Source organism: Polaromonas sp. P1_H6, from assembly GCF_056405195.1.
Map to the genome: position 1 here is coordinate 54,791 of NZ_JBFUCN010000006.1, position 55,208 is coordinate 109,998.

General features: G+C 63.6%; 55 protein-coding genes, 1 tRNA gene and 1 pseudogene (1 of these 57 cut by a window edge). 27 read left to right on the forward strand and 30 right to left on the reverse strand.

Features of this window, described 5'->3' with window-relative positions; translation table 11 throughout:
- Positions 1-94: 94 nt before the first annotated feature.
- Positions 95-997, forward strand: a complete 903-nt coding sequence (locus AC1D1F_RS07310; protein ID WP_477676641.1) for a LysR substrate-binding domain-containing protein — start codon at positions 95-97, stop codon at positions 995-997.
- Between the two features lie 20 nt (positions 998-1,017).
- Here AC1D1F_RS07310 and AC1D1F_RS07315 read toward each other — a convergent pair whose 3' ends face one another.
- From AC1D1F_RS07315 to AC1D1F_RS07325, 3 genes are read right to left on the reverse strand one after another with little or no spacing between them, the layout of a single operon-like run.
- Positions 1,018-1,647: a LysE family translocator gene (locus AC1D1F_RS07315; RefSeq protein WP_477696529.1), complete on the reverse strand. Its 630-nt coding sequence runs from the start codon at positions 1,645-1,647 to the stop codon at positions 1,018-1,020.
- A gap of 26 nt (positions 1,648-1,673) precedes the next feature.
- Positions 1,674-2,192 (reverse strand): DUF3237 domain-containing protein, encoded by a 519-nt coding sequence (locus AC1D1F_RS07320; protein ID WP_477676639.1) that lies wholly within the window; start codon positions 2,190-2,192, stop codon positions 1,674-1,676.
- An 11-nt stretch (positions 2,193-2,203) separates the two neighbouring features.
- Positions 2,204-2,602 carry a nuclear transport factor 2 family protein gene (locus AC1D1F_RS07325; RefSeq protein WP_477676638.1) on the reverse strand — a complete coding sequence of 133 codons (399 nt, stop codon included), beginning with the start codon at positions 2,600-2,602 and terminating at the stop codon, positions 2,204-2,206.
- A 144-nt stretch (positions 2,603-2,746) separates the two neighbouring features.
- Here AC1D1F_RS07325 and AC1D1F_RS07330 point away from each other — a divergent pair, with 144 nt between their 5' ends.
- Both AC1D1F_RS07330 and AC1D1F_RS07335 read left to right on the forward strand, forming a co-directional pair.
- On the forward strand, positions 2,747-3,256 hold the full coding sequence (locus AC1D1F_RS07330) for a winged helix-turn-helix transcriptional regulator (protein ID WP_477696528.1): 510 nt from the start codon (positions 2,747-2,749) through the stop codon (positions 3,254-3,256).
- Between the two features lie 149 nt (positions 3,257-3,405).
- Complete coding sequence (locus AC1D1F_RS07335) at positions 3,406-3,510, forward strand: transposase (protein WP_477696539.1); 105 nt, start codon at positions 3,406-3,408, stop codon at positions 3,508-3,510.
- Positions 3,511-3,665: 155 nt separating this feature from the next.
- Here the strand turns inward: AC1D1F_RS07335 and AC1D1F_RS07340 are convergent, their stop codons facing one another.
- Positions 3,666-4,520, reverse strand: coding sequence for a LysR family transcriptional regulator (locus tag AC1D1F_RS07340; RefSeq protein ID WP_477696527.1), 855 nt, complete (start codon positions 4,518-4,520; stop codon positions 3,666-3,668).
- A gap of 99 nt (positions 4,521-4,619) precedes the next feature.
- On the opposite strand from AC1D1F_RS07340, the gene AC1D1F_RS07345 reads away from it, so the two are divergent.
- The 4 genes from AC1D1F_RS07345 to guaD all read left to right on the forward strand — a co-directional run bounded on the left by AC1D1F_RS07345 (position 4,620) and on the right by guaD (position 8,062).
- Entirely contained in the window at positions 4,620-5,264 is a 645-nt protein-coding gene (locus tag AC1D1F_RS07345; protein ID WP_477676533.1) for an FMN-dependent NADH-azoreductase, read from the forward strand.
- A 431-nt stretch (positions 5,265-5,695) separates the two neighbouring features.
- A complete protein-coding gene (queE, locus tag AC1D1F_RS07350) occupies positions 5,696-6,331 on the forward strand; it encodes a 7-carboxy-7-deazaguanine synthase (RefSeq protein WP_477696524.1) in 636 nt (211 codons plus the stop codon).
- A gap of 23 nt (positions 6,332-6,354) precedes the next feature.
- A complete protein-coding gene (locus AC1D1F_RS07355; RefSeq protein WP_477676537.1) occupies positions 6,355-6,717 on the forward strand; it encodes a 6-pyruvoyl trahydropterin synthase family protein in 363 nt (120 codons plus the stop codon).
- 58 nt (positions 6,718-6,775) lie between these two features.
- Positions 6,776-8,062: a guanine deaminase gene (gene guaD / locus AC1D1F_RS07360; RefSeq protein ID WP_477676532.1), complete on the forward strand. Its 1,287-nt coding sequence runs from the start codon at positions 6,776-6,778 to the stop codon at positions 8,060-8,062.
- A 15-nt stretch (positions 8,063-8,077) separates the two neighbouring features.
- On the opposite strand, the gene AC1D1F_RS07365 is transcribed toward guaD, so the two are convergent.
- The 8 genes from AC1D1F_RS07365 to urtA form a co-directional block, all read right to left on the reverse strand.
- Complete coding sequence (locus AC1D1F_RS07365) at positions 8,078-9,115, reverse strand: aliphatic amidase (protein ID WP_477676531.1); 1,038 nt, start codon at positions 9,113-9,115, stop codon at positions 8,078-8,080.
- Between the two features lie 25 nt (positions 9,116-9,140).
- Positions 9,141-9,482, reverse strand: coding sequence for a zinc ribbon domain-containing protein (locus tag AC1D1F_RS07370; protein ID WP_477676530.1), 342 nt, complete (start codon positions 9,480-9,482; stop codon positions 9,141-9,143).
- Positions 9,483-9,499: 17 nt separating this feature from the next.
- Positions 9,500-10,729, reverse strand: coding sequence for a formamidase (gene fmdA / locus AC1D1F_RS07375; RefSeq protein WP_477676529.1), 1,230 nt, complete (start codon positions 10,727-10,729; stop codon positions 9,500-9,502).
- Positions 10,730-10,771: 42 nt separating this feature from the next.
- A complete protein-coding gene (gene urtE / locus AC1D1F_RS07380; protein ID WP_436157998.1) occupies positions 10,772-11,461 on the reverse strand; it encodes an urea ABC transporter ATP-binding subunit UrtE in 690 nt (229 codons plus the stop codon).
- A 23-nt stretch (positions 11,462-11,484) separates the two neighbouring features.
- The gene (gene urtD / locus AC1D1F_RS07385; protein WP_457280956.1) at positions 11,485-12,228 is read right to left on the reverse strand and encodes an urea ABC transporter ATP-binding protein UrtD; all 744 of its coding nucleotides are present in this window, start codon (positions 12,226-12,228) and stop codon (positions 11,485-11,487) included.
- 32 nt (positions 12,229-12,260) lie between these two features.
- On the reverse strand, positions 12,261-13,448 hold the full coding sequence (gene urtC / locus AC1D1F_RS07390; protein WP_477696523.1) for an urea ABC transporter permease subunit UrtC: 1,188 nt from the start codon (positions 13,446-13,448) through the stop codon (positions 12,261-12,263).
- Positions 13,449-13,487: 39 nt separating this feature from the next.
- Positions 13,488-14,402, reverse strand: a complete 915-nt coding sequence (gene urtB / locus AC1D1F_RS07395) for an urea ABC transporter permease subunit UrtB (protein WP_477676527.1) — start codon at positions 14,400-14,402, stop codon at positions 13,488-13,490.
- 130 nt (positions 14,403-14,532) lie between these two features.
- On the reverse strand, positions 14,533-15,795 hold the full coding sequence (gene urtA / locus AC1D1F_RS07400; RefSeq protein WP_477676526.1) for an urea ABC transporter substrate-binding protein: 1,263 nt from the start codon (positions 15,793-15,795) through the stop codon (positions 14,533-14,535).
- Positions 15,796-15,997: 202 nt separating this feature from the next.
- Here urtA and AC1D1F_RS07405 point away from each other — a divergent pair, with 202 nt between their 5' ends.
- From AC1D1F_RS07405 to dcd, 3 genes are all read left to right on the forward strand, one after another.
- A complete protein-coding gene (locus AC1D1F_RS07405) occupies positions 15,998-19,384 on the forward strand; it encodes a hybrid sensor histidine kinase/response regulator (RefSeq protein WP_477696522.1) in 3,387 nt (1,128 codons plus the stop codon).
- The gene (locus AC1D1F_RS07410) at positions 19,377-20,273 is read left to right on the forward strand and encodes a response regulator (RefSeq protein ID WP_477676524.1); all 897 of its coding nucleotides are present in this window, start codon (positions 19,377-19,379) and stop codon (positions 20,271-20,273) included. The genes AC1D1F_RS07405 and AC1D1F_RS07410 overlap by 8 nt, the downstream gene beginning before the upstream one ends.
- Positions 20,274-20,389: 116 nt before the next feature.
- Positions 20,390-20,965: a dCTP deaminase gene (dcd, locus tag AC1D1F_RS07415; protein ID WP_436158004.1), complete on the forward strand. Its 576-nt coding sequence runs from the start codon at positions 20,390-20,392 to the stop codon at positions 20,963-20,965.
- 21 nt (positions 20,966-20,986) lie between these two features.
- On the opposite strand, the gene AC1D1F_RS07420 is transcribed toward dcd, so the two are convergent.
- The 3 genes from AC1D1F_RS07420 to AC1D1F_RS07430 all read right to left on the reverse strand — a co-directional run bounded on the left by AC1D1F_RS07420 (position 20,987) and on the right by AC1D1F_RS07430 (position 23,381).
- On the reverse strand, positions 20,987-21,871 hold the full coding sequence (locus tag AC1D1F_RS07420) for an alpha/beta hydrolase (protein WP_477700688.1): 885 nt from the start codon (positions 21,869-21,871) through the stop codon (positions 20,987-20,989).
- A gap of 85 nt (positions 21,872-21,956) precedes the next feature.
- Positions 21,957-22,379, reverse strand: coding sequence for a universal stress protein (locus AC1D1F_RS07425; RefSeq protein WP_477676523.1), 423 nt, complete (start codon positions 22,377-22,379; stop codon positions 21,957-21,959).
- A gap of 84 nt (positions 22,380-22,463) precedes the next feature.
- Positions 22,464-23,381: a delta(1)-pyrroline-2-carboxylate reductase family protein gene (locus AC1D1F_RS07430; protein ID WP_477676522.1), complete on the reverse strand. Its 918-nt coding sequence runs from the start codon at positions 23,379-23,381 to the stop codon at positions 22,464-22,466.
- A gap of 157 nt (positions 23,382-23,538) precedes the next feature.
- On the opposite strand from AC1D1F_RS07430, the gene AC1D1F_RS07435 reads away from it, so the two are divergent.
- Both AC1D1F_RS07435 and AC1D1F_RS07440 read left to right on the forward strand, forming a co-directional pair.
- Entirely contained in the window at positions 23,539-23,925 is a 387-nt protein-coding gene (locus AC1D1F_RS07435) for a hypothetical protein (protein ID WP_477676521.1), read from the forward strand.
- Between the two features lie 53 nt (positions 23,926-23,978).
- Positions 23,979-24,236: a hypothetical protein gene (locus tag AC1D1F_RS07440; RefSeq protein ID WP_477676520.1), complete on the forward strand. Its 258-nt coding sequence runs from the start codon at positions 23,979-23,981 to the stop codon at positions 24,234-24,236.
- On the opposite strand, the gene pcp is transcribed toward AC1D1F_RS07440, so the two are convergent.
- A complete protein-coding gene (gene pcp / locus AC1D1F_RS07445; protein WP_477676519.1) occupies positions 24,229-24,924 on the reverse strand; it encodes a pyroglutamyl-peptidase I in 696 nt (231 codons plus the stop codon). The two genes, AC1D1F_RS07440 and pcp, sit on opposite strands and share 8 nt — an antisense overlap.
- Before the next feature lie 42 nt (positions 24,925-24,966).
- Here pcp and AC1D1F_RS07450 point away from each other — a divergent pair, with 42 nt between their 5' ends.
- The gene (locus AC1D1F_RS07450) at positions 24,967-25,818 is read left to right on the forward strand and encodes a 2-keto-4-pentenoate hydratase (RefSeq protein WP_477676518.1); all 852 of its coding nucleotides are present in this window, start codon (positions 24,967-24,969) and stop codon (positions 25,816-25,818) included.
- Positions 25,819-25,826: 8 nt separating this feature from the next.
- Here AC1D1F_RS07450 and AC1D1F_RS07455 read toward each other — a convergent pair whose 3' ends face one another.
- Entirely contained in the window at positions 25,827-26,588 is a 762-nt protein-coding gene (locus tag AC1D1F_RS07455; protein ID WP_477676517.1) for a DUF4136 domain-containing protein, read from the reverse strand.
- Positions 26,589-26,737: 149 nt separating this feature from the next.
- Between AC1D1F_RS07455 and ypfJ the strand changes: the two genes are divergently transcribed.
- The 3 genes from ypfJ to AC1D1F_RS07470 all read left to right on the forward strand — a co-directional run bounded on the left by ypfJ (position 26,738) and on the right by AC1D1F_RS07470 (position 30,449).
- Complete coding sequence (ypfJ, locus tag AC1D1F_RS07460; RefSeq protein WP_477676516.1) at positions 26,738-27,619, forward strand: KPN_02809 family neutral zinc metallopeptidase; 882 nt, start codon at positions 26,738-26,740, stop codon at positions 27,617-27,619.
- Positions 27,620-27,961: 342 nt separating this feature from the next.
- A complete protein-coding gene (locus AC1D1F_RS07465; protein ID WP_477653386.1) occupies positions 27,962-29,413 on the forward strand; it encodes a DEAD/DEAH box helicase in 1,452 nt (483 codons plus the stop codon).
- Between the two features lie 97 nt (positions 29,414-29,510).
- Positions 29,511-30,449: a YihY/virulence factor BrkB family protein gene (locus AC1D1F_RS07470; RefSeq protein ID WP_477696538.1), complete on the forward strand. Its 939-nt coding sequence runs from the start codon at positions 29,511-29,513 to the stop codon at positions 30,447-30,449.
- Here AC1D1F_RS07470 and AC1D1F_RS07475 read toward each other — a convergent pair.
- Positions 30,441-31,313, reverse strand: coding sequence for a symmetrical bis(5'-nucleosyl)-tetraphosphatase (locus AC1D1F_RS07475; protein ID WP_477676515.1), 873 nt, complete (start codon positions 31,311-31,313; stop codon positions 30,441-30,443). The genes AC1D1F_RS07470 and AC1D1F_RS07475 overlap by 9 nt on opposite strands.
- A gap of 185 nt (positions 31,314-31,498) precedes the next feature.
- On the opposite strand from AC1D1F_RS07475, the gene AC1D1F_RS07480 reads away from it, so the two are divergent.
- Both AC1D1F_RS07480 and AC1D1F_RS07485 read left to right on the forward strand, forming a co-directional pair.
- Entirely contained in the window at positions 31,499-32,842 is a 1,344-nt protein-coding gene (locus AC1D1F_RS07480; protein ID WP_477676514.1) for a hemolysin family protein, read from the forward strand.
- A 174-nt stretch (positions 32,843-33,016) separates the two neighbouring features.
- Positions 33,017-33,880 carry a DUF2726 domain-containing protein gene (locus AC1D1F_RS07485; RefSeq protein ID WP_477696519.1) on the forward strand — a complete coding sequence of 288 codons (864 nt, stop codon included), beginning with the start codon at positions 33,017-33,019 and terminating at the stop codon, positions 33,878-33,880.
- Positions 33,881-33,894: 14 nt separating this feature from the next.
- Here AC1D1F_RS07485 and AC1D1F_RS07490 read toward each other — a convergent pair whose 3' ends face one another.
- The 9 genes from AC1D1F_RS07490 to AC1D1F_RS07530 form a co-directional block, all read right to left on the reverse strand.
- Positions 33,895-34,920 carry an ABC transporter substrate-binding protein gene (locus AC1D1F_RS07490; RefSeq protein WP_477696518.1) on the reverse strand — a complete coding sequence of 342 codons (1,026 nt, stop codon included), beginning with the start codon at positions 34,918-34,920 and terminating at the stop codon, positions 33,895-33,897.
- Positions 34,917-36,770: an SLC13 family permease gene (locus AC1D1F_RS07495; protein ID WP_477678259.1), complete on the reverse strand. Its 1,854-nt coding sequence runs from the start codon at positions 36,768-36,770 to the stop codon at positions 34,917-34,919. The genes AC1D1F_RS07490 and AC1D1F_RS07495 overlap by 4 nt, the downstream gene beginning before the upstream one ends.
- A gap of 207 nt (positions 36,771-36,977) precedes the next feature.
- On the reverse strand, positions 36,978-37,904 hold the full coding sequence (locus AC1D1F_RS07500) for a transporter substrate-binding domain-containing protein (protein WP_477678260.1): 927 nt from the start codon (positions 37,902-37,904) through the stop codon (positions 36,978-36,980).
- Positions 37,905-38,104: 200 nt separating this feature from the next.
- Positions 38,105-38,458, reverse strand: coding sequence for a hypothetical protein (locus AC1D1F_RS07505; protein ID WP_477678261.1), 354 nt, complete (start codon positions 38,456-38,458; stop codon positions 38,105-38,107).
- A 44-nt stretch (positions 38,459-38,502) separates the two neighbouring features.
- Positions 38,503-38,970 carry a FecR family protein gene (locus AC1D1F_RS07510; protein ID WP_477678262.1) on the reverse strand — a complete coding sequence of 156 codons (468 nt, stop codon included), beginning with the start codon at positions 38,968-38,970 and terminating at the stop codon, positions 38,503-38,505.
- 10 nt (positions 38,971-38,980) lie between these two features.
- Positions 38,981-41,278, reverse strand: a complete 2,298-nt coding sequence (locus AC1D1F_RS07515; RefSeq protein ID WP_477678263.1) for a two-partner secretion domain-containing protein — start codon at positions 41,276-41,278, stop codon at positions 38,981-38,983.
- 32 nt (positions 41,279-41,310) lie between these two features.
- Positions 41,311-42,975 carry a ShlB/FhaC/HecB family hemolysin secretion/activation protein gene (locus AC1D1F_RS07520; protein WP_477700689.1) on the reverse strand — a complete coding sequence of 555 codons (1,665 nt, stop codon included), beginning with the start codon at positions 42,973-42,975 and terminating at the stop codon, positions 41,311-41,313.
- A 347-nt stretch (positions 42,976-43,322) separates the two neighbouring features.
- Entirely contained in the window at positions 43,323-44,495 is a 1,173-nt protein-coding gene (locus tag AC1D1F_RS07525; RefSeq protein ID WP_477697320.1) for a hypothetical protein, read from the reverse strand.
- A gap of 173 nt (positions 44,496-44,668) precedes the next feature.
- Positions 44,669-45,568 carry a LysR family transcriptional regulator gene (locus AC1D1F_RS07530; RefSeq protein ID WP_477678468.1) on the reverse strand — a complete coding sequence of 300 codons (900 nt, stop codon included), beginning with the start codon at positions 45,566-45,568 and terminating at the stop codon, positions 44,669-44,671.
- Positions 45,569-45,806: 238 nt separating this feature from the next.
- Between AC1D1F_RS07530 and AC1D1F_RS07535 the strand changes: the two genes are divergently transcribed.
- Both AC1D1F_RS07535 and AC1D1F_RS07540 read left to right on the forward strand, forming a co-directional pair.
- On the forward strand, positions 45,807-47,606 hold the full coding sequence (locus AC1D1F_RS07535) for an amidohydrolase (RefSeq protein ID WP_477700690.1): 1,800 nt from the start codon (positions 45,807-45,809) through the stop codon (positions 47,604-47,606).
- A gap of 11 nt (positions 47,607-47,617) precedes the next feature.
- Entirely contained in the window at positions 47,618-48,520 is a 903-nt protein-coding gene (locus AC1D1F_RS07540) for a pirin family protein (protein WP_477678707.1), read from the forward strand.
- Between the two features lie 34 nt (positions 48,521-48,554).
- On the opposite strand, the gene AC1D1F_RS07545 is transcribed toward AC1D1F_RS07540, so the two are convergent.
- The gene (locus AC1D1F_RS07545; protein WP_477678708.1) at positions 48,555-49,334 is read right to left on the reverse strand and encodes an IclR family transcriptional regulator; all 780 of its coding nucleotides are present in this window, start codon (positions 49,332-49,334) and stop codon (positions 48,555-48,557) included.
- 207 nt (positions 49,335-49,541) lie between these two features.
- On the opposite strand from AC1D1F_RS07545, the gene AC1D1F_RS07550 reads away from it, so the two are divergent.
- From AC1D1F_RS07550 to AC1D1F_RS07580, 7 genes and pseudogenes are all read left to right on the forward strand, one after another.
- On the forward strand, positions 49,542-50,573 hold the full coding sequence (locus tag AC1D1F_RS07550) for a TRAP transporter substrate-binding protein (RefSeq protein ID WP_477678709.1): 1,032 nt from the start codon (positions 49,542-49,544) through the stop codon (positions 50,571-50,573).
- A 5-nt stretch (positions 50,574-50,578) separates the two neighbouring features.
- The gene (locus tag AC1D1F_RS07555) at positions 50,579-51,037 is read left to right on the forward strand and encodes a type II 3-dehydroquinate dehydratase (protein ID WP_477678710.1); all 459 of its coding nucleotides are present in this window, start codon (positions 50,579-50,581) and stop codon (positions 51,035-51,037) included.
- Position 51,038: 1 nt separating this feature from the next.
- Positions 51,039-51,611 carry a TRAP transporter small permease gene (locus AC1D1F_RS07560; protein WP_477678711.1) on the forward strand — a complete coding sequence of 191 codons (573 nt, stop codon included), beginning with the start codon at positions 51,039-51,041 and terminating at the stop codon, positions 51,609-51,611.
- The gene (locus AC1D1F_RS07565) at positions 51,608-52,885 is read left to right on the forward strand and encodes a TRAP transporter large permease subunit (protein ID WP_477700691.1); all 1,278 of its coding nucleotides are present in this window, start codon (positions 51,608-51,610) and stop codon (positions 52,883-52,885) included. Before AC1D1F_RS07560 ends, AC1D1F_RS07565 begins: the two co-directional genes overlap by 4 nt.
- 22 nt (positions 52,886-52,907) lie before the next feature.
- Positions 52,908-53,612 (forward strand): hypothetical protein, encoded by a 705-nt coding sequence (locus AC1D1F_RS07570; protein WP_477678774.1) that lies wholly within the window; start codon positions 52,908-52,910, stop codon positions 53,610-53,612.
- Positions 53,613-53,692: 80 nt separating this feature from the next.
- Positions 53,693-54,658, forward strand: coding sequence for a hypothetical protein (locus AC1D1F_RS07575; RefSeq protein ID WP_477678773.1), 966 nt, complete (start codon positions 53,693-53,695; stop codon positions 54,656-54,658).
- A 107-nt stretch (positions 54,659-54,765) separates the two neighbouring features.
- A pseudogene (locus AC1D1F_RS07580) lies at positions 54,766-54,966 on the forward strand (IS3 family transposase); the annotation flags it as partial.
- A 108-nt stretch (positions 54,967-55,074) separates the two neighbouring features.
- Here the strand turns inward: AC1D1F_RS07580 and AC1D1F_RS07585 are convergent.
- Together AC1D1F_RS07585 and AC1D1F_RS07590 are read right to left on the reverse strand one after the other, a co-directional pair.
- Positions 55,075-55,150, reverse strand: a tRNA-Thr gene (locus AC1D1F_RS07585).
- Between the two features lie 23 nt (positions 55,151-55,173).
- Positions 55,174-55,208 carry the 3' portion of a class 1 fructose-bisphosphatase gene (locus AC1D1F_RS07590; protein ID WP_477678772.1) on the reverse strand. The gene runs 973 nt beyond the window's last position, so only the last 35 of its 1,008 coding nucleotides appear in the window; its start codon lies beyond the right edge, outside the window; the stop codon is at positions 55,174-55,176.

A 55,208-nucleotide genomic window follows, 5' to 3' on the forward strand; every position in this document is an offset into this window, starting at 1 on the left:
AATTAAAGTAAACAACTGGTGCGAATTCTGCCAATCAGGTGTGGCCCGGCCAAACGATTTGTCGGCACGCTGTATGTGCCATAAACTCACAATAATGACGCGCCGCCTCCCACCCCTGAACGCCTTGCGCGCCTTTGAAGCCGCGGCCCGGCTGGGCCGCATGACGGCGGCCGCCGAAGAACTCTCTGTCACCCCTGGCGCCATCAGCCGGCAGGTGCGGCAACTCGAGCAGGCGCTGGGCGTGCCGCTGTTCGAAGGCGCCAAAAACAAGCCGCAGCTGACGGCCGCCGGCGCCTCGCTGCGGCCGGCGCTTTCAGCCGCGCTGGACCAGATGGAAGCCGCCGTGCGAGAAGTGCGCAGCAGCGAGGCCGGAACGCTGGACGTGTCCTGCTTCAGCACTTTCACCGTCAAGTGGCTGATTCCACGCCTTTACGGTTTCAACGCGCTGCACCCGGATATCGAGATCAGGCTGAGCGCTGCGGAGCGTGCCGGCGTTGATCGCGACCGCTACGACCTGGTGATCACGGCGCAAGACCACATGAGCGATGAGTCCGCCGCACTGCTCCCCCTCTTTGCCGAACGGCTGGGGCCGGTTCTTGCGCCCGCGCTCGCCGCCGGCATGGACCTGCGTTCACCGCAAGGCCTGGCCAGCCAGCCGCTGCTGCATACCAAAACCCGTCCCAATGCCTGGCAGATGTGGTGCGAGTCGACGGGCCGCGCCCTGCCTGCGCGGGCTGGCCCGGCGTTCGAGCATTACTACTTCACGCTGGAGGCGGCCGTTGGGGGGCTGGGTATCTGCATCGCGCCCTGGCACCTGGTCATAGACGATATCCGGGCCGGCCGCCTGGTGGCGCCGCTCGGCTTTCAGGAAAGCGGTTACCAGTACGTCGCGAAGCGCCGACTGGACAGCCCCGATCGGAAGCTGGACAAGTTTTGCGCCTGGCTGGCAGCCCAGGCGCGTGACACGCCCTTGCCCTGGGGCGGCCGAATAGCCTGAAAGACCTGAAAAAGGGCCCGCTAATCACGGCTGAGCACGATCCAGCCTCCAATGCCGATCATCATTGCACCAATAAGCCCCTCCTGTGTCCGAACAAACCACGGGTTGTGAATGACCCAGTTGCGAATGCGTGAGGCTGCGTAGCCGAAGAATGCATAAGTGACGAGGCCTGAAACTTTTTGGTAAAGCGCAAGCACCCCTATTTGGAGCCAGAGCGGTCCGAGTGACGGATCAGAAAACTGGGGCAGAAAGACCACCATGAACAACAGGACCTTGGGATTTAACAGATTGGTGACGAACCCCTGCAGGAAAATCTCCCGGTCACTGGCATTCGGAGGGTGTGCGTCTAGAGGCCGGCTCCGGCGGCTACGAAACAGCGCGCGGACCCCAAAATAGACAAGATACAGCGCGCCCGCAGTCTTGACGATCAAGAACAGCAGTGGAGATTGTGAAAACAGAGCCGCGAGTCCCAAGACAACCAGGGGTATCTGCACGAGTCCTGCGCAACTGGTTCCGAGAGCGCTTATCCACGCCGAACGGAAACCCTGGGTCATTCCCCGACTGAGCGTCAGCGCCATGTCCGGACCTGGCGTGAATTTCAATGCCATGTCGGCAATCGCGAACAGAAGGAAAGTCTCAAGTGTGGGCATTGCTCTTCGCTTGTGCGCAGGGCATGTCACAGGATGTGAAACATCCTGTGATCGATGCGGCCCGGGCCGTATTCGCCGTAGCCGACGGTGACGATTGAGCAAAGCCATGCGTAGCGTTCGTCGGACGTCTCAAACCTGGGCGTTGGGCGCACGTAACTCTCGTCGAAGGACAAGCGTTCGCCTTTGGCCAGGCGCTGGCGGCTATTCGGCGGGAATTTGAGAATCCCGTGTGACTCGTAGTGAATGAGGACACCGTCGTCGGTGCGCAAGGTTGCGCGAACGTCCATACGGCTGGTTCCGTCGGCCCCGACGGAAACCCAGTCGCCGCCGCCCGGAAGCATTTCACCCCGTAAGCGCGGACCTTGGAAGCGGCCGCCTTTGACCACGAAGGTCAAACGGGTGCCGAGAGGGGTCGCGATCGCTTGGCCGAGCTCCAGATCGATGCTGAGGTCGCACAGATGCTCCACCGGCAAGGTATTGATCAACGCCCGGTCGAACAACGGTAGTGTCGCGTCACCGGCAGCAGGAGCTTTCGCGTTTGTCATGTTCCTGTCCATCATTTCGCTTCATGCGCCGCTTTGACTTGCACAAAATCAAAGAAGGTATCTTTTCGGGTGACCAGTCCGTCGCCATTCACTTCCACGACGTCCAGCGCGTGAAACTTCCTGCGCTCCTTGCCAGGCGGCTGGAAAGTCAGGTCCCAATCGAGGGTCCAATGCCCTTCTCCCAGAAGGAGGCGATGCGTCTCCACCCCAAAGTTGGGATATCGCTCGAACACCTCGGCGAACTCCTTCAGCAGCGCGGTCTTGCCTTTCACCTCAGTGCCGCGGCCATGCGCCTGAAAGCTCGTTTCATCCGCGTGCAGCGCGACAATCGCCTCCGGACTATGAGAAAGCCAAGCTGCGGCGTAGCGGTCGGCGATGGCGGCGAGATCCAGTTTCGTAAGTTCAGACATGAGGAAACCTTTCGATGTCATGCAGTGTTGTTGGCGAAAGTGCCATTGATTCCGCAGTTCGCAAGGAAGCGGCTTTAAACCTTCTCCGGAATAGGCGATACTGTACCTATGATTTTCATAGTTACAAGGGGTATGATCGTAAAAATGACTAAACCGCCCGCTTCACCATCAATAAAACAGGGAACACTTTGCCCTATTGCCCGAGCTCAGGACGTCGTCGGCGACCGCTGGACCACGCTTGTCCTTCGAGAACTGTTCCTGGGGACTCGTCGTTTCGAAGAGATTCAGGCACATACCCAAGCTACTCCTCAGATGCTTACGACGAGATTGAAGAAGCTAGAAGCAGACGGCATGATCGAGCGCCGACCCTACAACGACAGGCCCCTGCGCCACGAGTACCACCTGACCGAGATGGGAAAGGACTTTTATCCTGTCTTTCTGGCCCTACGCGCTTGGGGAGAGACCTGGTGCAAGTCCGATGAAGAAGAAGTCGCGATTCAATACACGCACATTCCGTGTGGCCAGGATCCAGGCTTGGGTCCCACCTGCCTAGCGTGCGGAGAGGTGATGCGCAGGGAAAATCTGTCCGCCAGGCTGAGCGGATCGTTCGGCGCCGAACGGCAGGCACGAATGGAAGTCTTCAAAAGTTGCTAGAGATCGCTGCGCTGTTTGCGCCTGCTGGCCTTGCCAGTTAATGCCTAACTGCTGCCGCGGGCTGAATCTTGACAGCGAGACTGTCAATTTTCCGTCGGCGGCAACACAGCAAATTCCGGGGCACTGGGGATTTGACGGCCCCACCATTGGTGGCTGCGGCCGGGGACTTCTCGATATTCAAATTCGGCCGTCAGTTTGCCTCTTGGGTCGGATTGACGCCGCGGCAGGTGGGTACCGGGGTTACCTGCCACTGAAGGCGCCCAAGCGCATTCGCGGTGTGTTGGCCCAAAAGCCCGTGTAATCCCGATGACTCATGATTCCGGAACAGCAGCGCCTCCTGCATACGCTGGCGCGGCAATTGGCTATTACGCTGGAACGGGTGGCCGGAATGGGGGAACTTCTGCCTGGCCTACCGCCTAGAGGCACCTTTTAGAGAATCTGCGATCAGGAGCGCAGCACGAGTCGGCCCATTGGGTGGGTACCAGAGCGAAAGAGTTGCATTCGGCAAATCCGGAAGGGAGGCTTCCGCACCAATGTCTCTTAAGCCTGGTGACAGATCGCTACGAGGCAGGGTCAATATTCCAAGTCCCATCCGAGCGGCGGTCAGGCAACTGCTGAAACTGGGACTCATGCATGCAAGACGCCAAGATGTTCTTCTTGCGGCAAGTGCGGAGATCGCCGCCGACCTGTAGGGACACGGTTCCGGTTGAAAGATCATGGGCAAAGGACCGGCCGGAGGAAGCGGGGCGGTGTCGCAATAACCCCATACCAGACTCTCGCTCCATAAGGAATCTGCAACAGAATCACCACCACAATGAACACCGAGGACAACATCAAGAAGCTCTTCATTGAGCTGGTCAACCAGCACCTTGGTGGCATCAACATGCATCTCAACTTGGACGCCAGGGTGCTTTTCTTTGAAGCGTCGAAGCATGCCAGCCAGCGACAGGCTGAGGTAACCCTCAGATATGCCAATCCGCAGGCGTCCGCCAAGCCCTTGCGTGATGCCCAACTGCTCCCGCAGCGACCCATGCAATGAGAGGATTTCTCGTGCCCCTTGGAGCATGACTTCACCTTGAGGCGTCGGAGCCATTGATCGCGTATTGCGAGTTAGCAACTGACATCCCGCCTGGGCCTCAAGCCGCTTGATCTGAGCTGTTACGGCCGACTGAGTAAATCCAAGCCGGCTCCCGGCTGCGGTGAAGCTGCCCTCATCAATGATCGCTACAAATGTCCGCAGCAGTTCGGTTGAAAAGTTCTGCATTAACAAATTTTTGTGATTTCAAACATTATGACGATTAATTTTCATAATTAATCAATGCCACCTACCATCCCTTTGTTTTTTACTAACCGGAGCGAACGTATGAAGACTGTGCTGTACATTGAGGCCTCGCCTCGCAAACAAATCTCCGCGACAATTGAGGTGGCGCACGTATTTCTGGAAACCCTCAAACAACAGTTCCCAAGTGTTCGTGTTGACAAAATTGACTTATGGGACTTCGAACTCCCTGAATTTGATGGTGCTGCTTTGCACGCCAAATACGCTGGCCTGGAAGGCAACACACGCAGCGAGGAACAGCAGGCAGCATGGAACGGAATCACCGCACTTGGCGAAAGATTCAAAGCCGCAGACCTATTGATCTTTGCCGTCCCAATGTGGAATTTCGGCATTCCGTATAAATTGAAGCATCTCATCGATGTCGTCTCTCAAAAGGATGTCCTCTTTACATTTGATGAACGCGGGATGCTCGGAATGATGAACGACACCAGAGCCGTCTGCATTTACGGTCGCGGAATGGATTTCTCTGCCGAAGGTGCGACTCCGGCCGCGGTCTGGGACTTTCAAAAAGCCTACTTGGAAATTTGGCTCCGCTCCGTTGGTGTTACGAAAGTCGACAGCATAGTGATGGAAAAGACACTGTTCGGTACTGAGACCGATCGATTGGTCCGGGCCGGCGCTGCACAGGAAGCAAAGTTGCTTGCCATCACCCCGACGATAAAAGCGTGAGATTGCCGCGAGTCCTCCTAAATTTTCTTGCCTGTCGAGCTTTAACGCTCGTCGTCAGCTGACTCAATGGATCAAACTCCGCCCTTTCCCGAGGGCTGAGCTCCCGCCAGCAGAGATCGAGTTGGAGCCGGTAGTGCTGAAAATCCGTGGATGTTTTGCCCAAGTTTGTTGAATTCCGTCGAAATCTGACCCACTTATGGTGTGAACCGCTTGGCCTGAACCGTTAAAATCAGGGCCTGCGTGCTGCCTCGGCGCGCCGGCATTTGCTTTCATTCCGGGGCCATGTAGAGGACTACCATGTATAAAAACCTCGCGACCCCCGGTCTTTCGGCTTGTGTGGGCGCCTGTTTTATTTCTTCCGCTTCACCCCTTGCTTCCCACCGGCTACCGCCCATGGTGGGCTGCGGCCGTGGCCGCGCGAAAGCCGCGCCATGAGCTACCAGGTCAAGGAAATTTTCTACACGCTGCAGGGCGAGGGCGCCAATGCCGGGCGGCCTGCGGTGTTCTGCCGCTTTGCCGGCTGCAACCTCTGGTCCGGCCGCGAGCAGGACCGCGCGACCGCCGTCTGCCAGTTCTGCGACACCGACTTCGTGGGCACCGATGGCACGCTGGGCGGCAAGTTCCGGGGTGCCGACGCGCTGGCCGAGCGCATTGCCGCGCAGTGGCCGGCGGGCGACAGCGCGCACCGCTTTGTGGTGATGACGGGCGGTGAGCCGCTGCTGCAGGTCGATGCGGAACTGATCGCGGCCCTGCATGCGCGCGGCTTCCAGATCGCGGTCGAAACCAACGGCACGATCGCCGCGCCCGAGGGCATAGACTGGATTTGCGTGAGCCCCAAGGCCGGCGCGCCCTGGGTGCAGCGCGCGGGCCAGGAGCTCAAGGTGGTGTGGCCCCAGCCGAGCTTTGACCTGGCCGAGCTCGAGGCCGCCGACTTCACGCATCGCTACCTGCAGCCCATGGACAACCCGCAGCGCCAGCAGAATACCGAAACGTGCATACAGCTGTGCATGGCGCGCCCGGCCTGGCGGCTCAGCCTGCAGACCCACAAGATCACGGGCATCCGATGAAAAAGCTTCCCACGCCAGAACCCATGCGCTGCGAGATCAGCCAGACTTTTTACTTCGACGCGGCCCACACGCTCAAGCGCGCCATCGAGGCCGACAGCAGCAAGCGTGTGCACGGCCATACCTACAACGCCGAGGTGTTTGTGGCCGGCGAGCCCGACGCGGCCACCGGCATGGTGATGGACCTGGGCCTGGTGCGGCGCGAAATCGCCGCGCTGCGCGAGGAGCTGGACCACCATCTGCTCGACGGCGTCAAAGACCTGGGCCCGCCCACGCTCGAAAACCTTTGCCAGTTCATCTTTCGCAAGCTCGATGCGCGTTTGCCGGGGCTGACCTCGGTGCGCGTCTGGCGCGCCTCGCTGGGCGACGGCTGCCGCGTGAGCCGCTGATAAGCCTTATCGGTTTTTACATATCGCAAGGCTCACGGGCTGCGGTAACCTAGCACCCATGAAAGCCTACCGCGCCGCCCTGCTGTATTTCACCGGTCCCGCCCAGGCCGCCTACGAGGCCGACGGGCTGCTGGTAGTGGGACCCGACCCGCAAGGGCGCCAGGTGGTCCAGGCCGTGGGCAGCTATGAGGCGCTGGCTTCACGCTTTGCCGACCTGCCCACCGAACACCTGCCGGGCCGCATCATCGCGCCGGGTTTTGTGGACATGCACATCCACTACCCGCAGCTCGACGTGATCGGCTCACCGGCCGACGGCCTGCTGCCCTGGCTCGAGAACTACACCTTCCCCGAAGAAAGCCGCTTCTCGGCCACCGGGCACAGCGCGGAGGCCGCCGGTTTTTTCCTGGACGAGCTGCTGCGCAATGGCGTGACCACCGCGCTGGCCTTCGCCACCTCGCATCCCGAATCTGTCAATGCCCTGTTCACCGAAGCGCAAAACCGCAGCCTGCGCCTGATGACCGGCAAATGCCTGATGGACCAGAATTCGCCCGAGGGCGTGCGTGACGACACCGCGCAAAGCCTGGCCGATACCGAGGCCCTGATCCAGCGCTGGCACGGCGTGGACCGGCTCGGTTATGCGATCACGCCGCGTTTTGTGCCCAGCTGCAGCGAAGCCCAGCTGCGCGGCGCCGGCGAGCTGGCCGCCAAATACCCCGACGTGTGGATACAGTCGCACGTCGCCGAGAACAAGGACGAAATCGCCTGGGTGCGCCGGCTGTATCCGGAGGCCCGCAGCTACCTGAGCGTCTATGAACAGTTCGGCCTGCTGCGCCCGCGCGCCGTGTATGCGCATTGCATCCACATCGACGACGAAGACCGCGCGCTGATGCGCGCCACCGGCACGGCCGCGGCCGTCAGCCCGACCAGCAACCTGTTCCTGGGCAGCGGATTTTTTGACTACGAAGGCGCCGAGCGCGTGGGCTTTCCCTACGGCCTGGCCAGCGACGTGGGCGGCGGTACTTCCTTCAGCCCGTTTCACACGATGCTTGCGGCGTATTACGTGGGCCGAGAAGGGCAGACCAAGCCCGGCCTCTCGCTCACGCCCCAGCAGCTGTGGTGGCAGCACACCGCGGGCGCGGCGCGCGCGCTGGGGCTGGAAGGCGTAGTGGGCAATCTGCAGCCCGGCTGTGAAGCCGACTTCGTGGTGCTCAACCCGCAGGCCACGCCGCTGCTGGCGCGCAAGACCGCGCTGGCGGCCAATCTGGGCGAACTGCTGTTCGCGCTGATTGTGCTGGGGGATGACCGGGTGATAGAACGCACGGTGATTTCGCAGGCCCTGCCTTAGTGCTGGGCCGGCCGTTCAGGCCGTCACACTGCCCTGGTTCGGAATCCCCTCCATAGGTGCCTCATCCGTGCCAATCGTCGTCCGCGTAAACGACTCCACCTGTTTGCGCGCGGCCTCGGGGTCGCGCAGCCAGTCGGCGTAAAAGCTGAACGGGCAGGTGGGTGTTCCCTTGTCGCCGTCGCCGGAGTTGATCATGCCGGTGTAGCCGCGGTGCAGCAGCTTGAACAAGTGGTTCTCCGACTGGCCGTTGCGGCGGAAGTCGCGGATCAGGCTCTTGGACAGCGCCGCGTACTGCACGCCCATTTCCTCCTCGCCGCATTCGCCCAGCGTGCGGCCGTCAAAGCCTATCAGCGCCGAATGGCCGAAATAGGAATACACGCCGTCAAAACCCGAGGCGTTGGCCACCGCCACATAAGTGTTGTTGGCAAAGGCCATGGCCTTGGAAATCAAAATCTGCTGTTCCTTGGCCGGGTACATATAACCCTGGCAGCGCACGATGAGCTCGGCGCCCTTCATCGCGCAGTCGCGCCAGATCTCGGGGTAGTTGCCGTCGTCGCAGATGATCAGGCTGATCTTCATACCCTTGGGCCCGTCGCTCACATAGGTGCGGTCGCCGGGGTACCAGCCCTCGATCGGCACCCAGGGCATGATCTTGCGGTACTTCTGCACGATCTCGCCCTGGTCGTTCATCAGGATCAGCGTGTTGTAGGGCGCCTTGCGCGGGTGCTCTTCGTGCCGTTCCCCGGTCAGCGAGAACACGCCCCAGACCTTGGCGCGCCGGCAGGCGGCCGCGAAGATTTCGGTCTCAAAGCCCGGCACCGTGGCAGCGTTCTCATGCATCTCCTTGCTGTCGTACATGATGCCGTGAGTGCTGTACTCGGGGAAGATCACCAGGTCTAGGCCCGGCAGGCCCTTCTTCATGCCTTCGAGCATGCGCGCGATGTTGTTCGCGTTCTCCACCACCTCGGCTTTGGTGTGAAGCCTGGGCATCTTGTAGTTGACCACCGCCACGCCGACGGTGTCCTTGCTGCTTGAAATGTCGCCGTGAATCATGTCGTGCTCCTTGTGAAGAGTGGCTTTAGTGGCTGATCATCCAGGGGCGCTTGCTGGGAAAGGCCTTGTTGCCGTTGGGCGCGGTCAGCGTGGCGCCGCGTTTGCCGCTGGAGCAGCAACCGCAACCGGCCGGGTGTTTGAGCCGCGCGTAGTCACCGGATCGCTTGGGCTCATGCCGGGCGCGTTCATTGGTGTCCATGGCGCGGCGCGCACCGTCTTCCATCAAGGCCAGCGCGGGCGCGACGGACAAAATGCGCGCCGAGAGGCCACCGCAGCCAGGGCAGGCGGCCGCCTGGTTTCGCATGGAGACCGAGCGTAGCGCGTCGAAGCAGCCGCATTGCGGACAGTCGTAGTCGTAGGTAGGCATGGCGCTTCCTTTGTGTCTCAACGCAGGTCTGGCGACAGCGGCATGCTGATCTTGCCGTCGATGTGCTTGATAGGCCCGGAGGCGTTCGGGTTGATGTCGAAGTCGAAGATACCGGTCGGCAGCCACAGCGTGGCGCAGGAGTTCGGCACGTCGACCACGCCGCTGATGTGGCCCTGCACCGGCGCCGTGCCCAGGATGGAATAGGCCTGCGCGCCCGAGTAGCCGAACTTCTTCAGGTACTCGATGGCGTTCAGGCAGGCCTGGCGGTAGGCGACGTTCACGTCGAGGTAGTACTGCTTGCCGGCCTCGTCGACCGAGATGCCTTCAAAGATCAAATAGTCGTCGTAGCGCGGCGTGATGACGCTGGGCTTGAAGATGGGGTTCTTGATGCCGTACTTGGCCATGCCGCCCTTGATCAGCGTGACCTTCATGTGCACCCAGCCGGCCATCTCGATGGCGCCGCAGAAGGTGATTTCGCCGTCGCCCTGGCTGAAGTGCAGGTCGCCCACCGACAGGCCCGCGCCATCGACGTAGACCGGGAAGAAGACCTTGGAGCCGCGTGACAAATCCTTGATGTCGCAGTTGCCGCCGTGTTCACGCGGCGGCACGGTGCGCGCGCCCTCGGCCGCGGCCTTGTCGCGCGCCGCGCCCGTCATCTTGCCCATGTGGGCGGTGCCGGCCGAAGGCGGGTTGGCCAGGCCGGTGCGCGTCGGGTCGCTGTCGATCAGCGCCTGTTCGCGCGTGTTCCACATCTCCAGCATGGCCTTGTCGGGCAGGCAGCCTATCAGGCCGGGGTGGATCAGGCCGGCGAAGTTCACGCCCGGCACGTGGCGCGAACTCGTGAACATGCCCTTGAAGTCCCAGATCGATTTCTGCGCTTCGGGGAAATGGTCGGTCAGGAAGCCGCCGCCGTTCTTCTTGCTGAAAAAGCCGTTGAAACCCCAGAGGCTGTCCTGCTTGGCGCCTATGTCCAGCAGGTCGACCACCAGCAGGTCGCCGGGCTCGGCGCCTTTGACGCCGACCGGGCCCGAGAGGTAGTGCACGGTGCTCAGGTCGATGTCGCGCACATCGTCGGCGCTGTCGTTGTTCTTGATGAAGCCGCCGGTCCAGTCGAAGGTTTCCAGGATGAAATCATCGCCCGGGTTGACCCAGCAGGCCATGGGGATGTCCGGGTGCCAGCGGTTGTGGATGTTTTCGTTGAGGGTGGGTGACTTCGTCAGGTCAACCTTGATCAGCGTGTCGGTCATGCCATATCTCCTGGTGGTGATGAATAAAAAGAAAAAGAAAAATCAGACGGAAAGAAACTGCTTGATGCGCGCCGTGTCGGTGCCGGCGCGGGTGCTTTCGTGTACCAGCTGGCCGCCCTCAATGACGAAGAGCCGGTCGGCCACGTCCATCGCGAAGCTCAGCACCTGCTCGGACACCACAATCGTGATTTCGCGCATCTTGCGGATCTCGTTGAGCGCGCGCGCGATGTCCTTGATGATGGAAGGCTGTATGCCCTCGGTCGGCTCGTCCAGCAGCAGCACCTTGGGGTTGGTCACCAGCGCGCGGGCAATCGCCAGCTGCTGCTGCTGGCCGCCCGAGAGGTTTCCACCCTTGCGGCCGCGCATGTCGAAGAGCACCGGGAACAGTGCGTAGATCTCGTCCGGGATCTGCTTGTGTTTGGCGTTCTCCAGGCCAGTCAGGATGTTCTCCTGCACCGTCAACGTCGGGAAAATCATGCGGCCCTGCGGTACGTAGGCCACGCCCTTGGCGACGCGCTGGTAGCTCTCGTCCTTGGAGATGTCCAGCCCGTCGACTTCAATCGTTCCGGACTTGAGCGGCAGGATGCCGATCAGCGACTTGAACAGCGTGGTCTTGCCCATGCCGTTGCGGCCCATGATGGCCACGGTTTCGTTTTTCTTGGCAGAGAAGCTGATGCCGTGCAGCGCCTCGCTCTGGCCGTAGCTGACGTGGAGGTTGTTGACGTTGAGCATGGTGGTTCCTTGGTGCTTGCGGCTTAATGGCCCAGGTACACGTCGATCACGCGCGGATCGGCCTGCACTTTTTCCATCGATCCCTCGGCCAGGATCTTTCCCTGGTGCATGACGGTCACCTTGTCGGCGATGCGCTTGACGAACTCCATGTCGTGCTCGATGACGATCATGGCGCGGCCCTTGCAGATGCGTTTGAGCAGCTCGGCCGTCAGTTCGCGCTCGCGCACGCTCATGCCGGCAATCGGTTCGTCCAGCATCAGGAGCTCCGGGTCCTGCATCAGCAGCATGCCGATCTCCAGCCACTGCTTTTGCCCATGCGAGAGCAGGCCGGCTTCGGTGTCCACCTGGCCGTCCAGGCCGATCTCGGCCGCCACGGCCTGCACGCGGGCCTTGACTTCTTCGCTGCGCTTGAAGAACAGCGCGCCGAACACACCGCGCCCGCGCGGGAAGGACACTTCCAGGTTCTGGAACACGCTGAGGTTTTCGTAGATGGACGGCGTCTGGAACTTGCGGCCTATGCCGGAGCGCACGATCTGGTATTCGGGCAGCTTGGTCATCTCAGCGTTCTTGAACTTGATGCGGCCGTGGCTGGCCCGCGTCTTGCCGCAGATCAGGTCCAGCAGCGTGGTCTTGCCGGCACCGTTGGGGCCTATGATCACGCGCAGCTCGTTCTGGTCGACGTAGAGGTTCAGGCTGTCGATGGCCTTGAAGCCGTCGAAGGACACTGTCAGGTCTTCGACCGACAGCACAAAGTCGTTTGGGGTCATGGCGGGCGCGATCATGGTGGCTTCCTTGGTTTTCAGGTCCGTTGGCCGCTCAGGCCGGCAGGCAGCGTGGGCGTTTCAGGGGCTGCGGCTTGTGGAGACGCCATGGGCGGGGCGGCAGGCGGCGCGACCTTCTCGCGCCGCGCAAACCATTTGGCCAGCCAGGGCTTGACCCGCTGCGTGTAGACGCCGGCCAGGCCATCGGGGAAGGCCAGCACCACGCCCAGGAACATGCCGGCCATCAGGAACAGCCAGAGATCGGGAAAGCTCTCGGAAAAATAGGTCTTGCCGAAGTTCACCAGCAGCGCGCCGTAGACCGCGCCCACCAGCGACATGCGCCCGCCGACGGCGGCGAAGATCACCATCTCAATCGAGGGAACGATGCCGACCAGCGAGGGCGACATAAAGCCGACCTGCAGGGTGAACATCGCACCGCCCACGGCCGACAGCATGGCCGCGAAGCAGAAGGCAAAGACCCGGAACATTGCCACGTCGTAGCCGGAAAAGCGCACGCGGTCTTCCTTGTCGCGCATGGCCAGCAGCAGCGTGCCCAGCTTGCTCTTCTGTATCCAGGTGCACAGCACGATGGCGCCCAGCAGCAAGCCGGCTGTGAGGAAGTAGAGGATGTACTTGGCGCTGTCGGTGCGCGTGTCCCAGCCCAGGATGGTCTTCAGGTCGGTCATGCCGTTGACGCCGCCGGTGTAACCCTGCTGGCCGATGATGAGCACCGTGAGGATCAGCGCCACGGCCTGCGTGATGATGGCGAAGTAGACGCCGCCCACACGCCGCTTGAACATGGCGTAGCCGATGATGAAGGCCAGCAGCGTGGGCACGACCAGGATCAGCAGCAAGGTCAGCGGAAAGGATTGAAAAGGCTTCCACCAGATCGGCAGCGCGGTAAGCTGGTTCCAGTCCATGAAGTCGGGGATGCCGGGCGTGGACTGGATCTTGGTGGTGACGGGGTCGCTGGCTTCAAGCTTCAAAAACATCGCCATGCCGTAGCCGCCCAGGCCGAAGAACACGCCCTGGCCCAGGCTCAGCACGCCGCCGTAGCCCCACAACATCACCAGGCCCAGCGCGACGAAGGCATAACTGAGGTATTTGCCCACAAGGTTGAGGCGGAACAGATCCAGCGCGAGAGGAAAGGCCACCAGCAGCACCAGGGCCAGCAGGGCGACGTTGCCCAGGCCGTTGCGCACTATCCATTGCTTGAGGCTGTTCATGAAAAACTCCGGTTGTCTAGATGGGAATAAGGTGAAAGCTCAACGCCGTACCTTGGAGGCGAACAGCCCCTGCGGGCGCAGCATCAGGATGGTCACGATGGTCATCAGGGTCAGCACCTTGGCCATGGAGCCGGTCATGAAGAACTCGGCGATGGACTGGGTCTGCGCGATGCCGAAGGCCGAGACCACGGTGCCCAGCAGGCTGGCCGCGCCGCCGAAGGTGACGACCAGGAAGGCGTCGACGATATAGAGCGAGCCGCTGGTCGGGCCGGTGGAGCCGATGGTGGTGAAGGCCGCGCCGGCCACGCCGGCGATGCCGCAGCCGATGGCAAAGGTCAGGCGGTCGGTCTTTTTGGTGTTGATGCCGGTGGCGTTGGCCATCACGCGGTTGGCGACGGTGGCGCGCACGCGCAGGCCCCAGCGCGACTTGTGCAGCGCGACCAGCACGCCGCAGGTCACCACCAGCGTGAGCGCCATCACGAACAGGCCGTTGATCGGGATGTCCAGGCCGGGCGCCGGCGCCCAGGAGCCCATGAGCCAGTCGGGCAGGGTGGGGCTGACTTCCTTGGCGCCGAAGGTGGTGCGGAAGATCTGCTGCATGCCCAGCGACAGGCCCCAGGTGGCCAGCAGCGTGTCCAGCGGGCGCTTGTAAAGGTGGCGTATGAAGGCCCATTCAGCCAGCCAGCCGGCGGCGAAGGCGAAGATGAAGGCTGCCGCGATGGCAAACGGAAAGTAGGCTTGCACAAAGCCGGGCGCGTAGGCCTCCGACAGGTGCGAAAACAGGTAGATGGTGTAAGCGCCTATGGTCATGAACTCGCCGTGCGCCATGTTGATGACGCCCATCTGGCCGAAGATGATGGCCAGGCCCAGGCCCATGAGCAGCAGCACGGAAAACAGGCTGAGCCCGGCAAAGCCTTGCATCAGGCCGATGTTGAGCATTTCGGAAAGATTCATGGTGGGGCTCCGGTGCGGCGGGTGGGTCAACGTCAAAAAGGCAATGCGTCTGCGCGGAAGAAAAGAAGAAGCCCCTGCCGGCTCACCCCGTCGCATGGCGGAGTGAACCGGTAGGAGCCAGCGCCGCCGCTTACTGGTAACCCTTGGGGAAGGGATTCGGTTCGATCAGGGCCGGAGATTCGGCCACCACCTTGAACTGGCCGTCCGCCTGCGCCTGGCCTATGCGGGCCTTGCTCCACAGGTGATGGTTCTCATGCAGCTTCACGTAGCCTTCGGGCGCGGTCTTGAGCTCGATGCCGGTGGAAGCCGCGGCGATCTTGTCCACGTCGAAACTGCCGGCTTTCTCGACCGTGGCTTTCCACAGCCAGGGGCCGAGGTAGCCGGCCTGCGTCACGTCGCCGATCACCGCATCCTTGCCGTACTTGGCCTTGAAGGCGGTCACAAAGGCCTTGTTGTTGGGGTTGTCCAGCGACTGGAAGTACTTCATGGAGGCGTAGTAGCCGTTCATGTTTTCGCCGCCTATGCCCAGCACCTCGTCTTCCGTGACCGAGATGGTCAGCAGGAACTGCTTGGCGGCGGTGACGCCTGCCGCTTTCAGCTGCTTGTAGAAGGCCACGTTGGAGCCGCCCACCACCGCGATGAAGATGCAGTCGGGTTTGGCGACCTTGATCTTGTTGATCAGCGAGTTGAAGTTGGTGTGGCCCAGCGGGTAGTACTCTTCGCCGACGACCTTGCTGCCGGTGAGGTGGGTTTCGATGTGCTTGCGGCCAATCTTCATCGAGGTGCGCGGCCAGATGTAGTCGGAGCCGACCAGGAAGAAGGTCTTGGCTTTCTTTTCTTTCGAAGCCCAGTCCAGGCCGTAGAGGATCTGTTGCGTGGCTTCCTGGCCGGTGTAGATCACGTTCTTGCTCTGCTCCAGGCCTTCGTAAAAGGTCGGGTAGTAGAGCATGCCGTTTTCTTTTTCGAAGATGGGCAGCACGGCCTTGCGCGAGGCCGAGGTCCAGCAGCCGAACACGGCGGCGACCTTGTCGTTGACCAGCAGCTTTTTGGACTTTTCGGCGAAGGTCGGCCAGTCGGAGGCGCCGTCTTCCTTGATGACCTTGATCTTGCGGCCCAGCACGCCGCCCATGGCGTTGATCTGGTCGATGGCGAGCTGCTCAGCCTGGATGGAACCTGTTTCGGAAATCGCCATGGTGCCGGTGGCCGAGTGCAACTGGCCCACGGTCACTTCGGTGTCGGTGACGGCCAGCTTGGTGGTGTTGACCTTGGCCGTGGGGAATTGCTGGGCTTGCGCCCAGCCGGGCAGGCCGGCCAGCGGCAGGGCCGCGGCGACGCCCTGCATGAGGCGGCGGCGGTTGATGAAGGAAGATGGGTCGCGATCGTCGTTGGACATGCTGGGCTCCTGCGGTTGATGAAACGGTGAACGGTTGAAGAGGTGAAGGCTTGCGTTGAAGTCAGGTGAATCATGTTCACAAGGGCTGCGCATCCCTATACGTCAATCAACGTAGCCACCCTTTTTGGTGCAACGGGCACACTTCTTGCGGAACGCTTTGGGTGCGTTGCCGCAGCCCTACGGCCGTTTGACGGAGACCGCCTTGACCATCGCCACCCAGAAAATTTTTCGTATTCGACGCGAGTACAACGCCTGGGTGGCCGACGAATCCATTGAGGACTACGCGCTGCGCTACACGCCGCGCGGCTTTCGCAAGTGGTCGGAGTGGCGTGTCGGCAACACGGCCTTCGGCGCCATGTCCTTCCTGGCGCTGGAGGCGATAGGCGGCGCCATCGCGCTCAACTACGGCTTCACCAACGCGCTGTGGGCCATCCTGGTAGTGGGGCTGATCACCTTCTTCACCGGCCTGCCCATCAGCTATTACGCGGCGCGCTATGGCGTCGACATGGACCTGCTGACGCGCGGCGCCGGCTTCGGCTACCTGGGCTCGACCATCACCTCGCTGATCTACGCGAGCTTCACCTTCATCTTCTTCGCGCTGGAGGCGGCCATCATGGCGCTGGCGCTGCAGATGTACCTCGATATTCCCATCGCCTGGTGTTACGTGATCAGTGCGGTGGTCATCGTGCCCATGGTGGTTCGCGGCATCACGCTGATCTCGCGCCTGCAGATGTGGACGCAGCCGCTGTGGGGCGTGCTGTTGTTATTGCCCTACCTGGCGGTGCTCTGGAAGAATCCGCAGGCGTTTTCCGACTTCACGGGCCTCACCGGCCGCACCTCGGGCAGCAGCGAGTTCGACCCGCTCATGTTTGGTGCGGCGGCCACCGTGGCGTTCTCGCTTGTGGTGCAGATCGGCGAGCAGGTCGACTTTCTGCGCTTCCTGCCTGAAAAGACGCATGCGAATCGCCGGCGCTGGTGGGCGGCGGTGCTGATGGCCGGGCCGGGCTGGATAGTCCTGGGCATGCTGAAGATGCTGGGCGGCGCCTTCCTGGCCTTTCTGGTGCTGCAGCACGAGTTGCCGGCCGCCAAGGCGGTGGAGCCCACGCAGATGTACCTGGCCGGCTTCGCCTACGTCTTCAGCGACCCGGCCTGGATACTGGCCGCAACCGTGGTTTTTGTGGTGGTGTCGCAGCTCAAGATCAACCTGACCAATGCCTACGCCGGCTCGCTGGCCTGGTCCAACTTCTTCGCGCGCCTCACGCACAGCCACCCGGGGCGTGTGGTGTGGCTGGTGTTCAACGTCGCCATCGCGCTGCTCTTGATGACGCTTGATGTTTTTTCGGCGCTCGAAAAAGTGCTGGGGCTTTACAGCAACGTGGCGATTGCCTGGGTGGGCGCCCTGGTGGCCGACCTCGTCATCAACAAGCCGCTGGGCCTGAGCCCGCCGGGCATCGAGTTCAAGCGCGCGCATCTGTACGACATCAACCCGGTGGGCCTGGGCTCCATGCTGCTGGCGACGGTGGTGTCGGTGTTCGCCTATACCGGCGCCATGGGCCCCAAGGCCGAGGCCTTTTCGCCTTTTATCGCGCTGGGCCTGGCGCTGGTGCTGTCGCCGTTGCTGGCCTGGCTGACCAAGGGGCGCTATTACGTCGCGCGCAAGCCGCAGGCCATGGGTGTGCCCGGCCAGAGGGTGCGCTGCCACGTTTGCGAGAACGCCTTCGAGGCCGAAGACATGGCCAGCTGCCCGGCCTACGGCGCGCCCATCTGCTCGCTGTGCTGCACGCTGGAGTCGCGCTGCCACGACCGCTGCAAGACGCGCTCACGCGCCGCCGAGCAGGCTGAGGAATTTTTGAGCAAGCTGCTGCCCAGCGCGCTGTCGAGCCGCGTCAACTTCCGCGTCGGCCACTACATGGTGGTGATGCTCTCGCTGTGCGCGCTGCTGGCCACGGTGATGGGCATGGTCTACATGCAGGAGACCACCTTCCCGGCTTCGGGTGATCTCTCGAGCCTGCTGCGCTCGGCCTTCGTGAAAGTGTTCGCCATGCTGCTGCTGATCGTCGCGGTCTGCAGCTGGTGGGTGGTGCTGGGCAGCGAAAGCCGGCGCATGGCGCAGGACGAGTCGAATCGGCAGAACCAGCTGCTGTCGCGCGAGATCGAGGCGCACCAGCGCACCGACGCGGCGTTGCAAACCGCCAAGGAAGTGGCCGAGTCGGCCAACCAGGCCAAGACGCGCTACGTGGCCGGCATGACACACGAGCTGCGCACGCCGCTTAACAGCATCCTGGGCTATTCACAAATCCTGCTGAAAAGCGAGGCGCTGGCCAGCACGCCGCGCGAAGCCGTGCAGACCATACAGCGCAGCGGCGAGCACCTGCTGCAACTCGTCGACGGCCTGCTCGACCTGGCGCGCATCGAGGCCGGCCGGCTGCGGCTGGAGCCGATTCCGGTGCCGCTGCCCGACTTCCTCGAAGGCCTGGTCAGCATGGTGCGGCCACAGGCCGAGGCCAAGGGCGTGGATTTTTTCTACACCCACAGCGGCCGCATGCCGGCCTGGGTGCAGGCCGACGCCAAGCGGCTGCGCCAGATCATCATCAACCTGCTGAGCAATGCGGTGATGTTCACCGACACGGGCAGCGTGAAGCTGCATGTGGACTGCCGGCGCGAGGTGATCCGCTTCGACGTGGTGGACACCGGCATAGGCATCGCGCCGCAGGACCAGCAACGCATCTTCCTGCCCTTTGAGCGCGGCGCCGCGGGCCGCCGCCGCGGCGAGCCGGGCACCGGCCTGGGCCTGACCATCACCGGCCTGCTGACCGCGCTGATGGGCGGCGACCTGAGCCTGCGGAGCGAGCCCGACAAGGGCAGCACCTTCAGCGTGCGGCTGTACCTGCGCGAGATCGACGACCCCGGCCCGATGGCCGACCCGCCGCACCAGATCGCCGGCTTCTTCGGCAAGCGCAGGACGCTGCTGGTGGTCGACGACCAGCCGGTGCAGCGCCAGATGCTGGCCGGCATGCTCACGCCGCTGGGCTTTGACGTGAAAGAGGCGGCCAGCGGCCTGGAATGCATAGACAGCCTCAAGGACGCGGTGCCCGACGCGATCCTGCTGGACATCACCATGGACGACCTGGACGGTTGGGAAACCGCGCTGCAGATACGCCACCGGGGCTACGACAGCGTGCCCATCATCGTGGTGTCGGCCAATGTGTTCGAGAACCAGGCTTCGCGCCTGAAGGCCTCGGGCTGCCAGGCCTTTGTCGGCAAGCCGGTGCTCGAATCCGAGCTGATGGACGCCTTGCAGCGCCACCTGGGGCTGGAATGGGTGACCTCGGTGGTCTCGCCGGCGCCGCTGGCGGCCGGCGTGGCGGGCTCGTCCGGGGAAGCTTCGCTGGGCCTGCCCGAGGAGGCTCGCGCCGGGTTGATACGCCTGGTGAAGCTGGGCCACGTGCACGGCCTGCACCGCCTGCTGGACCGCGTCACGGCCGAAGACCCCTCGCTGGCCGCCAGCTGCGCGCGGCTGCGCGGCTTTGTGAGCCGATGCGAACTCGAATTGTTGCTCGATCATTTGACGGAGGGTGTCGATGCTTGAGGCCACTGAAGAACAACAGCGTCCCGTGGTGCTGGTGGTCGACGACGCCCCCAGCAGCCTGGGCATGCTGTGCGACACGCTGGAGGGCGAGGGTTACACCGTGCTGGTGGCGCGCGATGGAGATTCGGCCCTGCAGCGTCTGGAACTGGTGGCGCCTGACGCCATCCTGCTGGACGCCGTCATGCCCGGCCTCTCGGGCTTTGACACCTGCCGGCAGATCAAGGCCAACCCCGTGATGGCGCACATCCCGGTGATCTTCATGACAGGCCTGTCGGAGACGCCGCACGTGCTGGAAGGTTTTGCCTGCGGCGGTGTCGACTACGTCGTCAAGCCGCTGCGCGCGCAGGAGGTGGTGGCGCGCCTGCACACCCACACGCGCAATGCGCGCATGACACGGCTGGCGCGCGAGGCCGTGGACGTGGCCGGCTTCGGCGTGGTGCTGGTCGATGCGCGCGGGCGCATTGCCTGGCGCTCGCCGCAGGCGGCCCTGTGGCTGCGGGCTGCGGAAGGCGGAGCGCAGCCGGGGCGCCTGCCGGATGCGGTCTATCCGGCGCTGGAGGGCGACAGCGGCGAGGTGCTGCTGGCCCTGGCCGGTGTGCAGCTGTCGGTGCGCAACATGGGCCGGGTCGGCATAGGCGAGACCATGCTGCTGCTGGAGCAGCGCGGCGCGAACGCCGCCTCGCCTTCGCGCCTGGCCAATGCCGCGCTGACGCCGCGTGAAACCGAGGTTCTCTCCTGGCTGGCCAAGGGCAAGACGAATCGCGACATCGGCGACATCCTGGGCATGAGCCACCGGACGGTCAACAAGCACCTGGAGCATATTTTTGAAAAGCTCGGCGTCGAGACCCGGGCGGCCGCCGCGGCGCTGGCGACCGGACACGTGTTTTGAGCGTTTTCATTGGTGGGCGGGGGCTGGCTGCTCCTGAATCCATAGCGTGAGGGATTCCCAATCTGGGTAGACGCCCGGCTTGCCTACAATCAGGGAACAGTGAGGAGTTTCCCCGAATGAGCATCAAGAGCGACAAATGGATACGCCGCATGGCGGAAACCACCGGCATGATCGAGCCCTTCGAGCCCGGCCAGATACGCGCCGCGGCCGGCGGCCAGAAGATCATCAGCTACGGCACCAGCAGCTACGGCTACGACATCCGCTGCGCGCCCGAGTTCAAGGTCTTCACCAATATCCACAGCACCGTGGTCGACCCGAAGAACTTCGACGAGAAAAGTTTTGTCGACTTCCACGGCGACAGCTGCATCATCCCGCCCAACAGCTTCGCGCTGGCGCGCACCGTCGAATACTTCCGCATCCCGCGCAATGTGCTGACCATCTGCCTGGGCAAAAGCACCTACGCGCGCTGCGGCATCATCGTCAACGTCACGCCGTTTGAGCCCGAATGGGAAGGCTACGTGACACTGGAGTTCTCGAACACCACGCCGCTGCCCGCCAAGATCTACGCGGGCGAAGGCTGCGCGCAGGTGCTGTTTTTCGAGAGCGACAAGGACGACGTCTGCGAAGTCTCGTACAAGGACCGCGGCGGGAAATACCAGGGGCAGGTTGGGGTGACGCTGCCGAAGGCCTGACGGCTCTCCCGGGGGGAGGGCTCAGGGCTTGGCGACCTGGGGGCGGCTGGCAAAGCCGCTCATGTATTTGAGGGCATCGCCTATGGTGTCGCGCCAGACCGCCCATTCATGGTCGCCGTCGACGGCGCGGTATTCCACCAGCTTGGGCTGGTACTCAAACAATTTCTGGAACAGGCCGGCCGAGTGATAGGCGATGGAAAAAGTGTCGTGGTCGCCGCTGTTGATATACATCGGCACCACGACTTTTTTGCTTTTGTAGGCTTCCCAACTGGCGGTGTAGTTCAGGCGGTCCCACGAGGCCTGGTCAAACTTGCCGTTAAGCTGGAACGGCGCGACCTGCATGGCCGAAGAATGGGCCGGTGGTGTCGGTGAATAGATTGCCGGACTCAATGCCGCGGCGGAAACAAACAGCTCAGGGTATTTGAAAACGGCATTCACCGTGCCGAAACCGCCGGCGGACAGGCCGGCGATCATGCGGCCTTCGCGCGCGTTGATGGTCCTGAAGTTGCTGTCGATGTGGGGGATGAGCTCCTTGATGAGCGCGGTTTCGGCCTTGTCCTTGTTGCCGTCCACCCACCAGCTGGTGCCGCCGCCCGGCATCACGATGATGGCCGGCTGGACGCGGCCTTCCCGGACCAGCGTGTCCATGGTCGCCTGGACTTGGCCCTTGACCAGCCAGTCGTTCTGGTCGCCGGCGTTGCCGTGCAGCAAAAAAATCACCGGGTAGCGCAACCGGCCGTTTTCATAGCCGTCCGGCAGGTAGAGGGTGTAGCGGTAGTCTGCGTTCAGGGCCTTTGAGCTGAAGGACCTGGCGGTGACCTCGCCGGCAAGCGCCAGCGGCGCGGTGGCCGCGAGCAGTGCCAGCAACAGCCAGCCCAGCAGTTTTCGAATTGACTGGAATCCCATGTTCGTCCCCATCTCGGTCTCCTTGTGGTGTGAGGGCGAGTATCCGGTAAATCCCGGAGCCCGGCCAGCGCCGCGGGGAGGCTTGCTACTTCACCAGCAACACCGGCGTCTCGCTCTCCGCGACCACGCGCTGGGCCACGCTGCCGATCAGCGCCCGGCTCAGCAGTCCCTGGCCGTGCGTGCCCATGACGATCAGGTGCGCTTTCTCGCGCTTGGCGGCGCGCAGGATTTCAGCGGTGGGCGAGCCGACCACTGCGACGGTTTTGAATGCCATCTTGTGGCGCTTGAGGAAGCGTTCTATGGGCGCCAGCACCTTTTGGGATTCTTCGGCATGGTAGGCCGTGACGTTGGCCGAGCCCAGCATGCTCTTGACGCGGCCCGGGACCGGCGCCTGCACGTTGATCACCACCACTTCGCCTTCGGCGCCGGCGAGGTCTTCATGGTTGACCAGGAAGGCCAGGGCTTTTTTGGTGTACTTGCTGCCGTCGGCAGCGAACAGAATCTTCATGGTTTTATCTCCGGGTTTGGACGGGCCAGCGTAACACCGGCGCCGCCATATTGCTGTAGGTGAGCGCCTGCTTGCCCGGCCCGCTCAGGCCAGCGCCGTGCGCGCGGCGGCCAGGTCCCAACCCGCCCAGCCGCAGCTTTTAAACAGCACCGGCCCGTCGGGTTTTTTCATGTCCTGGCGTATCACCTCGCCCAGGCTGGCGAAGCGGGCCACGTCCAGGCCGGCCTGTAGCAGGTCGCCGGCTTCATGCTCGGCGTCGGGGGTATCGACCAGCACGCTGCCCTGCGCCGCGACGTACTGGCACAGCGCGGCGCTGAGTTCCACCATGGCCGGCGTGTAGGCGCCGACGGCGCTGATGAAACCGTCGTCGCGCGGAAGGGCGCTGAGCACCACGCCGCCGGCGGGTGTGCAGGTAGCGGCCAGCGGGCAGTCGGCCAGCGCGGCATCGGCGTCGGGCACGACGCGGCCGTTCAGGCCCAGCGACTGCGCATGCTGCGCCAGGGCCTGGGCGCTGGCGTGGCTGCGCGAGCTGATGCGGAAATCGCGCACGCCCAGGCCTTGGGCAAAAGCTTCGAGGTGGGCCACGCCCTGCACGCCGGCGCCGACAATCAGCATGGGCCCGCGCGTGTTGGGCGCCAGCCGCTGGGCGGCCAGCAGCGAGACGGCGGCGGTGCGCCTGGCGGTGACGGTGGGGCCGTCCAGCATCAGCCGGCGCCGGCCGCTGGCCACGTCGAACACCACCACGTCGCCCTGGATGGCGGGCAGGCCAGTGCCGGCATTGGCGGGGGTCAGGGTGATGAGCTTGGCGATCGCGGTGCGGGCATCCAGCGCCGGCATCACGAAGAGGCTGCCGCCGCCGGGCAGGGCCTGAACCACCCGCTGCGGAACCTGCACCGACTCGTCCTTGAGCAGGCGTATGAGTTCGGTGACCAGCAGCGGGTAGGGCAGCCGCGCGGCGGTCTGTCCGGCGTCCAGCGAGGTGGGATACGGGTGGAGCGTCATGCCTGCGATGGTAAGCGGGATGGCCCGGGAAGTGGTGGGTGGCCCGGCGCCTCGGCCGAATGTCACGAAAGGTTTTTATCCTACAGCGCGACGGGCAAGGCGCCGAATGGACTATTGCAATGCCGGCCTAGCATGGTGTAACCCAAGGGAGGTCGCCATGTTCTCTGAACATCTGATGAAATTCGATGAAATGCCTTACAAGACGCTGCTGATGGTGGCGGCGGGCCTGGTGATCCTGTGCCAGCTGGCCGCCATGGCCTTTGTGGCCGATTCGCAGGTCGCCAAGGCCAAGCTGCGTGACGAGCAGCGGCAGGCGGAACTCGCGGCGATCGCGCATTGCATGGAAACCAGCGCGGGCGCCGCGCGCCACAACTGCATCCAGCAGGCTCGCGTCGTCGCCGGCGCTTCGACGCCGCCCGCCGCCGACAGCGTGCCCAGGGAAGCGGCTTTTGCCGAGGCCTCCAGTTCCGCGGGCAGCGTGATGCCGGCCCGCCCGGTGCGTTCGCCGCGGGGCTTTATGGCCGCGTCCTTCGCCGTCCGTTAGGGTTGCCTGTTGTCAGGCCCGCGTAGGGCCGCCGCGGTTAGCATTCACTCACGATGCAACCGTCACGCCCTCTTTCACGGCTTTACCAGCCGCGCAACCCGCTGTTCTGGCTGATGCTCACGCTCAACAGCCTGTCGCCGCTGCTGGCCTGGGTGGTGCACAACCGTCCGCTGAACGCCTGGGCCACGCTGCTGCTCACCGGCTTCGCCGTGGGCAATGCCATCCTCGGCACTTTTTTGCTGTGGCGGCTGCTGCGCGACGAACCTGCCGCGCCCGCGCGGGACGGCAAAACCGGCCCGGACGCTAGCTGACGGTTCCGGCGCCTTTGGCGATGTCATGCGTCGTTGACAAGGCCGTTGCCACGGCCAGCCGCAGCCCGCGCACCGTCTCCTCGAGCGGCAGGCTGGGCGCGCCCTGTTCGGGCAGATAAGGTACATGGATGAAGCCGCCGCGCGTGCGCTTGAAGCCGCGCCTGGTGGCCAGCGCATGCATGAGCGCATAAAACACGTGGTTGCAGACAAAGGTGCCGGCGGTTTGCGACACCTCGGCCGCCACACCCGACGCTTGCAGCGCCTGCAGCATGGCCTTGATGGGCAGGCTGCTGAAATAGGCCGCCGGCCCGCCCGCCACCACTGGCGTGTCGACGGGTTGCGCGCCGAGGTTGTCGGGAATGCGGGCGTCGTTGACGTTGATGGCGATGCGCTCCAGCGAAATCGCGCCGCGCCCGCCGGCCTGGCCGATGCAGATCACCAGCGCCGGCTTGTGCAGCCGAAGCAGCCGTGTGAGTTCATCCATGGAGGCCTGGAACACGGTGGGCAGTTGCGCCGCCACCACGAGGTGTCCGCCTATGCGCTTGCCGCCCAGCGCCTTCACCGCCATCCAGCTGGGATTCAGGGGCAAGCTGCTGTGCCCGGTATCGCCAAAGGGATCGAAGCCGGTCAGCAGGACGCGGGGAAGTGGCGAGGCGGAAGAGGCGGAGGAGGTGGGGGCTGCGGGCATGCGCCATTGTGAAGGCGGCGGCGTTTTGGCTACCATGCCCCCATGAATATCCCCGCACCCGATCCGGACCTTTCCGCGCTGGTCGCCGACCTGACCCGCGCTCGCCTCGAAGCCCAGCCGCTGCCCTGGCCCGCCGCCGTGCCGGCCGATGTGCCGCTGGCCTATGCCACCGCGCTGGCCGTGCGTGCCGCGCGAAGTGGGCAGGGCGACAGCCCGGTGGGCTACAAGGTCGGCTTTACCAACCGGACCATCTGGCCGCGTTATGAGGTCTACGGCCCTATCTGGGGCACGGTGTGGCACAGCAGCCTGGCGCGTGTCGATGCCGCTGGGCCTAACGAAGGCGTGCTGTCGCTCAAGGGCCTGTGCGAGCCGCGCATAGAACCCGAGGTGGTGTTCGGCCTGCGCGAGGCGACGCCGCCCGATTGTTCGGCCGAGCAACTGGTGGCGGCCATTGACTGGGTGGCGCACGGTTATGAAATCGTGCACACGCATTTCCCGGGCTGGAAGTTCAGCGCCGCGCAGGCCGTGGCCGACGGCGGGCTGCATGGCCGGCTGCTGGTGGGCCATCCTGTGAAGCTGGCCGCCGGCACGGCGCCCGAAGCGCTGATGGCATCGCTCACGGGCCTGAAGCTCAAGCTTTACGGCGACGGCGTGCTCAAGGACCAGGGCGTGGGCGCCAATGTGCTGGACGGCCCGGTGCAGGCGCTGCTGCATTTTGTGCGTGAGCTGCGCGCCACGCCGGGCGCACCGGCTTTGCAGGCAGGCGACATCATCACCACCGGTACGCTGACCGATGCCTGGCCGGTGCGGGCAGGGCAGACCTGGCACACCGAGATCGAGGCGTCCGGGTCCGTAGCCGGCGCGCTCAAGGGGCTGGTGGTCCGGTTCGAGTAGCCGGGGCTTTATTTTTTGATCACGGCGCCGGTTTCGCTGTCGAACTTCACGACGCGCACCTGGCCGTTCTGGCCGGGAAAGTCGTCGAACACCGCGCGCACCAGGTAGGGAACCACCAGCGGCAGGTCGCCGCTGCCGCCTTCGTAGACGGCGCGCGATTCAAACACTGTGCGCGGCGGCTTGCCGGGCGGCGTGCCCTTGGTGTCGAGCAGCCGCAGGCGCAGGCTGTTGGTGTACACCGTCATGCTGACCGGCCGGTCGCCCACGTAGCGCGGCCCGAAGGGGTCGGGCACCCAGCCGCCGCCATAGAGGCGGCCCGCGGCGTCGCGGTAGGGCGGCAGGAACACCATGTTGTCCTGGTAGATCGGCTGCATCCAGGTTTTTTCCTCGCTGCGGCTGCTGGCCGCCACGTCGACCTGGAGCCGCCCGACCTGGCCTTCAGCGGCGCGTTTGAGGCCGCGTTTTTCGAGTTCGGCCTGCACATAATTTTCGTAGGTGGCTTGCTCCAGCTGCCGCGTGATGTCCACCGGCGTGATGTAGCTGAAGGTGCTGCCCGCCGCGTCGGCGGGCCACTGGTTGAAGCTGGTCACGCGGGTGGTGATGGGGCTGGCGCAGGCCGTGAGCAGCATCGCCAGCAGCAGCGCCAGGGCCAGGCGCGGCGAGCGGAACAACACGGACAACACGGACAACACGGACAACACGGACAACACGGCGCCGGCGCTGCGCCGCGGGCCTGGGCCTGCGGGCGAGAGGTGGGTCAAAGCGTTCATGGGGGATGGATACACCAGGGTTCAATTTTGTTCCGCCGCGGAACGCCGCTCAAGTAAAGTCGGCGCATGCGCTGACACGCGCCCGGGGCCTGGGATGGGGCCGCGGCGGGCGGGCTCAGGCAAGTATTGCACGGCATAAGGGGGACAGCATGAAATGGGAAGGCAATCGCGAATCCGACAACGTCGAAGACAGGCGTGATGACGGCGGCGGCGGGGGCGGCGGTTTTGGCTTCGGCGGCCGCAGCATAGGCATAGGCACCATCGTGGTGGCGCTGGTCGGCGGCTGGATTTTCGGCATCAACCCGCTGACCATCCTGGGGCTGCTCAGCGGCGGCGCGCCGCCGGCCCAGGTGCAGCAGCAGGGCCCGGCCCACAAGCCGCCGGCCGACGACCGCATGGCCAAATTTGTCTCCACCGTGCTGGCCGACACCGAAGACGTCTGGACCGACGTCTTCGCCAAGGGCGGCGGCACTTACCAGAAACCACGGCTGGTGCTGTTCCGCGGCGCCACGCAGACGGCCTGCGGCCAGGGCCAGGCCGCCATGGGGCCGTTTTACTGCCCGGGCGACCAGAAGGTCTACATCGACCTCGGCTTTTACGAAACCCTGCGCAGCCGCCTGGGCGCGCCCGGCGATTTCGCCCAGGCCTATGTGATCGCGCACGAGGTCGGCCACCACGTGCAGAACCTGCTGGGCATCAGCGCCAAGATGGACCAGATGCGCGGCCGCGTCAGCAAGGCCGAGTACAACGCCCTGAGCGTGCGGCTGGAGCTTCAGGCCGACTGCTTTGCCGGCGTCTGGGCGCACAACGCGCAGAACGCCCGCCAGATCCTGGAGCAGGGCGACGTCGAGGAGGCCATGAACGCGGCCGCCAAAATCGGCGACGACGCCCTGCAGCGCGCCGGCGGCGGCGCGGTGGTGCCCGAAAGCTTCACCCACGGCACCAGCGCCCAGCGCCAGCGCTGGTTCGACACCGGCTTAAAGACCGGCAGCGTCAAGGCCTGCGACACCTTCAGCGCCCGGAGTTTGTAGACTGAATGGCATTAGTCCTTTATTGGCGGGGCTTGTGAGCTATCAAATTCATAGCGAACTGCCGCCGGAACCGGCCTGGGCGGCCGCCCCGGAATAGCCCTGGCGCCCTCAAGGGCCGGCAAAACCGGCCAATTCGCCCAAAGTGCGACAATAGAGGGCTGAGGAAGCTCTGCACAAAGCCTTGCCCCGCGGTCCAGACCGCACGGGACCCGGGCGGTCTGCGGCGTTACCTTTCCCGCCAATGGCTGTGCTGTTGGCTGCAATACGCGCCTTGGCAATCCCATCCCCGACCGCGCGCTACTACCGCAACAGTTACCCGCTAGTGTTAGGCAGAGCTTTCTTATGACATCCTCTTTTTCCAATCTTTCGCTGGCCGAACCGCTGGCCCGCGCCGTCGCCGAAATGGGCTACGAGACCATGACGCCCATCCAGGAACAGGCCATCCCGGTCGTCCTGCAGGGCAAAGACGTCATGGGCGCCGCGCAGACCGGCACCGGCAAGACGGCAGCCTTCGCCTTGCCGCTGCTGCAGCGCATGATGAAGCACGAAAACGCCTCGACCTCGCCCGCGCGCCACCCGGTGCGCGCGCTGGTGCTGCTGCCCACGCGCGAACTTGCCGTGCAGGTGGCCCAGCAGGTCGAGCTGTACGCCAAATACACCAACCTGCGCAGTACCGTGGTGTTCGGCGGCATGGACATGAAGCCGCAGACGGCCGAGCTCAAAAAAGGCGTGGAAGTGCTGGTGGCCACCCCCGGCCGCCTGCTGGACCACATCGAAGCCAAGAACGCGGTGCTCAACCAGGTCGAGTACGTGGTGCTTGACGAGGCCGACCGCATGCTGGACATCGGCTTCCTGCCGGACCTGCAGCGCATCCTGAGCTACCTGCCCAAGCAGCGCATCACCTTGCTGTTCTCAGCCACCTTCTCGCCTGAAATCAAGCGCCTGGCTTCCAGCTACCTGCAGGACCCGGTGACCATCGAAGTGGCGCGTTCCAATGCCACGGCCTCCACGGTCGAGCAGCATTTCTACAGCGTGGGCGCCGACGACAAGCGCCGCGCGCTGCACCAGATCCTCAAAGAACGCGGCATGAAGCAGGCCTTCGTGTTCGTCAACAGCAAACTGGGCTGCGCGCGCCTGGCCCGCTCACTGGAGCGTGAGGGCCTCAAAACCACCGCGCTGCACGGCGACAAGAGCCAGGATGAGCGCCTGAAGGCGCTGGAAGCCTTCAAGAAGGGCGAAGTCGACCTGCTGGTCTGTACCGACGTGGCCGCGCGCGGCCTCGACATCAAGGACGTGCCGGCGGTGTTCAACTTCGACGTGCCCTTCAATGCGGAAGACTATGTGCACCGCATCGGCCGCACCGGCCGTGCCGGCGCTTCCGGCCTGGCCGTGAGCTTTGTCGCCGCCAGCGACCAGCGCCTGGTCGCCGACATCGAGAAACTGATCAAGACCAAGATCGAGCTCGAGCCCATCGAGTTCGAGGAAGACCGCCCGCGCATCAGCGAGCAGGGCCGCATCAACGACGGCCGCCGCATGTACCGCGAAGCTGAAGACGGCGGCAGCCCGCGCGAGGCACGCCAGCCGCGCGAGCGCCGTGAATACACGCCGCACCGCCAGCCGGCCGCGCAGCGCGACCCCTTCTTCGACCAGCCCTACGAATCCACAGCCGCGCCCGAAGCCCAGCCCGCCTGGGAAGCCGCTTCCAAGGCCGCTCCCGCGCGCAGCAGCGTGTCGGCCAACATCAAGCCCAAGAAAAAGGTCGCGGCGCTGTTCAAGAACCAGTCCACGGTCTAAACCGCCGGTTAAAAAACCACCGTCGGTTCACGCCTACGGCTGGTAGCGGGGCTGTCCGGTGCGGGGCGCGCACCCCGGCTTCTACGCTGTCTCCATGATGGCGAAATCCAATCCGAACCTGACGCCGCCACCCCAGCCTCCACGTTCAGCGGCTTTCGGGCTTCCCGCGCCTTTCCACCCCTTCCTGAGACTCTTTCGCTCCTTGAGGCGCGCCGTCGACCACTGGATTGACGCTGGCGGCATGCGCATGAGCGCGGCCATGTCTTTCTACGGCATCCTGAGTCTGGCGCCGCTGCTGGTCCTGCTGGTCGCCGTGCTGGGCTGGTGGCTGGACCGCGCCTACCTCGAAACCAGCCTCGTCGACCAGATCCGCAGCGTCATCGGCGCGCAGGGCGCCCAGGTGGTGCAGCAGGCGCTGTCCAGCGCGCAGGCGCCGTCGGAGGGCATCACGGCCTCGCTGCTGGCGTTTGCGCTGCTGCTGTTCGGCGCCACCGGCGTCTTCGCGGAACTGCAGGACGCGTTTGAGCGGTTGTGGCGGCAAGGCAGCGGTGAAATGCCGCAGCAGAAGTGGTGGCACGGTGCTTCGGTGCGCCTGCGCGGGGTGGCCTACATCCTGGCCTTCGGTTTCCTGTTGCTGGTGTCGCTGGCGATCTCGACCTTCCTGGGCCTTCTCTCGGGCTGGGCCGGCAGCTACCTGCCCATCGAAAAAGTCGCCTGGGTCCTCAATGAGGTCGTGTCGTTCGGTTTTTGTGTGCTGCTCTTCGTGGCGCTCATGAGAATCAGCGTGGGCCCCAAGCCTTCTTTACGCTATCTGGTGATGGGTGCCGCCGCGGGGGCCATCCTGTTTGCGGTCGGCAAGCACCTGATGGCTTTTTACCTCTCCACCGCGGCCGTGGTGTCGGCGTATGGCGCGGCGGGCTCGCTGGTGGTGATCCTGATGTGGATCTACTTTTCGTCGGCCGTGCTGCTGCTGTCCGCCAGCGTGGCGCGCGCCTGGGCCGACGAAGCGCGTGAGCCGCAGCAGGTTTCAGCCTGACTTGCCGGCCTTGTCTTTCTTGCCGGGTTTTTGCGCCTGCTCGCAGGGCACGGCGATCAGTTCAAAGCTGCCGGCCTGCGCCCCCAGTTTGGCCGCCGTGAGGCAGCCGCCCCAGACGCAGCCGGTGTCCAGCGGCAGGGTGTTTTGATGCAAGCGCGGCGTGCCGCCTTCCTTGGCCAGCGTGGACCAGTGGCCGAAGGCCAGCGGCGTGCCGGCGGTCTGGCGCCCCGGCACGTCAAACCACGGCAGGTAGCCGGCAGGCGCGTCGTCTGCGCCTTCGGTGCTGCCGAACTCCATCACCCCTTCGGGCGTGCAAAAGCGCAGGCGCGTGAGCGCGTTGACCACCACACGCAGCCGGTCGGCGCCCTGCAGGCCGTCGTGCCAGTGGTCCGGCGTATTGCCGTACATGGCGCTGAAGAACTCCTTGAGATTGCTGCTTCGCAGTACCTGTTCGACTTCGGACGCCAGCGCCATGGTTTGCGCCACCGTCCACTGCGGCAGCACACCCGCATGCACCATCAGCCAGCCGTGGCGGTGCAAGGCCATGGCGCGGTGGCGCAGCCAGTCCAGCAGCGTCTCGCTGTCTTCGGCCTGCAGGATGTCCTGCACGGTGTCCTTGCGGCCCGGGGGGCGCGCGCCCTGCCACAGGGCCAGCAGGTGCAGGTCGTGGTTGCCCAGCAGGCACTGCGCCGCATCGCCCAGGGCCGACAGGCGGCGCAGCACCTTGAGCGAGTCGGGGCCGCGGTTGACCAGGTCGCCGAGGACGTAGAGGGTGTCGCGGCTGGGCGAGAAATCCATCTTGTCCAGCAGCCGCCCCAGGGGTGCGTCGCAACCCTGAAGGTCGCCGATACAGTACATTGACATGTGTTTATTTTGCGCTAGGAGTCTGGGCGGCAGAAGCCGTCGAAGCGAAACGCGCGAAAAACGAGGACAGCGCGGTGATACCGACAAGCCCATAGCCCGACTATGGGCGCAGGCGGTAGCGCCGCGATGGACCGTTTTCTCGCGCGTTGCAGCCGACGGATTCCTGCCGCCCAGACTCCTAATCTATGGACTTTTTGCTGATTGCTTTTTTGACGCTGCTCAACGGCGTGTTTGCCATGTCGGAAATGGCCCTCGCCTCCAGCCGCAAGGCCAGGCTCACGGCCATGGGGGAGTCCGGCGACAAGGGCGCGCAGTCCGCGCTGGGCCTGCTGGACAACCCCACGCAGTTTCTCTCATCGGTGCAGGTGGGCATCACCTCCATCGGCATGCTCAACGGCATCATTGGCGAGGCGGCCTTCAGCAGTGGCCTGGCCACCTGGATCCAGACCTTCGGCGTGCGGCCGCGCGTCTCCGAGATCACCGCCACCGCGCTGGTGGTGACCATCATCACCTTCATCACCATCGTCTTCGGCGAGCTGGTGCCCAAGCGCATAGGCCAGCTGTACCCCGAAACCGTCGCGCGCCTGGTGTCGCGGCCCATGATGTGGGTGGCCACCGGCTTCAAGCCCTTTGTGCGGCTGCTGTCCATCAGCACGCAGGCGGTGCTCAAGCTGCTGCGCATCGACAACACGGCCGGCCGGGCCGTGACCGAGGAGGAAATCGCCGCCAGCCTGGAAGAGGGCGTGGACGCCGGCCTGATTGAAGAGCACGAGCACCAGATGGTGCAGAACGTATTCCTGCTCGACGACCGGCTGCTCACCTCGCTGATGCTGCCGCGCTCCGATATCGAATGGCTGGACGCCTCCGACACCGTGGCCCAGGCCATAGCCAAGGCCGGCGCCACCGGGCATTCCTGGTACCCGGTGTGCCGCGGCGGCCTCGACGACGTGGTGGGCGTGGTCAACGTGGCCAAACTGCTCGCGCTGCGCGGCCAGATCCAGCCTGTCGCGCCAGGCCCGGGCCAGAGCCCGGGCGCCGTGCCGTCGGTGGCGGACCGCATAGGCGCTTATGCGGTGCCGGCGGTGTTCGTGCCGGAAACGCTGACCGGCATGGAGTTGCTCGAACAGTTTCGCGCGCGCTCCACCCGCATCGTGTTTGTGGTCGATGAATACGGCGTGGTGCAGGGCCTGATGACGCCCATGGACATGCTGGAGGCCATCACCGGCGAGTTGCAGCCCGGCGCCCAGGTCGACGCCTGGGCCACCGAACGCGAGGACGGCAGCTGGCTGATCGACGGCGTCATGCCCGTCGCCGAACTCAAGGCCAGGCTGGACATCAAGGAACTGCCCGAAGAAGGTAAGGGCCGCTACAACACGGTGGCCGGCCTGCTGCAAAGCGTCTCGGGCCGGTTGCTCAAAACCGCGGAAGCCGTCGAGTGCGCGGGCTGGCGTTTTGAGGTGCTGGACCTGGACGGCAAGCGCATCGACAAGGTGCTGGCCAGCCCGGCGCCTGCATCTGTCGAGTCGTAATGACTCGTTCTTTATCCTGTGGCGATTTCGAGACTTTTACGGGCCGTTATGTGAATTAAGTCGTGTTTTAAGGCCTTCGATTTACAGATGAGACGCCGCAACAACACCGTTATACGTAAATGGTTGTAACTTGAAGGTCCTGTGTTTTAAACTGAAAAAAAGTTTAAGGCACCCATGTTTGATGTTTTTGTGTTGGCGCTGACGGCCACGGCCGTGTCGGGGATGGCGACGGGAGCGGCCTGCCACCATGGCTGGCTGGCGCGCGCCGCGCGCAAGAAGCGCCGCATTCCCGCGCAATGGCACCTGCAGGTACGGCCGCTGCTGCTCGAGGCCGAGCAGGAAGTCTGGCACTGGCTGCAGCGCGCGTTTTTCGACCACCACGTGGTGGTCAAGGTCCCCGTCATCCGTTTTGTCTCGCCGCGCAACGAAGCCGAAGGCCAGCGCTCCTACGAACTGCTCAAGAACGTGTACTGCAGCTTCACGGTCTGCGCCGCCGACGGCACCGTCATCGGCTGCCTCGACGTGCCCGGCCCGCAGGGCCTGAGGGCCAGCAACCGCGACCTCAAGCGCAAACTGTTCGCCGAATGCGGCATCGCCTACGCCGTGGTGCGCGCCAGCAACCTGCCGACGCTGGAGGACGTGCGTGCCGCCTTCCTCGGTGAAATCGACCTGTCGGACGATGAGCCGTCCTTCCCGGCCGTGCTCGGCGAGCCGCCCATGGCCTTGCCGGGGGACGCGGAAGCCGACGCCCTGGCCACCGTGCCCGACACCATGCGCGCGGCCGACGGCGGCGCCCTGGTCGCCGATGCGCAGCAGGCGCACCAGGCGGAACATGTCGACATGACCGCCATGGCCGCGGCCCGCAGCAGCCTGCGGGCCAAGCTGGAGCGCAACCGCAAGATCCGCTTCACCAACTTCGACCCGCTCAGCACCGGCTCCGGCATCGTGCACGACGAGGCCGACAACCAGTTCGCGGTCCCCTGGGAAGACTCCTTCATCACGCCCGACGATCAGCCGCAAGACGGCGCCCAGTCTTAGGCGCCTGCCGCGGGTCAGGGGTAGTAGAGCTGCTCCAGCCGTGCCGCTTCCAGGTAGATCGACGGCAGGCTGATGTTGCGGGCGCGCAGCGCGGCGGCACGCACGGCCACGCTGTAGCGTACGTCCTGGCTGGCCGGCGGCGCCTGGCTGGCGGGTTTTGCTTTTAGCCAGCTTAGTGCGTCTGCCGCGGCGGTTTCTCCCATGGATTTGGCCGACGGCGCCACGCTGAGCCCGCCGCCTTGCTGCACGTAGCCGATGTCGGTGCCTAGCGGCAGCGGCGCCGCGTGGGCTTCCATCCAGCGTATGAGTTCGGCTTCCGGCACGGCGCCGGCCGCGCCGGGCCCGGCCGGCAGCTTGCCGTGGGACAGCATCAGCACCACGTCGGCCTTGCCCTCCATGCCCTTGACGGCCGCCTGCCAGGCGGCGAAGTCGGCCGGCGTGTGGACGCTCGCCACGCTGTGCGGCGCCCAGTCGAAGGCTTCAAGCTGCTTGACCCGCCCCTTGCCCGTGGGGCTCGCGTCGCTCAGCACCGCCAGCCGCACGGGCTGGCCTTTCCTGACGTATTGCAGCAGGTCGCGGATGGCCGCCAGCGGCAGGCTTTCGGCCACGCCGGTGACGTTGGCTGCGCCCGCGTAGCCGTATTCCGCGGGCTCATGGTCTATGGCGGCAAACACCACCTTGGGGCGGGCCTTGCCGGCAAAGCGGCGCATCACGTATTCCTGGGCCTCGTCGTCCACGGCGATCACAACGTCGGGGTCGAACTGCGCGATGGTGCGCAGGCCTTCCGTGGCCGCGTCCTGGCGGTGGTCTTCGTCGGGCAGGGTGTCTATGCCCAGGTAGTGCCAGCGCACCGTCATCGGCTGCCGGTTCCTGTCCAGGGCCTGGCGTATGCCTTCGTCCATCTTGCCGACGGTGGTGGAGCTGCGCTCCGAGCTGTGCAGCACCAGGATGCGCGGCTTGGACAGGTTGAACAGGCCCAGCAGCAGCAGCGCGGCCAGCAGCGCCGCGGCCGTGAGGGCGGCCAGCGTTCCGCTCTTCATACCAGTCCCAGCCATTCCCAGTAGGGAATCGAAAGATAGGCCGCCAGCAGGCGCGCGAGGTTCATCCAGTGGTTATAGCGCAGGAAATCCGAGTGTTTGTAATAGCGGTCCAGCCCGCTGCCCTGCACCTGGAGGTACTGCGAGCTCTGGTAGGGCAGGAACCAGATGTCGCTGAACATGGCGGTCAGGAAGACCACCACCCAGGGGTTGATGAACTGCGCCTGCCCGATGGGAATCAGGATCACCGCGGCGACGATCATGCCCGCGGTGATCGGCAGCACCAGGCGCAGCAGCAGCGTGACCACCAGCGCCACGGGGATGAACCAGGCCATCCTGCCGCCGACAAAATCGAACAGGCCGCCGGCCGAGTGGGCCAGCGCCGTGTCCAGGCCCAGGTAGCTGATGGCGCGGCTCAGGCCGTCCAGGCTGAGCAGGAAAAAAATCATGGGCCAGTCGATCTTCTGCTGGAAGTCTTTCTTGCTCAGCAAGCCCATCAGCAGCAAGCCGGCCAGCAAAAATGCGGCCAGCCAGGCCGGCGAGATCTGGTGCCAGCCGGCGCTGCCGGCCCCCACCAGGAAGAACAGGAAGCCGGCCAGGGCGGCTTGTTCGGGCTTGGTGATGGGGCCCAGCAAATCCAGCTGGCGCTTGAGCCTTTCCTTGGGCAGGGCGGCCTGTGCCGTGCGGCCGAAACACAGGCGCACCACCAGCAGGTGCGCGGCGGTGACGGTCAGCGCGGCCACGCCGGCCGCCGCAAACCAGAACAGGCCCTGGAACTGGTCCTGCAGTTGCAGGGGCAGCATGCCGAAGGCCGTCAGGTTGGAGGACTTGCTGGTCAGCAGCATGGGTGAAAACAGCATGGCGCCCGAGAAGGTCGCGGCCATCAGCGCCGTCGCCGACTTGCCCTGCGCCGGCAAATTCAGGCCGTCGATCATGTCGCGGTAGAAAGGCAGCACCAGCGACAGCCGGGCATTGCCCGAGGGCATGATGGGCGAGAGCAGGTAGCCCGACAGCAGCAGCGCCGCCTGGTGCCAGAAGGGCGTGTCGGGCAGCTTGACCAGCAGCCACAGCATGAAGCGGTAGCTCAGGCCCGAGGCCGAGATCACCGCCGCCAGCGCATACACCCCGACCAGCGTCGTGAGCGTGCGCGACGAGAAGCCGGCCAGCGCGACCTCGGAGGGCACCAGGCCCACGATCAGCACCGCGGTGATGGCCACCAGCGGCGGCACGAACTCGTCGGCCAGGTTGAACAGCCACATCAGCACCGTGGCCGACAGGATGGCCAGGAACAGCGAGGCCTCCACCACCAGCCCGCCCATGCCGGAGAGGAAATAGATCGCGGGTGGAACGCCGATGACGGCCAGCCAGCCGGCCAGCTCGCGCGTCGAGATCGGCTTCGGTGTTTTGGGGGCGGCAGGCCTGGCCGGCTTGAGGAAGTTCTCGCCGCCCACATAGCCCATCAGCGCCAGCAGGGCGCGGCTGCGCAGCGACGGTGACTTGTCGGCGAGTTCCGCCAGCGCTTCGCGCGTGAGCTGCAAGGCCTTGACCGGCGCGGTGGCGCTCACGCTGCACAGGTAGTTCGCCGTGTCACCGGCGGCTTCCTCGCCGCAGCGCATGCCGGCCAGGGCCAGCGTGCGGCCGCCCGGCGTGCTCAGCTGCAATGCGCCGGCCTGGAGCAGATACAGGCAGCGGGCCGGCGTGCCGTGTTCATACAGCGTCTCGCCCGCAGCGAACTCCACCCAGTGCAGGCTGGCCAGAAGCCGCGCCAGCTGGCTGCCCGACAGGTCGGCAAACAGCGGGTCCTGGCGCAGCAAGGCCAGGGCGTCGGAATCAGGGGTGGCGGAAAGCGGCATGGATTCGCGGGCCTAGCACGCGGCGCTGGGGTGAATCCGGAGGGACGTTTGCATCGGCGTTCCTGGCCTGTTTTTTAATTGAGCTGCCGGCACCCTGTTGAGGGGGAGCCGGCGCATTTTGAGCGCCATTACATCATTGTTTCGGCGACACCGGCAGCTTGGAAACCCGTAGCGTTTTGAGCCGCCGGGGTGTCTGCCCGGCTTCTGTCAGTTGGCCTTGGCGGTGTCAAAAAGCGTTTTCATTTCCGGGGGCATGGCCGCGAACAACGGCTTGCCGCCGGGTTTGGCCGGCTTTAAAAACCACTGCTCGTACCAGCCCTGGGCAGCGCCGCTGCGCATGGATTCCTTGATGGAGGCATTGACCAGCTCGCCCATGGCGGCGTCGCCCTTGCGGTAGCCGATGGCGATGGTTTCCACCGACAGGCGCTCCGGCAGGATGGTGTAGTTGCCCGCGTCCGGCAGGCTCGCAAGCTGCGCCGCCAGCATCACGCCGTCGCGCGCATAACCGGCCGCCCAGCCCAGTTGCAACTGCCCCAGCGCCGCATCGGGATTCACGGCCTTGGCGTGTTGCCACTGCAGCGCGTGCGACTGCGCATAGCGGTCAAGGGCCGGCACGACGGTGCTGCCGTCAATGCCGACGATGCTTTTGCCCTTCAGCTGTTCCAGCGTGCTGACCATGTCCTTGTTGCGCACGGCCACTTGGATGGCGTCGACAAAAATCGGCGTGGAAAATTCCATGCGCGCGCGGCGATCCGGCGTGTCGGTCACGTTCTCGCAGAGCAGGTCCACGCTGCCTTCGGACAGCAGGCGGACGCGGGCGTCCACTTCGGTGGCGATGTAGCGCACCGGCAGGTTCTTGTTGCCGGCGGCCTGGCGCAGGCGCTCGATCATGGGTTTGCAGAACTCGATGCTGTAGCCCAGCGGTTTTTCCGGCGTCTGGTGATACGAGAAGGGCGCCGCCAGCGCGCGGTAGCCGATGTTGATCTGGCCGCGGCTCTTGATTTTTTCCAGCGTGGCCTGGGCCTCGGCCCATTGCGGCATCGCGACGGCCAGCAGGGCCAGGGCGGCCGGCAACCACCGGAGTTGGATCGAGCTGGAGCTGGGACTGGAGCGAAGCAGAAATACTGTCTTCATAAGAACCCCCCGTTGTTCGGACCTGTCCAGCTGATTCTTAGTGAAAAGCCCTCAATACGCAACGTCGCCAGGGCAGGGCTTCCCCGGTACGACCAAGGTACTCATTGTGGGCGGCCGGCGCTTCCCGCGGGCATGAAAAAAGCCCCTGTTCCTTGCGAAACAGGGGCTTTGAAGGGGCCGGGCTGCGCTGCGCCCGTGGTTCAGCGCACCACGCAGTCGATGGCGGCCGCCTTGTTGCCGCCGGTCGCACCGTTGCCAGTGCTTGGGCCCTGGAAGCTCACAGGCAGCGGGAGCATAAGAGGCGGCGTTCTGGGTAAGAGGGCTGGCGGCTGCGTTATCGTGGGCGTGAAACCAAACTGGCCGGGCGCGAAACTGGTGGTGCCGCCTTGGTTGCTCAGGTTGACCAGGCCGTCTATCACGTGCACATACAACCCCGGTGCCAGCGCGGGAGAGGGGGAGGACCGGGGGATGCCCAGTGGCGCGGGCTGCGCCAGGGCTGCGGTGGAGACCAGTGCGGCCAGCAAGGCCAGGCAACTTGAAATGAATTTTTTCATGGGATTTCCTGCTGTGTTGGGGTTGTGGAGGCGGCTCAGGCGGCTCAAGGCTGCCTGAGGGAAACCTCCATGCTGGCGCTGCCCTGCAGCTTGCCCGCGGGGGTGGTGATCACGGCGGCGTCGGGGCTGCGTTTTCCCAGCGCGCCGGCCGTGCTGCTGAAGCCGCCTTGCGTCAATTCCAGCTCTACCTTGTCGAGCTCGGGTTTGCCGGCGTCGTAGCTGTAGCGCGTCAGCACCAGCAGGGACTCGGGCTGCAGCACCATCGCCGCGCCGTCCACAAACTCCAGGCGGGCGAAGGCGTTGCGCCCGGTGGTGACGCTATCGCCCTGGCGCAGCGGCGAGTTTTCGGCCAGCACCCGGCTGCGGCCCTCTGCGCTTTTGGCCACCATCAGGCCGGATACTTTGGTGACGGTGCCGACCACCTGCGCCTGCGCAAGTGGGGCCAGCAACAGCAGCGCGATCGCCATCGCACATGCGGGAAGCAGGGGAGTGAAAAATGTTGGCAGCTTCATGTCATGCACCTCAGTTGCAGAAGGTTTTTGGCGGTGGCGGTGCTGTTTTGGTAACGGTTTTAATGATCATCTGATCCTCTTTTTTATCGCTCTTTTTCGCGTCATCGCCGGATGCCGACGAAGTACCCGAACTGCCGGCCGCCGGGATGGAAACCGGCATGGCGGCGACCTGTTCGGGGGTGGATTCACCCTCGAAAATAAACAGCGCCCCGCCGGGACTGAGCTGTCTGACGATGATGTTCGACGCCGTGGTGGACGCCGTGGTGGCGGGCTGGACCGCGACCGCGACAGGGACGGCGGCCGACAGCACCTGGCAGAGCATTGAATTGGGCGAGGTCGAGCAGATGTCCGCTGAGGAAGCGGTTGTCATGATGCGGGCAACGGTGCCTGTGCCGGGGTAGCTGACGGCCAGGTTCGCCGTGCCGGCGGCGGAGGTGATGTTGGGTGCATCGACCGTACTGAAACTGCCGCTGCCCGAACCCGTTGCCGTCACAACGTTGTAAAACGACGCGGCAAGCGGCACAAAGCCGTTGAGCGCGCGGACGTTGAGCCGGCCGTTCAGGCTGGCAGTGTTGCTGATGGCGAGCCTGTCAAAGCTATCGGTGGCCGCCAGCTTGATGTTGAGCACCCCAGTGCTGCCCTGCGTGTACTTGCCCTGGACGGACAGCGTGCCGACGGATCCTGCCGTGCCCGGTGACACGGTGCCGTTGTTCAGCAGCGTCCCGGTACCGCCCAGCGCCAGGGTGCCGGCACCGGCCAGCGTGCCGCCGGCCTGCACATTCACGCCCGCGGCGTTGATGGCCGAGCCGCCCGCCAGCGTCGTCGTGCCGCCCACGATATTGAGCGTGCCGTTGGCATTGCCCCCGCTTTGCGACACGGTGAGCGCGCCACCGTTCAGCGCCAGGTTGGCATTGAGCTGTACCGCGTGGTTGTCCGCCGGATAGTTGTTCAGGTAGTTGCTGTTCAGGTTCAGGGCCAGCTTGTTCGAGGTGCTGGTGATGGGCGCGTTGATGATGATGTTGTTGTTGGCGTTCAGCGTCAGTGCGGCATCGCCCCCGGCGGTCTTGTTGATGGCAGCCGATACCGTGATGTCGCCGTGCGCCATGTCCATGGCAGGGTTGCCCGTGCCCGTGGTGATGCTCACATTCGTGCCGGCATCGAGCTGGGCAACGATGGTCGCCGCGTTGATACGGGCGCCGGTCTCATTGGATGTGATGGCATTGGTGCCCACGACGCCGGCATCCGGCCCGGCCGCCACGATCTCGATGTTGAAGGGGTCTATGTGCCATTCGCCGCCCTGGCCGACCGTCGGGACGTTGACCACGTCCAGCGAAATTTTGCCCGAGGTATCGACATAGCCGCCGCGGCCCGCGCTGCCGGTGGCCGACACCTGGCCGTCAATGGAGGCCGCGTTCTCGGCAATCAGCACCACATTGCCGCCGGTCGTGCCGTTGGCGCTGATGCTGGAGATCGCCGAGGTCTTGACGTCGCCCGAAGCGCGCAAAAAGATCCTGCCCCCTTCCCGTACCGCGCTGGAAGCGCTGATCGTGCCGCTGTTGCTCACCAGGCCCGCCGCCAGGCCTATGCGGCCGGCTTCCGCCGTGATCTGGCCCATGTTGCGGACTTCGCCCGGCGTGCCGGTGATGGCGACGGAAACGCCGGGCGTTGCCGTGTCCACCAGTTGCACGGTTTGCCCCGCCGCCAGCAGTACCTCGCCCTGGGGCGCGTTCAGGCTGCCGGTATTGGCGACATTGGCGCCCACCAGGTAGATGCTGCCGCCGCTGGCCGCGTTGATAGTGCCCTCATTGCGCACTTCGCCCGGTGTGCCCGTGCCCTTGAAGTTCATGCGGCCGGCCAGGAAATCACTGTCACTGACGTTCAGCGAACTCGCGATGAAACGCGCCACGTCGATGCGCGCGCCAGGCCCCACCATGATGCCCGCCTGGTTGATCAGCCACAGGGCGCCGTCGGCCCTGATTTGCCCCTGGATCAGCGACGGGTCGCCGCCGTTGACGCGGGCCAGCAGCGCGGCCGAGCTGTTGATCTGGTGGATGTCGACCAGCGCATTGGAGCCGACGCTGAAGGTCGCAAAATTCGCGATGGCCTGCTGGCTGGTCTGGTTGATGGTCAGCGTGTTGCCGTTTTTTGTGATCGCCGCGTTGCCCGAGGTGACGTTCCAGCCCGTCGGCAGGGTGCCGGCCGGCAAGCCCTGGGCAAAGGCCTGCGTGGCGCAGGCCACCCACAGGGCGCTGGCCAGCAGCGAGAGGCGAAGGGGACTGGAGTGCGGGTTCGAATGCATGGTGATCATGGTGATGGACCTTGTGTTCTTCTTCGTCTTCTTCAGAACGCCAGCGAGGCGCTCAGGTGGGCATTCCAGTCGCCCCGTTTTTCCGTGAGGGAGGTGCCGGCGTTGTTCACGCGCGCCAGGTCCACATTCAGGCTGAAATCGCGGCTCAAGACATAACGCAGGCCGGCGCCCAGGCTGGACACCGTGACGCTGCCCGGCACACCGCTGCTGCCCACCTTGTTGTTGGTGCCGTGGCCCGCGTCAACAAAAAACACGCCGCGCAACTGGCCCGGCAAGCCGACGCTGCCGGCGAGCTCCGGCGTGTACAGCTCGGCATTGGCCACGATGCCGCTGTCGGCCGCCACGGCCCGCTCCTGGAAGCCGCGCACCGCCGTCGATCCGGCCAGGCCGAACTGCTCGCCAGCCAGCAAAGGCGTGTCGGTGAACTGCGCGCTGCCGGCCAGCCTGGCCTGCCAGCCGCCGGCCAGGGCCTTGAACCAGGAAGCCGTGCCGCGCGCGGCCATGAAATCGTCGCGCGTGGCGCGGTTGCCCGGTGTCAGGTAAGAGTAGCGGTCGGTGCGGCCGTCAATATTGGTGTAGCGCTCGCCGCTGGCAATGTTGCGCGACAGGCCCACGCTGTAGCCGGATATCTGGTCGACCTTCTCGGTCTGGCTGCTGTAGGTGATGCTCAGCGGCGTGGTCTTGTAGGGCACGCAGGAGGCAATCGGCGGTGTCGGCGGCGCAATGCTCACCGTGACGCCGCCGACCTCGCAGCGCGAGTCCACGAATTTGTGGTCCAGGCCCAGCACCAGCTTGGCCGTGCTTTCGCCGCTGCGGCCCAGGAAGTGGTTCCAGCGCAGGCCATACACGTCGCCCTTGCCCGTGAAGCCCAGCAGCCCGCCCAGCACCGGGGAGCTGGCCGGCGAATTGACGCTCGATTTGCCGTAGATGAAGTCGACGCTGTCGCCAAAGGCATACAGCGGGACGCGGTAGCCGACCGAAAAGACATTCAGGTTCACGCCCGAAGGGCTGTCCGGCGAGGTCGTGTAGGCCAGCGTGCCCACGTGGTCGCGGTTGAACAGATTGGCATGCTGCACGGCAATGCCGGTGCGCCAGCGGCCGCTGGAGGGCGAGCCCGTATTGTCCAGCGTGGTGATGAGGCGCAGCAGCTTGTGGTCGGTGACCAGGACCTTGGCGTCTATGGTGCCCGGCTTCTCGCCCTCGGCCAGCGTCACGCCGACCTGCTTGGCCGGGCTTTCATTGGCCAGCTGGATGGATTCGGAAATCGCGCCCAGGCGGGGCGCGCTGCCCACCTGCAGCCGCACCAGGCTGGCGCGGATATTGGCCTCATCGAAATGTTCGTTGCCGCTGATGGTGATCGAGGAGATCACGCTCTCCCGCACCAGCAGCTTCACCGCCCCGCCGGCCAGTTCCTGCTCAGGCACCGACACAACCACCGTGCTATAGCCGGCTTTGAGATAAGCCTGCTGCAAGGCTTCGATCGCCAGCTGGATATCGGCAAAACCACGCTGCGGCCCGGCCAGCGGGCCGACCAGGCGATCCACTTCCGCCGCCGGCAGCAGGGTATTGCCTTCCACCTGGAAACGCGTAATGTCAAAACGCTCATCGGCCGCGAGGGCCGTTGAGGCGGCAGCTACTGCAAGCATGCCGGTGAGGCCGCAACGGGCCAGGTGTTTGATCAAGCGGCTTTGACTCATTTGTTCTTATCCACGGGGGGCGGTGGGCTGAACAAATGACTTGGGAAATGGAGCTCTCGGAAGGCTCTGTTCAGGGCGTCTGTAGATCGTAACAGCGCGTAACTGAAAATAGCACCTTCAAGCCGCGAATTTACTTAGTGAACTCACTTATTGTTGTCACTTCACCGCAGTTTTGCGGGGTCTCATCGACCGATGTGGATTCAACGCGAAGATATTGCTGTGCCGAGCAGCTGAAACCCACAGAACAGCAGAAGGCAAAGCAAACCAGCGAAAGCAAATGCGGCTATCCATGGGAAAGCGTTTGATGGCGGTCGGTGTTGGTTTTTGCATCTGCCTTGCTGCCATAGCTACCAAAGTTTCAAGACCATTGGATCATCGACGCTGCTAAGGAATTTGGCTCCAAAATGCGAAAACCCAGCTTGGTTCAAAGCAATATTCAAATATCCACCTGACACCTTGAGGTCGAACAAACGGTGGAGTGGTTGATGGCCTTGAAAAAAACGGCGGGTGATGGGCTTGGAGTCTACGTCCTTAGATAGGATCAATCGCGTATGGCCTGCGGCGCAGGCTTGCATCGCAAGCCGATCCACCGTCCAGTTGGGCGTAACAGTCGGGTTTGTTAATGGTGGGATTGGAAACTGCTCTAGATCACCAAGCGGGCACTTCAGGGGATGTCCAAGGCCGACAATCTTGGGCAAGTTGAACAGCGAAACAACGAACAACCAGCCGTCCTTATAAAGATGAAAAAACAACCGTCTTAGTTCAACGGTGTAGTTACGTGGCTTGCCAACAATCGTAGCGAATATGGTCAGCACGGAATCCATCGGTATCAGTTCGTCTTTCCCCAGCCAGTACGCTTCATAGTAGCCACCGACACCTTTTGTAAGCGTGTGAAGTGTGCTGCGCGTATCTTGCTCCAGAAAAATGGCGGGAAGCATGTGCATGGTCCGGAATCTCTTGATTTCAAGATCATCACTGTCGAGTCCGCATTCAATCCAGTGATTTGCCCGAGCTTCAAGCCAATTCGCCACATCGGCGGCGCCGCTACCGATGGCCCGGACTACGCCGAAATAGGGCAATGAGAGTTTTATCGCCGATGCATCAAATGTGCGTGTGTACAGTGCATCGCCTGCAGAGCCGATAACCTCGAACTGAGAAAACCCCTGAAATTCTGTATATCTGGACGCCGTATCGGCGATTGCCCATGGGCTGCGATCAGCTAGCAGATGTTGGAGATGTGTAGGCAGCGCGCAAGTACCGTTGGAGATGCACTGCAGGTTCTCTGCTAGTTTTTCTATGTGTTCGACATTGCCTGCGGCCAATAGCATTCCACGGCCCGATTGCGCTTTAAATTCCACGTACTTACGCACGAGCCGTGTCGGACTTAGCGGCAAAGCCGACAACAGATTTCCGGTATAGCCCGTTGTTGGAATGGTTAGATGCCGACCGGGCTGATCAGTCGTCAGCAAGACATCGGAAACGGCTACTCGGAGGTCTTCAAAAACAGCAACAACAGTCATGCCTTTTCCAATTGAATCGAACACCCGACCTTCTCATTACGAAGGTTGGCCCGCTAATCCAGTCGCCGCAGTTTTTGCGGGAAATCATGGGTACATCACCCTCAACGAGATGGGCCGCATCTTCCCGTGGATGCATCGTCACCAAGAAGATCCGTACCGGAAGAGGCCACTGCTCAAGCTTGAGCCTCCCCAAAGTCGAAGTCGGGAAACCTGCTGAAATAGTCCATCAGCATTTCCGTCAGTACCCTGATCTTCCGCGCGGGATGCTGACCCGGTGGGCGCACCACGTAGGCGCCTGCTGGCCTGGTGGGGTGTTGCGGCATGACCGTCACGAGTGCGCCGGAAGCCAGATGGGGGCGGGTGAGTCCAAGGGGCAGGTAGCCGATGCCTATACCTGCTACCGCCGCTGCGACGAGCGCAATGCCGTTGTCTGCCTTGAAGCGGCCCTGGGGCCGGACAGAGACGACTTTGCCTTCATGCATCAATTGCCAGGTTTCCGTGCCCTGCATGAGCGCTTCGTGATCCAGGAGTTCGTCCAGGGTTTGAGGCGCGCCGTGCGCTTTGATGTAGGCCGGACTGGCGACCAGGCTCCCGTTCACAGGCCCGACACATTGAGCCATCAGGTTGGAGTCCGCGAGATGGCCAACGCGAATTGCGCAGTCGTAGCCTTCAGCCACCAGGTCGACGAAGCGGTCGCTGTAGCAGGTCTGGATGTGAAGCTGTGGATGCCGGCTCGCCATCTCGGCGAGTACGGGCGCGAAGTGGGTGGGCCCGAAGGACAGCGGCGCCGCGACGCGTAAGCGGCCGCGAAGCTCGCCGGCGGGCAGGATCGTCTCTTTGGCAATTTCTATCTCGGCACACACCCTGGCCGCATAGTCACGAAATGCCGCACCGGCCTCGGTAAGAGATGCGCCCCGCGTGGTGCGAGCCAGCAACTGAACGCCCAGCTCCGCCTCGAGCCTGATGAGCCGCCGGCTGACGATGGACTTGGCCACGCCGAGCCGAAGGGAGGCCGCTGTGATGCCCCCCCCGTCGGCAACTTCCACGAAGGTTCGCAGTTCTTCGATCTCCATCCGGTGTTCCTGTTTATGCGACACAGATGCGCAAATTTGAGGTCTACCGTACCACAAAGAATGGTGCAAAGATTCGCCTCGGGCCATCAGCGAATCGTGTTGCCGCGAGCAAGAACGATCCCTGACTGTGCCGGGCCGGGCAGGCCATATCCACATCCAACACACACCGCCGCGGAGTTCAGTTCGCTGATCGCCGCACGGTGGCGGTCTTTCAAATCCCTCGAATGGAGAAATAGCAGTGAAGTTGATACTACTGATCGGATTCATGGTGGTGAATGGCTTGGCCAACACCCATGCACAAGCCAGGCAAGAGGTGCCGGGCGCGGACCTGATCGTGCACAACGCCAGGATCTTCACCGGCAATCCCGGGCAAGCCGCGGCGTCCGCCCTGGCCGTCAAAAACGGCCGCATCTACTCGGTGGGCACGGATGCCGAGGTGCTGGGTTTGAAGAACGCCAACACCCGGGTCATCGATTCCCGCGGCCGGCGGCTCATCCCGGGCATCATCGACGCGCACACCCATGTGCTCAACGAAGGTGGCTACAACTACACCCTGCGATGGGAAGGCGTGCCAACGCTGCGACTGGCCCTGGCGATGCTGGGTGAGCAAGCCAAACGGACACCGGAAGGCCATTGGGTGAAGGTGATTGGCGGCTGGTCTCCCTACCAGTTCGAGGAGAACCGCTTCCCCACCCTGGATGAACTCCGCCGGGCCGTCCCCAATCGTCCCTTGATCGTGCAGTACGCCTACAACCGCGCCTTCATGAACCAGCAGGCGATGGATGCCCTCGGCGTGGGCACAGACAAGTTTCCCAAGGTCCCGGGCACCGAGTTCGAGAAGGACAAGCAGGGCAAGTACACCGGTGTAGTCCATGGCTACACGTTCTTGTTCATCGCCCTGGAGACCATGGTTCCCCAGCTCTCTTTCGACGAGGAGGTGAGCTCGCTGGTCCAGACGGTTCACAGCCTCAACCGCTTCGGGGTCACGTCCATCGTCGATGCCGGCACGGGCTTCCGCGGGTATCCCAAGGCAGTGCCCACCGTGGACGCCCTTGCCCGGGACAACCGCCTCAACATCCGCATGCCCTTCGTGGACATCCAGTTCGGAGAGGGCAGCGTGGTGGACGCGCAACTCACGGCGATCACGAAGACGGCGCCTATCAGTCCCGGGCACAACTTGCACCCGCAGCTGGCGCACGGTCATGTCTACCGCGGTGCCGGCGAGTTGCTGTCGGCGGATGTCCACGATCATGAAAACTTCGACCGTCCAGCGGTCGTCGTCGAGCCGGACAAGATGCGGGAACTGGTGGAGCGGGACGTCTCCAAGTTAGTCCAGCGGCGAATTCCTTTCCGCGAGCACATCAGCTACGACGAAAACATCACGCCTTTCCTCGATGCGCTCGAGAAGCTGAACGAAAAGACGCCGCTCGACGGCCTGCGATGGAGCATCGAGCACGCCGAGACCATCAGTCCCGCGAACATCGCCAGGGTGAAGGCGCTGGGCGGCGGCATCGCCCTGGACACCAAGATGGCGCTGCACGGCGACGGATTCATCAAGACCCACGGCCGCGACAAGGCATTGCTGACCCCGCGCCTGCGCCAGCTCGTCGACAGCGGCATCCCCCTGGCCATGACCACCGACGCCTTCCGGGCGGCCTCGTTCAATCCGTGGGTCGGCATCAGCTGGATGGTGTCGGGGAAGTCGGTCTCCGGAACCGACGTGCTGGCCAAGGACAACCGCCTGTCACGCGCCGAAGCGCTGAAGCTCTTCACCCGCGGTGCGGCGTGGTTCATGAATGCCGAATCCGAGTTGGGCATGATCGCCCCGGGCCACCTTGCCGACTTCGTGCTGCTGGACAGGGACTACTTCGAGGTTGCGGAATCCCAGATCAAATCCATCGCCTCGGTCTTGACCGTCATGGATGGCCGGGTGGTGTACGGCGCGCAGGACTACCAGCCGCTTTCGCCGGCATTGCCCGAGATCCTGCCCGCCTGGTCACCGATCAAACACTTCGGCGGCTACTACGAAACCCGATGAGGCCTGAAACCATGAACCCCCTCAACGACCTGCCGATTTCCGCCGGCGAAAGCTTTCGCCGCGTCACCTTCAGGACGCGCGGCACTACACACGGCCCGATCACCCGCTTGATGAGCCCATCGGACCTTGGTCACATGCTCAAGCCCTTCGTGTTTCTCGACCTTTTTAACGTCGACCTCCACGACCCGCGAGCAGGTTTCTCCATTCATCCGCACTCGGGACTTGCAACGATCACCGTCATCACCGACGGAGACCTGAGATTCGACGACCCAACAGACGGAACCGGCCACATCGGTTTCGGTGGCTTCGAGTGGATGCGCGCGGGCAAGGGCGTGTGGCACGGCAAAGAGCTGTCCGGCGGGACGACGCCGGGAGCCAAGGGATTTCAGCTCTGGATTGCCTTGCGTTCCGACCTGGAGCACGAGAACGTGGACAGTCAGTACCTTGAAGCCAGGCACGTCCCGACTGCCGGGCCGGCGCACGTGATTCTCGGCAGCTACGAAGGCGTCCGCAGCCCGGCACGCGCCCCTGAGGGTGTGACTTACCTGCTGGTGAGGCTGGCCGCCGGCACCGAGTGGACGTTCACGCCGCCTTCGACGGAGCCGCTTGCCTGGCTGGCGGTTTCAAGCGGTCATTTGATCGAGGAGACCCCAGCCGAAGCCGGCGAAATGGTCATTTTTGAGCAGGCAGTCCAGCCGATCAAATTGAAGGCCGGCCCAACCGGCGACGCCATCTTCGTGATTGGGTCCGCGGCACCCCATCCTCATGATTTGCATCTTGGGAGCTACTCCGTCCACACCTCCGCAGACGCACTGGCCAAGGGTGAGGCCAACATTGAGCGCTTGCGGCGGCTCCTGCTTGCGGCCGGCGACCGGCGAAACGCCAGCGGCACGATCCCCGTCTTCAAGGCGTGAGCCTCCTTGGCCGTCAGACCCGCCCGGGCGCTGCTCAGGCCCGCTTCTTGAACATGGCTGACGCACCGCTGGCCGAGCGAATCTTTTCGGCCGTGTCCAGCAATGCTTCCGACAACTCCTCCATGCGCGCCTCGGTCAGGCGCACCAGCGGGCCGGCGATGGTGACCACGCCTATCGCACCCGTGGGTGACATCACCGGTGCGGCCATGGCCGTCATCTGCGGGGCAAACACTTCGTTGATCATGCTGAAGCCGCGCTTGCGTGCTGCCTGCACATAGGCCAGCAGCGCCTTGACGGTGGTGGGGGCCTTGGGGCCGAAGTCTTTGGGTAAACCAAAGCCCTGTTTCGCTACCAGCCGCATGGCTTCTTCGTCGCTCAGGGTCGACAGCCAGGCGTGGCCGGCGGAGCTGCACGAGAGGCGCACCGACAGGCCCATGTCGGGGTCGTAACGCAGGCCGCGGCGTGCGCCCTGAGCCTTGGCGACAAAGGTGAGGTCGTCACCGTCGACCACGGCCAGGCGCACCAGCTCGCCCGATTCTTCGGCCAGGCTGTCGAGCAGCGGCTGCGCCACATCAACCACGCCCGACGCGCTCAAAAAGCCCAGGCCCAGCGACACGAGCTTGATGGTCAAAACGTATTCGCCCTGCTCACGCACCTGGCGCACATAACCGCAGCGGCACAGCTCGGCCAGCAGCCGGTGGGTGGCGCTGAGCGGCATGTCGAGCGTGGCGGCAAGCATGGAGACGGTTTGCCCCTCGGGGTGCACGGCCAGATGCTCCAGGGTTTTGAAGCTTCGTTCGAGAAGGGTGCTCATGGAGAAATGACGTGTTCAGGCAAAGGCATGGCGCTATTTGGCCACGCCTTTGCGGCCGGGCCAATCACGGAATGATAATGGTTTTCCATAATGGAAAGACTTTCCACATTGATTGATGATCCAGCCTGCCCTGAGGGTGGCGCGCGTATCGGCGCTGCCCGTCCGCTCACTTTCCACTATTCAAATCCGAGACAAAAGGAACCTTCCATGACGCCGATGCCCTCACTTCGCTTCACCCGCCGCACCCTCGCCCTGGCCGCAGCCGCCCTGTTGGGCCTCTCGACCACCGCCATGGCCCAGGACATCCAGGAACGCACCATCAAGTTCGGCCACCTGAACAACCCCGACCACCCGACCAGCCTGGGCGTGCGCAAGTTCGCCGAGATCGTCGCCGCCAAGAGCGGCGGCAAGATCAAGGTGCAGGAATTCGCGGCCTCCCAGCTCGGCAACGAGCTGCAGCAGCAATCCGCGCTGCAGGGTGGCGTGCAGGAAATGCTGGTGGCCTCGACGACGTCGCTGAACGGCATCGTCAAGGAATTCGGCCTGCTCGATTTTCCCTTCCTCTTCGCCAATGCGAAACAGGCTGACGCGCTGGTCGACGGCCCCCTGGGCAAGATGCTCACCGCCAAACTGCCTGAAAAGGGCGTGATCGTGCTGGGCTTCTTCGACCTGGGCTTTCGCAACGTCACCAACAGCAAGCGCCCCATCATGAAGGGCGCCGACCTGGAAGGCCTGAAGCTGCGCGTGATCCCGAACCCGGTGTTCCTGGAAACCTTCAAGACCTTCAAGGCCAACCCGGTGCCTATGCCCTTTGCCGAGCTGTACGGCGCGCTCGAAAGCAAGGCTGTGGATGGCCAGGAAAACCCCTTCGCGGTGATTGCCTCGAGCAAGTTCTATGAAGTGCAGAAGTACGTGAGCGGCACCAACCACGTCTATGCCACCAACCCGATCCAGATCAGCAAGCGCTTCTGGGACAAGCTCTCGGCGACCGAGCACAAAATCCTGCAGGACGCCGCCATCGAAGCCCAAAACTGGCAGCGCGTGGTCAGCCGTGAAGTCTCGGCCAAGGCCCTGGGCGAGCTCACGGCCAAGGGCATGCTCTACAACGACGTTCCGCCCGCCGAGCTGGCCAAGATGCGCGCCGACGTGCGTCCCGTCTACGAGAAGTTCTCCGCCGCGTATGACCCGGCCATCGTGGCCCTCTTCAAGTCCGAGCTGGAACGCGTGTCGAAGTTCTGACTGCCATGAAAATACTTGTGCTCCACGGGCCGAACCTGAACCTGTTCGGCCGCCGCGAACCCCACATCTACGGCACCACGACGCTCGCACAGATCAACGACATGCTGGCAACACTGGCCGGAGAGCTGGGCGTGACGCTAGCAACCATCCAGTCGAACCACGAAGGGGCGTTGATTGATTTCCTGCACCAGCACATCGACACGGCGCAGGGCGCGCTGGTCAACCCTGCCGGCTTAACGCAGCACGGCGTGCCGCTGCATGACGCGATCAAGGCCATGCCCTTCCCGGTGGTCGAGGTGCACATGTCGAACCTCGCGACACGTGAGCCCTGGCGCCACCACTCGATCATCTCGCCGGCGGTGAAGGGCACGATCCAGGGCTTCGGCCCGCGCTCCTACCTGCAGGGCCTTCGGGTCGTGACCGACATCGCGCGCGAAGCGCAGGCCCCCATCGTGCAAAACTGACATGGACAAGTTCGTCGACAAGGCCTGCAAAGGCATTGAGTTCCTCATCGCCCTCGGCCTGGCCATCATGGTCGTGCTGGTGTTCGGCAACGTCGTGTTGCGCTACGGCTTCAACTCGGGCATCACGGTGTCCGAAGAGCTGTCACGCTGGCTGTTCATCTGGGGCACCTTTCTCGGAGCGCTGGTCGCACTGCGTGAACACGGCCACCTCGGCATCGACATGGTGGTGGGGCGGCTGCCGGTCATCGGCAAAAAGATCTGCCTCATCATCGGCCACGCACTGATGATCTTCATCGTGGTGCTGCTGGCCATGGGCAGCTGGGAGCAGGTCAAGATCAACTGGGACGTCACGGCGCCGACGACCGGCTGGTCCATGTCCATCGTCTACCTCTCGGGTCTCGTGTTCGGCGTGCTTGCGTGCGGCCTGCTGCTGCTGGATTTGTGGAAGGTCATCACCGGCCAGCTGTCGGAGGACGAACTGGTCATGGTGCAGGAGTCGGAAGAGGCCGTGCAGCTCAAGCAGGTGCTGGACGATGCGCGCCAGCCGGACAACACCGTGGGAGCACGGCCATGACCATCTTCATTTTCATCGGCTCGCTGCTGGCCGCCATGGCCCTGGGCATTCCCATCGCGTTTGCGCTGCTGGCCAGCGGTGTCGCCCTGATGTGGCACCTGCAACTGTTCGACGCGCAGATCCTGGCGCAGAACCTGGTCGGCGGCGCCGACAGCTTCCCGTTGCTGGCCGTGCCCTTCTTCATGCTGGCCGGCGAGATCATGAACGTCGGCGGCCTGTCGCGCCGCATCGTCAACCTGGCGATGGCGCTGGTCGGCCACGTCAAGGGCGGGCTGGGCTACGTGACCATCATGGCGGGTTGCCTGCTGTCGGCACTATCGGGCTCGGCCGTGGCGGACGCGGCCGCGCTCACCGCGCTGCTGCTTCCGATGATGGTCAAGGCCGGCCACGACAAGAAGCGCGCCGGCGGCCTGATCGCCGCCGTCGGGGTGATCGGCCCCGTGATCCCGCCCAGCATCGGGCTGGTGATCTTCGGCGTTGCGGCCAACGTGTCGATCTCCAAGCTCTTCTTCGCGGCCGTTGTGCCGGGCCTGCTGATCGGCGGCGCGCTGTGGATCACCTGGGCCTGGCTGGTGCGGCGCGAGGACATCGTGCCGCCGCCGCGCAAGTCGGCCACTGAGATCATGAAGGCGTTCCGCGACGCCACCTGGGCGCTGGTACTGCCGGTCATCATCCTGGTTGGCCTGCGCATGGGCGTGTTCACGCCCACCGAGGCGGCCGTGGTGGCCGCCGTCTACGCCCTGTTCGTCTCTACCGTCATCTACCGCGAACTCAAGCTCCCGCAACTCTACGGTGTGTTCGTCGCGTCGGCCAAGACCAGTGCCATCGTGATGTTCCTGATCGCCGCGGCCATGGTCAGCGCCTGGCTGATCACGGTGGCCAACCTGCCGGGAATGGTGGTGGACCTGCTCAAGCCCTTCATGGACAGCCCCATTTTGCTGATGGCGGCGATCATGGTGCTGGTGATGCTGGTGGGCACGGCGATGGACATGACACCCACCATCCTGATCCTCACGCCGGTGCTGATGCCCGTGATCAAGGCCGCAGGCATCGACCCGGTCTATTTCGGCGTGCTGTTCATCATCAACAATTCGATCGGGCTGGTGACGCCGCCGGTGGGCACGGTGCTCAACGTGGTGGCGGGGGTCGGCAAGATCAGCATGGACGACGTCACCAAGGGTGTCATCCCGTTCATGATCGCCGAGTTCGCGGTGATGTTTTTGATGGTGGTATTCCCCAAACTGGTCACGGTTCCGGCAAGCTGGTTTTACTGAAGTTCTACTGAGGTTCGACGATATGGCACTTTTAGGCAAGGCTGCAGTAGCGATGTGGTGGGACATCCTGCCCGCGCAACGCGAGGAGTTCCAGGAGTGGCACTCCCGCGAACACTTTCCGGAACGCATGGGCATTGAAGGCTTTCTGCGCGGCTCACGCTGGTCCAACATTGACGGTGGAACGGGATTTTTTGTGATGTATGAGCTGGCATCGTATGAAACCCTCACCTCCGCGGGATATCTGCAGAGCCTGAACAACCCGTCGCCATGGTCGGCGAAGATGATGCCGCACCACCTGCACATGGTGCGCAGCCAGTGCAAGCTGCTCAGCAGTTTCGGTGCCGGACTGGGCCGGGCGGTGCTGACGATTCGCCTGTCACCTGCGGATGGCCAGGCAGGGCCCTTGCTGGCCTGGCTGGAGAAGCTGCTGGCGCGCCAGGCGGAAAGCAGAGGCATCGTCGGGGCGCACCTGCTGCAAACCCGAACGCCGGAGGCAGCCATGACCCAAGAGCAAAAAATCCGCGGCGGGGATGCCGCCGCCGACTGGATTGTCTTGCTGTCGTCCTATGAGACGGAGGCCCTGCAACACGCCCTGGCCAACGAGCTGTCGCCGCAGAATCTCAAGGCTGCAGGCGCCCTTGCGGCCATGACACACGGCATCTACGTTCTCTCCTATTCACTGGGGACGCATGACTTGCATCCTGCCGCGCAGGGCGGGGCAGCGTAAGTCCCCGTCAATCCGGTTTCTTTTCTTTCAGCCACGCTTTGGTTCTCGAATGGGTGCAAAGATCAATGCGGTCACGTTGTTTGGGTTCCACTAAACAGGCGACCGGAACTGTATCAATTTGCTTCTTCCGTGCTATCCTGAAATTTAAAATTTTTAAAACAGGCACCGGAAAAATGAAAAATACTCCACGCGTTGCTTTCGCACTTATCGCGTTAATTGCTGGCGGGCAATCTTTCGCTGAAGAATGCTATGTCCATGCCTTAGTATCTTCGGCTGACCGTAAAGTTGGGATCGTTCTTGATGTTGTGCGAGTAAAAATCGACCAACCTTTCAATAGTCCCAATAAACTAAATCTGAATCAAGCGATCCAGAATGACCTGAATGCTCGCGCACTTGATTTCACGAAACGAAATTTGAAGCGCGCTGAGGGGAGCATCGATCCAGGCACAATTTTTAAGAGGGTCGAGCTAAGCTATGGGGACGAGTGTTACGCAGATGCGGCGGCTGCTGAAAGGTTTCGAAACATTAACCTAAAGTCTAACGACAACGTATTGCACGGCAATTGGGGTGAGGGCAGCAAGCCTGTCCAGGCCCAAAATGCTCCGACCGCGGCAAAAAACAACGGGCCGGCCGTAAAAGCTTCGAACAATTCCCCAACTCTCACGGGGGTGCCCGCCGATCAGAAGGCGACGGCCGCGAGCAAGTCTGGCGCGAAGCCGGTTGTTGAAAAGAAGTCCGACTCGACTGTCGCCAAGACTCCACCTGAACAAAAAGTTTATAAATTCAAAGCTGCCAGAACCATCCGTACGCCGAATTATCTTAGCGAAGAACAGGCGAGGAATTGGGTGAAAGAAGAGCGTGCGAAGCTCACCTCCGCACCCGGTGTGAACATCAGTTCGACCGTTATTGGTGAAACCCCTGTCTCCTGCAAAGCAGGACGGTCAAGCGGGAAGGTCCAATGTGAAATGACTGTGACATGGAATGTGGAGTCACATTTCAATCCCGCAAAAGGAAAGGCTGGACCGTCAAAGACGGTTGCCAGATAAACGACGATTCATTTGAAGGCTGCCTGCTTTACATGGCAGGCTGGTTGGCTGCATTCCGCAGCTTCCGGCAAGCCCCGGACATTGGTAAACGTCTTCAAGCGGTGGTCGGGCGGCTGAAAACGGAACTGTTCTACCCTCGGGACTGGAAAACCACAACCGTTGAGCAGTTCATTCAGGTAGTCGATTCCTGCATCCGCTGGTGCAACGAGAAGCGGATCAAGATCTCTCCTGGCTCTCCTGGCTCTCTTGGCTTTCTTGGCTTTCTTGGCCCCATCGAATACCGGGAGAGCCTTGGATTTACGACATAAACCAGTCCAGGCAATTGTCCGCACCCCCTTGCCGCGCCAGGTGGGTCGGATTTCGACGGAATCCAACAAGAAAAAAGCCCCTGTTTCTTGCGAAACAGGGGCTTTTATTGGTGCCGGAGAGATGAATCGAACACCCGACCTTCTCATTACGAATGAGCTGCTCTACCGACTGAGCTACACCGGCGTTTTATGGAATACAGCCCGAGATTATAGCCCGGAGTGGTAGGAGGTCACCCGTTCGA

Coding starts and splice junctions, on each gene's coding strand:
- AC1D1F_RS07370 (WP_477676530.1), bottom strand. CDS start 9,482: ATGCCTACCTACGACTACGACTGTCCGCAATGCGGCTGCTTCGACGCG.
- AC1D1F_RS07365 (WP_477676531.1), bottom strand. CDS start 9,115: ATGATTCACGGCGACATTTCAAGCAGCAAGGACACCGTCGGCGTGGCG.
- AC1D1F_RS07560 (WP_477678711.1), top strand. CDS start 51,039: ATGGACAAGTTCGTCGACAAGGCCTGCAAAGGCATTGAGTTCCTCATC.
- AC1D1F_RS07480 (WP_477676514.1), top strand. CDS start 31,499: ATGGACTTTTTGCTGATTGCTTTTTTGACGCTGCTCAACGGCGTGTTT.
- AC1D1F_RS07525 (WP_477697320.1), bottom strand. CDS start 44,495: ATGACTGTTGTTGCTGTTTTTGAAGACCTCCGAGTAGCCGTTTCCGAT.
- AC1D1F_RS07485 (WP_477696519.1), top strand. CDS start 33,017: ATGTTTGATGTTTTTGTGTTGGCGCTGACGGCCACGGCCGTGTCGGGG.
- AC1D1F_RS07330 (WP_477696528.1), top strand. CDS start 2,747: ATGACTAAACCGCCCGCTTCACCATCAATAAAACAGGGAACACTTTGC.
- urtA (WP_477676526.1), bottom strand. CDS start 15,795: ATGTCCAACGACGATCGCGACCCATCTTCCTTCATCAACCGCCGCCGC.
- AC1D1F_RS07325 (WP_477676638.1), bottom strand. CDS start 2,602: ATGTCTGAACTTACGAAACTGGATCTCGCCGCCATCGCCGACCGCTAC.
- AC1D1F_RS07545 (WP_477678708.1), bottom strand. CDS start 49,334: ATGAGCACCCTTCTCGAACGAAGCTTCAAAACCCTGGAGCATCTGGCC.
- AC1D1F_RS07565 (WP_477700691.1), top strand. CDS start 51,608: ATGACCATCTTCATTTTCATCGGCTCGCTGCTGGCCGCCATGGCCCTG.
- AC1D1F_RS07500 (WP_477678260.1), bottom strand. CDS start 37,904: ATGAAGACAGTATTTCTGCTTCGCTCCAGTCCCAGCTCCAGCTCGATC.
- AC1D1F_RS07475 (WP_477676515.1), bottom strand. CDS start 31,313: ATGTCAATGTACTGTATCGGCGACCTTCAGGGTTGCGACGCACCCCTG.
- AC1D1F_RS07520 (WP_477700689.1), bottom strand. CDS start 42,975: ATGAGTCAAAGCCGCTTGATCAAACACCTGGCCCGTTGCGGCCTCACC.
- AC1D1F_RS07505 (WP_477678261.1), bottom strand. CDS start 38,458: ATGAAAAAATTCATTTCAAGTTGCCTGGCCTTGCTGGCCGCACTGGTC.
- ypfJ (WP_477676516.1), top strand. CDS start 26,738: ATGAAATGGGAAGGCAATCGCGAATCCGACAACGTCGAAGACAGGCGT.
- AC1D1F_RS07440 (WP_477676520.1), top strand. CDS start 23,979: ATGCAACCGTCACGCCCTCTTTCACGGCTTTACCAGCCGCGCAACCCG.
- AC1D1F_RS07435 (WP_477676521.1), top strand. CDS start 23,539: ATGTTCTCTGAACATCTGATGAAATTCGATGAAATGCCTTACAAGACG.
- guaD (WP_477676532.1), top strand. CDS start 6,776: ATGAAAGCCTACCGCGCCGCCCTGCTGTATTTCACCGGTCCCGCCCAG.
- fmdA (WP_477676529.1), bottom strand. CDS start 10,729: ATGACCGACACGCTGATCAAGGTTGACCTGACGAAGTCACCCACCCTC.
- AC1D1F_RS07345 (WP_477676533.1), top strand. CDS start 4,620: ATGAAGACTGTGCTGTACATTGAGGCCTCGCCTCGCAAACAAATCTCC.
- dcd (WP_436158004.1), top strand. CDS start 20,390: ATGAGCATCAAGAGCGACAAATGGATACGCCGCATGGCGGAAACCACC.
- AC1D1F_RS07570 (WP_477678774.1), top strand. CDS start 52,908: ATGGCACTTTTAGGCAAGGCTGCAGTAGCGATGTGGTGGGACATCCTG.
- AC1D1F_RS07540 (WP_477678707.1), top strand. CDS start 47,618: ATGAACCCCCTCAACGACCTGCCGATTTCCGCCGGCGAAAGCTTTCGC.
- urtE (WP_436157998.1), bottom strand. CDS start 11,461: ATGCTCAACGTCAACAACCTCCACGTCAGCTACGGCCAGAGCGAGGCG.
- urtD (WP_457280956.1), bottom strand. CDS start 12,228: ATGACCCCAAACGACTTTGTGCTGTCGGTCGAAGACCTGACAGTGTCC.
- AC1D1F_RS07490 (WP_477696518.1), bottom strand. CDS start 34,920: ATGAAGAGCGGAACGCTGGCCGCCCTCACGGCCGCGGCGCTGCTGGCC.
- AC1D1F_RS07515 (WP_477678263.1), bottom strand. CDS start 41,278: ATGATCACCATGCATTCGAACCCGCACTCCAGTCCCCTTCGCCTCTCG.
- AC1D1F_RS07450 (WP_477676518.1), top strand. CDS start 24,967: ATGAATATCCCCGCACCCGATCCGGACCTTTCCGCGCTGGTCGCCGAC.
- AC1D1F_RS07420 (WP_477700688.1), bottom strand. CDS start 21,871: ATGGGATTCCAGTCAATTCGAAAACTGCTGGGCTGGCTGTTGCTGGCA.
- AC1D1F_RS07410 (WP_477676524.1), top strand. CDS start 19,377: ATGCTTGAGGCCACTGAAGAACAACAGCGTCCCGTGGTGCTGGTGGTC.
- AC1D1F_RS07340 (WP_477696527.1), bottom strand. CDS start 4,520: ATGCAGAACTTTTCAACCGAACTGCTGCGGACATTTGTAGCGATCATT.
- AC1D1F_RS07320 (WP_477676639.1), bottom strand. CDS start 2,192: ATGACAAACGCGAAAGCTCCTGCTGCCGGTGACGCGACACTACCGTTG.
- AC1D1F_RS07465 (WP_477653386.1), top strand. CDS start 27,962: ATGACATCCTCTTTTTCCAATCTTTCGCTGGCCGAACCGCTGGCCCGC.
- queE (WP_477696524.1), top strand. CDS start 5,696: ATGAGCTACCAGGTCAAGGAAATTTTCTACACGCTGCAGGGCGAGGGC.
- AC1D1F_RS07310 (WP_477676641.1), top strand. CDS start 95: ATGACGCGCCGCCTCCCACCCCTGAACGCCTTGCGCGCCTTTGAAGCC.
- AC1D1F_RS07470 (WP_477696538.1), top strand. CDS start 29,511: ATGGCGAAATCCAATCCGAACCTGACGCCGCCACCCCAGCCTCCACGT.
- pcp (WP_477676519.1), bottom strand. CDS start 24,924: ATGCCCGCAGCCCCCACCTCCTCCGCCTCTTCCGCCTCGCCACTTCCC.
- AC1D1F_RS07555 (WP_477678710.1), top strand. CDS start 50,579: ATGAAAATACTTGTGCTCCACGGGCCGAACCTGAACCTGTTCGGCCGC.
- AC1D1F_RS07530 (WP_477678468.1), bottom strand. CDS start 45,568: ATGGAGATCGAAGAACTGCGAACCTTCGTGGAAGTTGCCGACGGGGGG.
- AC1D1F_RS07510 (WP_477678262.1), bottom strand. CDS start 38,970: ATGAAGCTGCCAACATTTTTCACTCCCCTGCTTCCCGCATGTGCGATG.
- urtB (WP_477676527.1), bottom strand. CDS start 14,402: ATGAATCTTTCCGAAATGCTCAACATCGGCCTGATGCAAGGCTTTGCC.
- AC1D1F_RS07425 (WP_477676523.1), bottom strand. CDS start 22,379: ATGAAGATTCTGTTCGCTGCCGACGGCAGCAAGTACACCAAAAAAGCC.
- urtC (WP_477696523.1), bottom strand. CDS start 13,448: ATGAACAGCCTCAAGCAATGGATAGTGCGCAACGGCCTGGGCAACGTC.
- AC1D1F_RS07550 (WP_477678709.1), top strand. CDS start 49,542: ATGACGCCGATGCCCTCACTTCGCTTCACCCGCCGCACCCTCGCCCTG.
- AC1D1F_RS07430 (WP_477676522.1), bottom strand. CDS start 23,381: ATGACGCTCCACCCGTATCCCACCTCGCTGGACGCCGGACAGACCGCC.
- AC1D1F_RS07315 (WP_477696529.1), bottom strand. CDS start 1,647: ATGCCCACACTTGAGACTTTCCTTCTGTTCGCGATTGCCGACATGGCA.
- AC1D1F_RS07355 (WP_477676537.1), top strand. CDS start 6,355: ATGCGCTGCGAGATCAGCCAGACTTTTTACTTCGACGCGGCCCACACG.
- AC1D1F_RS07495 (WP_477678259.1), bottom strand. CDS start 36,770: ATGCCGCTTTCCGCCACCCCTGATTCCGACGCCCTGGCCTTGCTGCGC.
- AC1D1F_RS07455 (WP_477676517.1), bottom strand. CDS start 26,588: ATGAACGCTTTGACCCACCTCTCGCCCGCAGGCCCAGGCCCGCGGCGC.